Here is a 57,671-nt window from a genome sequence, read left to right as displayed (position 1 = left end):
TTCTTGCGGGGGATGACGGCAGAGGAAACAGCCGCTTTGACCGAGGCCATGGTCACCTCGGGCGAGACGGTGGATCTGTCGCCCATCCCCGGCATCAAGGTGGACAAGCACAGCACCGGCGGCGTAGGCGATACGACGACCCTGATCCTGGCGCCGCTGGTGGCGGCCATGGGCATCCCGGTGGCCAAGATGTCAGGGCGCGGTTTGGGGCATACGGGGGGGACACTGGACAAGCTCGAAAGCATCCCGGGCCTTTCCATCGACCTGAGCCGGGAGAAGTTTCTGGCCCAGGTCAAGGAGCTTCATGTGGCTGTGGCCGGCCAGACAGCCAACCTGGTGCCCGCCGATCAGAAGCTCTACGCACTCCGGGACGTGACGGCCACCGTCGAATCGATCCCCCTGATCGCCTCCAGCGTGATGAGCAAAAAGCTGGCTGCCGGCGCCGATGCGATCCTGCTTGATGTGAAGGTCGGCCAGGGGGCCTTCATGAAAAACTTGGATGATGCGAAGGAATTGGCCAGGGCGATGGTCGCCATCGGCAACCGGCTCGGGCGGCGTACAGCGGCATTGCTTACGGCGATGGAACAGCCCCTCGGCAACGCTGTCGGCAACGCCCTCGAGGTGGCAGAAGCAATCGCAATCCTGGCCAACCGCGACGAATGCGGCTTCGGCCCCATATCGGCGGACCTGCGCACTGTAACATTGGAACTGGCGGCCCGGCTGGCTTGGATGGCCGGCAAGGCCGATTCTGTCGACGCCGGGTTGCACCTGGCTGAAACAACCCTCACATCGGGCGCTGCCCTGGAACGTTTTCGCCGCTTCGTTGCGGCGCAAGGCGGCGACAGCCGCGTGGCCGACGCGCCGGAGACCCTCCTGCCGCAGGCATCGATCCGGCAACCGGTCCGGGCCGGACGCGAGGGCCTCGTCACCGCCCTCGACGCGATGGCCATCGGTCGCGCAGCCGCATTGCTCGGCGCAGGGCGGCAACAGAAAGGGGATCCCATCGATCCGGCGGTGGGGGTTGTCATCCACAAACGCATCGGCGACACTGTCAAAGCCGGCGACGTGCTGGCGGAGGTTTTCGCCAACGACAGTCGCTGGCAGGCGGCGGCGCAGGCGGTGAGCGACGCCTACGCCATCGGTCCCGGCGGGGAAGAGGAGAGCGGAGCTTTGGCGCCGTTGCCGCTGATCTTGGGAGAGGTGCATTGACATGAAAGCGAGCGCCCGATGAAACGGCAGGAACCCTCCCCGCCGGAACTGCGCCGGCTGGCCGAAGCCATCGCGGCCGAACATAGCGCCATGGCGCTGGCCGTCTCGGAAGGGGAACGGGCCAACAGCCCCTGGCTGGCGCCGGTCTACTACGTCTGCCGGGACTTTCAGTTCTACTTTTTTTCCAACCCCATGTCACGCCATGGAGCTGTCGCCGGCGAGACGCCTGTGGAAGCGGCGGCGGCCGTCTTCAATGAACCGGACGATTACGGCGACATCCGGGGCCTCCAGATGGCGGGCACGCTGGCGATGGTTTCCGACTGGAAAGAGCGTTCCTGGGCGACAGCCGCCTTCGGGGCGCGCTTTTCCTTCTTCAGCCGTTTCCTCCGCGAACCCCGGTTGATGCTGGAACTGCGAAAAAACGAGTTGTACCGGTTTGCGGCCCGGGAGGTCTGGATCACCGACAACCGCGCCGGTTTTGGCCGGCGCTACCTGTATCGCCCCGGCGGAACAGAATGACCCGTTTCCCCCCTGGAGATAATGAGGTCTAAAGAACAGACGGACTTTCAGAGGGGGAAGGATATTTGAAGCGTTCGACGTTCCGCCTTTCGCTGGCCATGGTTTTCTTTTTCCTGGCATCCCTGATACCGGTGCAGGCTTGGGCGGCGCCGCCTTTGGAGACGCAGGCCGACTCGGCTGTGCTCATGGATCCCACGACCGGCACCATCCTTTTTGAAAAGAACTCCCACAAGCGGGTGGCGCCCGCCAGTGTGACCAAACTGATGACCCTGCTCGTCGCCTTCGAAGCGATCGAACAGGGCAAGGCCAGCCTAGATGACAAGGTGGTCACCAGCCAGCGGGCTTTCGAGATGGGCGGTTCCCAGATTTATCTGGAACCGGGGGAAGAGATGGTCATGCGCGATCTCTTGATCTCTATCGCCGTCCATTCCGCCAATGACGCCTGTGTGGCGGTGGCCGAGCACATCAGCGGCTCCTATGAGGCATATGTGGACGACATGAACAAAAAGGCGCAGTCGCTGGGCCTGAAGGACACCCATTTCATGAACCCCCACGGACTGCCGGTGGACAACCATTACACCTCCGCCCATGACATGGCCGTCATCGCTCGTGAGGCCTTGAAACATCCCACACTGATGCAGTTTGTCGCTATCAAGCACTACAAGATCCGAGAGAGCAGTTCCAAGCCGATGCAGTTGGACAACCACAACCGCCTGCTCTGGTGGTATCCGGGAACGGACGGTTTCAAGACAGGCTGGACAAGCGAGGCCAAGTACTGTCTCGTCTCGACGGTGGAAAGAGACAACCTGCGGCTGATCGCCTCCGTCTTCGGCGTTCCCGAAATCCGGGGCCACTTCAAGGAGTCGATGAAGCTCTACAACTACGGCTTTTCCCGCTATACCTTCAAGTCGGTGGCCAAACCGGGAGAGCCCTTGGGCGAGGTGGCCGTCGGCAAAGGGCGCAAGGAAAGGGTCCAGGTCGTGGCCCAGGGCAAACCGGGCCTGATCGTGGAGCGGGGAAAAGAGAAGGGCATCGAATCGCGCGTCGAGTTGGAGCCCTATGCCACGGCGCCGATCGCCCAAGGCCAGAAACTGGGTGACCTCGTCATTGTGCAGAACGGCCAGGAAGTGAGCCGCATCGACCTCGTCGCCAAAGAGGATGTGCCGAAGGGCACCCTGGCGATGGAACTGACGAAGATCTGGCAGGCGATGTACGGGATCCGGTAAGAGTTGGCAAAACGGCTCGCAAAAGACCATTCGAATCAAGATCATAATGAATGGCAGACGCATAGTAGCAAGCGGAGCGAAGGTGCAGACCTTCGCTTTTTCTATTTACAAAAAAAGGTTTTTCTATTAAACTGGAAAATAAAGGGCATTTTCATAAAGGCGGTGAACCATGGTGGATTTGGATATAGACCGCAATGGCAACGCGCTGGTGGTGCGCCTTCAAGGGGAGATCGACCTGTGCGCCGCCGAGGCGCTGCGGCCGCGACTCGACAAGGAGATCGAGCGCCAGAAGGCCAAACACCTCGTCTTTAACCTGCGCGGTGTCGACTTCATCGACAGTTCCGGCATCGGCTTCATCCTCGGCCGCTACAAACGGGTAAAAGCGCTGGGTGGCAAGGTGGCCCTGGCCGGCCCCAACCGGTCGGTCCATCGCATCATCGAGCTCTCCGGCATGTACAAGCTCATGGAGGGGTATGCCAACGAGGTCGAGGCGCTGCGGGCGCTGGAAGGAGGGAAGACGGGTTGAAGACGAAAAATCAGGTCAAGCTGGAGTTTCCGAGCATTCCCGAGAACGTCGCGTTGGCCCGGGTGATCGTGGCGACCATGCTCGCCGGAATGGATTTTACCTTAACCGATCTCGATGACGCCAAGGTGGCCGTGTCGGAAGCCGTTTCCAACGCCATCCTGCATGGCTACCAGAACCGTCCCAACGGCCTCGTATACCTGACGATCACCGCTGACCCGGAAGGGCTGGAGGTGATCGTGGAGGATTACGGCCGTGGCATCGTCGACGTAGCCAAGGCGATGGAACCGGCCTTTTCAACCCTTGGCGACCGGATGGGCATGGGCTTTGTTTTTATGCAATCCTTTATGGACAAAGTGGATGTGGACTCCCAGGTAGGCCGCGGGACGCGGGTGCGCATGTACAAGGCCTGTCGCCAGGCGATGCGGGCCGTGCAGTGAGGCGGGGGGCGCCATGAATCAACGACTTTCGGAGATGAACCTCCCCCGTTTTCCCCTTCTCGGCGAGGAAGAGACGACACGGCTGCTCCGCTTGGCCAAGGATGGCGATGGCGACGCGAGGGAACGGCTGATCCAGTGCAACCTGCGCCTCGTCTTCAACCTGGTCCAGCGCTTCCAGCACCGGGGCTATGAGTTGGAGGATCTCTTCCAAATCGGCGTGATTGGCCTGATCAAGGCTATCGATAAGTTCGATCTCTCCTATAATGTCCGCTTCAGCACCTACGCTGTCCCCATGATCGTCGGCGAGATCCGGCGTTTTCTCCGCGACGACAGCCCGGTGAAGGTCAGTCGATCCTACAAAGAGATCGCTCAGCGCATCCACCGGGTCCGGCAGGAACTGAACGGTTCCTTGGGACGGGAGCCGACGGTGCAGGAGATCGCCGGCGCCATGAACATGCCTGTGGAGGATGTGGTCGAAGCGCTGGAGGCGGTCCAACTCCCCACCTCGATCCATGAGACCCTCTACCAGGATGACGGCGATCCCATCTTTCTCCTGGACCAACTGGCCTCCGTGGGAACCGAGGAAAGCGCATGGTTTGATCACCTGGCTTTGAAGGATGTCCTGTCCCGGCTGGCGGCGCGGGAGCGGGAGATTTTAGAGATGCGCTTTTTCCAGGACAAAACGCAGACAGAGGTGGCCACGCTGGTCGGTCTCTCACAGGTGCAGATCTCTCGCATCGAGCGCGCGGCGCTGAAAAAGATCCGCGACATGTTAAGCCAAACGCCGCCCCATGAGGACGGGGCGTGAGCAGACGACGACGCGGACAGGGCATAAGCAGACAGGACATAATCGGCTGGGGCATTAAGCGGGCTTTAAGCGGCTGAGGCATAAGCGGCGAGGAAAGGGACAGGCTAAAAAAGGAAGACAGCGATCACATCAAACCCATCGGCAAGCCGTAGCGACCGGCTATACGATAGGAGGGCGGTCCAAAGGAAAAGGCGTCAGCGCCTACATACACGACATATAATCATGACGCAGCCGAATCGACGGGGAAGTTGTAGCGACGGCGCGCGTCTGACGAGGTGGTGAGGCTTGTTGAACGCTCCAAAGAGACGCCGTTGGATCGTGGGCATCCTGGTGCTGGCGTTGCTTGGCGGCGTGGGCGCCTGGTGGACCTGGCGGGGGGAAAAGCCGCCGAAGGAAGCAATCCTTGTGTGGAAACAGGGACCTGACCGGGAAATCCCGGCAGGTCTTTTTTTGCGCATAAAAAGAGCCGATCACGATTCATACTAGTCGGGGAGGTGTGACGCATGACGGCGGAAACAGCGAAAAAACGACGAGTCATCGTCATCACCGACGGCGACAAGGTGGCCCGGAAGGCCGTCGAATCAGCGACGCGGCGTATCGGTGGGCGGTGCATTTCCCTATCGGCAGGCAACCCGACGCCGGTGACCGGCAAGAAGCTGGCCCAGATGATCCTGTCTACGCCCCACGATCCAGTCGTAGTCATGGTCGACGACCGGGGCGCCGTCGGGATGGGGAAAGGGGAACAGGCGCTTTGGGAAATCAGCCACGACGACCGGATCGAGTTGATCGGCGCTGTGGCGGTGGCTTCCAACACCCTGGGCGCGGAAGGGATCACCGTCGACCAGTCGGTTGACCGCTACGGTCGCCTTGTGGATGGTCCTGTAGACAAGAACGGCTACCCCGAACCGCCGGGCAACCGCTACCTGGAAGGGGATACGGTGGAGACACTGACCCAACTGCCCATCCCGGTGATTATCGGCACCGGTGATACGGGGAAGATGCAAGGGGCGGATCACGTCCGGCGCGGCGCGCCCATCACCACCCAGGCCTTGCTGGAGATCCTGCGGCGGGCCGGGAACAATGGAGTCGATTGAATGAGCGAAGCAAAGAAGCAGGAGCAAACAAAAAAAGAACTGCGGCAGACAGTGCTCTCCGAGGAAGAACTGGTCGCCGATTTAAAGACGAACATCCTCCAGATGAATTCGGAGTTGGGCGTCAACGTCGGCTTTGATATCGCCTGCCGGGAGATGGAGATCGCCGGCCGCAAAACCGCCATGTACTATGTCAACGGCTTTACAAAAGACCTGGACCTGCTCCAAATCATGAAGTCCCTCGACGCCTTTGAAAAAGAAGCGAAGGACAAGGGCGCCTTCGACATCGACCGGCTGATGGATCACCATCTCTTCTACCTGCAGGTCACGACGGAGGCCAAACTCCGGCAGGTCTACTACCATATCCTCTCCGGCCGGGTCGCTTTTCTCTTCGATGGCGAAAAAAAGGCCATCGTCGTCGAAGCCCGCCAGATGCCGGGACGGCAGCCGCAAGAACCGGACATCGAGCGGGTCGTCCGGGGCAGCCGCGACGGCTTCACCGAAACAATCGTCACGAACACCGCCCTGATCCGCCGGCGTGTGCGCGATCCGCGATTGCGCTTCAAGCTGTTGCAGGTGGGCCGGCGTTCACAGACAGACGTGGCCGTCGCCTACATTGAAGACATCGCTTCCCCCGAACTGGTGCAGGAGATCACCGACCGCATCAACGCTGTCGACATCGACGGTCTACCCATGGCCGAAAAAACGCTGGAGGAGTTCCTCACCCAGGGCGATTGGAACCCCTACCCCCGGGTGCGTTACACGGAACGGCCCGATGTGGCGGCCATGCATCTCTTTGAAGGCCATGTGCTGGTGCTGGTAGACACATCGCCGTCGGTGATGATCGCGCCGGTGACTGTCTTTCATCACTTAGAACATGCCGAGGAATACCGGCAGAATGCGCCGGTGGGCGTCTTTTTGCGGATGGTCCGCTATGCAGCCATTTTCGCTTCCCTCTTTATTCTGCCTCTCTGGTTGATGTACGCCATCAACCCGGCGTTGCTGCCGCCCTGGCTGGCTTTCATCGGGCCGAAGGAGATGGGGAGCGTCCCGATAGTAGGCCAGGTGCTGATCGCCGAGGTGGGGTTGGACATGCTGCGCATGGCCGCAGTCCATACGCCGTCACCGTTGGCGACCGCTCTCGGATTGATCGCCGCCTTCATGATTGGCGAAGTCGCCATCGAGGTTGGTCTCTTCAACCCCGAAATCATCCTGTACCTGGCCGTGGCGGCGGTGGGCACCTTTGCCACCCCCTCCTATGAACTGGGACAGGCAAACCGGTTAATACGCCTGTTTCTCATCGTGATGGTGGCCATTTTCGGCCTGCCTGGATTACTGGTTGGCATCGCCGCCTTCCTGGCCCTCGTCATGCGGACGAAATCCTTTGGCCGACCCTACTTCTGGCCGATTGCGCCGACCAATGCCAAGATGATCCCCGTGGCCCTTCTGCGGGCGCCTGTGCCGGCCAAGCGGTTGCGGCCGCAGTTGCTCGATCCGATTGACCCCGACCGGCTCCCCGATCCCTATGCCGGTTCAGCCGGCGGCGCCACCTCCGGCAAGGCGGTGTCCGGCAAAGCGGAATACGGGAATGTGGGTGAAACAGGTCCTGAACAGGGCGGAGCTGGGGCGGAGAATGCCGGCAGCGGTCATGGCATAGGCGGCGCGAGCCAGAGCCGTTACGACATGAGTCCCGGCGGTCACCATGGCGGGCTTCACGGGCATGACAGACGCCAAGTTGGGGAACTGTTTGAAGAAACGGATGTTGCAGGAGAACCTGACCACCCCGGTCTCCGTGAACCTTTGCGTTGGCGCAAGCACCGGCGCGGGTTGTGGAGTTGGTTTAAGTCGAAAGTGGGAGGATCCAGACGGTGAAAATCACGTCGGTATTGACGATGCGCCCGCCCAAAGCGGAGGTGGAACGACCGCCGGTCATCGGCATCCCCCGGGCACTCGGCTATTACGAGTACCTTCCGCTGTGGCGGGCCTTCTTTGAGGCCTTGGGTTGCGCCGTCGCCCTGTCGCCGCGGACCAACAAGGCGCTTCTCGATCAGGGCGTCCGCGCGGCCGTCGATGAGGCATGCCTTCCCGTCAAGATGTACTACGGCCATGTGAAAGCCCTTTCGGGGAAAGCGGACCATGTCTTCACGCCCCGGATCATCAGCGTCCAGCCGAAGACCTACCTCTGCCCGAAGTTCTTGGGGCTTCCCGATATGATCCGGGGAGCAGCCGCCTTTGACGGCGGTTACCCGCCGCTGCTTGTCGTCGATGTCAACACCCGTCTCCCCGGCGGGGGTTGGGAAAAAGCCTTGACCGAAGCAGCCAGAAAACTGAACTTCTCGCGCAACCGCGCACGAGAGGCCTTCAAGGTGGCCCGGAAGGCCCAAGACGAGTTTGAAGGACGGCTGTTGCAGGGAGAATATCCGCCCATCGCCCTGGCGCGCTGGGAAAAAAGCGGCCGCGTCCTCGAACCGGGCGGTCTGCTGCCACGGCTGCCATCGCGCCACCGGGAACCGATGACCGGAGAAGAACCGCGCATCGCCGTCGCCGGCCATCCTTACCAGTTGTTCGATCCCTTCACCAGCATGAACCTGCTGGACAAACTGAAGTCCCGCGGCATCCGGGTGGTGACGCCGATGGCCGTGACAGAAGAAAAGACGCGTGTAGCCACGAGCCACTTGCCGAAGCGGTTGTTCTGGTCCTTTGGGCAGCAGATGCTGGGCGGTTCCCTGCACCTGTTGAAGGGGCCCATCGACGGCCTGATCTATGTGGCTGCCTTCGGTTGCGGACCCGACAGCCTCGTCGGCGAGATGGTGGAACGCCACGCCCGCCGGCTTGGCAACGTGCCCTATCTGCTGCTGACCGTGGACGAGCATACCGGGGAAGCCGGCGTGGTCACGCGGTTGGAGGCTTTTGTCGACCTAGTGGCCCGGCGGCGGGAGACGGCGGAGGCGGCTACGGCGGCGGAGGGGTAATCGGGCGAAGAATTTGTGATTTGGACGGTTCCTTTCCGTATCCACGTAGTTGGATGCTTTTGCAAACAAAAAGCCCCGACCATGAGATACAGGTCGGGGCTAACGTATTTATTCAAAAAATCAAGCTGTTGCTTATTCATCGCCTTTCGGGTCGACAGTATTTTTCTCCACCATCAGGATCACCGTGCGTTCCGGGGCGCGCGTCCGGTGCAGCACCCCGAGGGGCACCGTGAATCCCTGCTGGGGCAACAGTTCCACAGTTCGGTCTTCCAGGTCGATGAACAATTTTCCCGAGACGACGAGGAAAAACTCATCCTCCCGGTTATGCTTGTGCCAGTGAAACTCGCCTTCAATGACGCCGAGACGAATCACAGCGTCGTTGACCTGACTGAGGGACAGATTCATCCATTTTTCTGTGCAGGCAGAGACGAGAGCTGGGATGTCGATCAACTGGAGTTGTCCACTCTTGTTTTTCATCATCGCCATCCTTTCCATCATCGATTCAAAGAACGCCGCTGCTTTTTACCGACTGCGAAACTGTTCCACACCGGAATTAAAAACGATTCACGTAAAAAAGCCCCGTGACTCTTATGCAGAGCGGGGCTTTTTTCTAATAATGTGATGTCTGTTGGTTAGCTACCAAATATGCTAGATTAATTGGTGGAAGAGGAAGTGACATTTCTAAAGGACGAATAGGTTTTGAACCAGTAAGTTGTCCTCTTTGGCACTGCGTTTTCCCATTTTTCTCCTTTAGATATTCTTCTGCTATTTTTTGCACCTGAAGAAGAACTTTAGCTTCGAATTTTTTCTCCCCGCAGTCAGTGCATACCCATACAGGTGTATCCCTAACTACTACCTTATTGTTGTTTATCACGATGGCTTTATCTATTGTTGAACGTACCATTTCATGATCGCAAATATAGCATTTCATTTTCATGACTCCTTTCATCGCCGTTTCCTTCTGGCAAGGTAGCCAATATCGGCCCATGTATCTTTTCGGAACCTGCAAACCGTAACTACGGTTGGTTGAGGGAACGATAAAGCTACAACTGCGTAAAACGGGATTCCGTTTCTGTCTCTTGACTCTAGCACGACTTTAACGTCGGCACCGAACCGTTGTTCGTCTATTACTTGGCCGGTAGCACAACAGTTCTGTAGATCTGTAGGCAAAACATTTCTCTCAAGCATTCTATTAGCCGCGTGCTCAGAAATTTCATAAGAAACGTCTTCGGCAGCTTTTCTCAGCAAGACGATCCAGGGGTTCATTAAATAGTTTCTCCCCCGATACCACTAATATGCAGATTAAAGCTTATTATCCGAAAAAATTACAAAGCTTTGGCTTTATCCTAAACATTCAGAAGAAAAAAATCAATTACCCCTTATACGAATAATATATACAACCTCTCTTAAGAGAGGTTGTATATATTATTCGTAAACGTTTAGTTAGTACGAAACTTTTCGGTTATTGCTGGAAAAATTTTTTCGCTCCCTTATACTAAAGCATATAAGGGAGGAAAAACCGATGAAGCGTCCTATGTCCAACCAAGAGAAAGCAAACCGTTTATGCGAAGAATACAAAAAATGGAAAACCTCTTCGCTTGAACTTTTTGGTTTCTTCCCAATCTTTGTGACATTTAAAGAAACTTTTCTTTTAAGGAACCTTTCAGGAAATGCGTTAAAGCTCTATGTGTATCTGGGACTGATGTCGAAAAACCTTACCGGTGAAGCGTGGGTAAGTGTCGAAACGATTGCCAGATATTTCGAAAGGTCAACTCGGACTATAGATAACTGGGTAAAAGAATTAGAGGAGATTGGCCTGATTGAAAGAATGCAAATGAAACCCAACGATGTGGCTCATACTTATTTGCGCCCGTACGGTCTTGAATATATAGAAAAACCTGGTAATTTACAGAAGAAAAAACGCAAAAGGGTTAACGTTAGTTCGGATATAAGTGACGACGATATTCCGTATTAATCGTAAGAATTGAAGATAACCCGCCCTCATTCCGAGGCGCGGGGTCTTTTCGTTTTCCCGGATTAACTTGCCTTTGTTGGAGTCCGTTTTATCAATCCCAACCGTATCATCAGTACTGGTCGCCAATCGGAGAAGTGATTATCAAAATAAAAAAAACCAAATCCCAACCGTACCCAGATCTGGACGTCAGTACGATCCGGCGAATAGGGTTCAAATCGAAGGATATATTATACCAAGTATTGGAATGATTGGTTTTCAAATCAGCCGTTCTAACCACCCTATCAGCGTCGCTGGTCAAAGAGTAGAAGCCTCTCATAAGTCGAGGGAGTTCTCCACAACGATGGGGAAAAGAATACCATGAAGCTCCAGCAAGTGCTGGCCTAGGCCATCAAGTGGGGAATGGTGGCCTGCTACTCAGCGAAAGAGGTGACAATGCCTAAACCTCAAAGGAAGAAAATTAGGATATTATCCGACAAGAAAATGGACAATTTGCTGGGATATCTTCGAAAGCGTGATCACTATCTGGTGATTCCGTAATTCGAGATGAAATACAGAGTATGCCATCGATACTTTCCCGGGCTTTTGGTTATGCTGTAAGAAGGCTTGAATTACACAGCACCGACTTCCACGTCCTCTGACACACTCATGTGTTAAGGCAGATTAGGCGGTGTGTCAGTGAAGGTACTTAACGAGTGGGTGGATCATAAAAACACGTCGAACACCCTGAACGTATACAGCCACCTTCCGAGGTATTTAGAAGCAAGCGACCGTCCAATTGGGATCCTCAAAAAAAGTCTGTAAAAATAGGAATGGTTCGGATAACTAGGAATCAAGAAGACCCTACAAAACCAAGGCATAGAGGGATCACCGCATGAAAGTCACCTTCCCCCACATGGGCAACATGGACATCGTCGTCAAGGCGCTGCTGGAGGAACTCGACCTCGAAGTCATTCCCCCGCCGCCGATCACCAAGCGCACCCTCTCACTGGGGGTCCGCTATGCGCCGGAATCGGCCTGTCTTCCTCTGAAGATCAATATCGGCAACTTCATCGAAGCGGCGGAGCGGGGCGCCGATACAGTCGTCATGGCCGGCGGGATCGGCCCCTGCCGCTTCGGTTACTACAACCAGGTCCAGCGGGAGATCCTGGTTGACATGGGGATCGACCTGCGCATGGTCGTCCTGGAACCGCCGGACAACCATATCGGAGAACTGCTCAACCGGATCAAAGTCCTCACCGGCGCCCACTCCTGGTGGCGCGTCATCAAGGCGATCCGCATCGCCTACGTCAAGTGTCAGGCCCTTGATGACCTGGAGCGGCAGGCCTCTCGCCTGCGTTGCCGCGAGTTGAACCGGGGCGATGTGGATCGCCTCTATCAGTCGGGGCGCGACGCCATCGACGCGGCAAGCTCTGTGAAGGAGATCCGGCAATGCCGCGACGATGCGTTGACCCGCATGGCCGCCCTTCCGCTTGATCATGCCTTGCGGCCCGTGCGGATCGGCATCGTCGGCGAGATCTTCACCGTCCTGGAGCCCTATTCCAATGGCTTTATGGAAAAAAGCCTGGGACGCCTCGGCGTCGAGGTCAGCCGTTCCCTCTACCTGAGCGAATGGGTGAACGAACACCTATTTAAAGGGATACTTCCCGTAAAAGGCCATCACCGGACACGCAAGCTGGCGGCGCCCTATCTGAGTTGCGCCGTCGGCGGCCACGGTCAGGAGTCGGTCGGCGGCGCCATCGAGTATGCCCAGGAAGGATTTGACGGCGTGATCCAGGTGGGGCCGCTCACCTGCATGCCCGAGATCGTGGCCCAGTCCATCCTTCCCCAGGTGGAAAAGGACTACGACATCCCGATCCTGACCATCTATGTGGACGAGCAGACGGGCGACGCCGGGCTAATGACCCGGCTGGAGGCCTTCGTGGACATGCTGGAGCGGCGCAAGCAGAGGAAGGAGCAGGCGGCAAGATGACCCGTAAGCAAAAAAATCAGCAGCAACATACCCAAAGGCAAAACGACCAACCGCAAAACACGCATCCGATAAACAACCAAGGATTAAACACCCAGCGGCCAAGCGCCGGTGAGCGATACTACCTTGGCGTCGATGTCGGTTCCGTATCGACGAATCTCGTCCTCCTGAGCGAAAATGGCGAGGTGCGGGAGGCCCACTACCTGCGTACCCAGGGCCGTCCCCTTGAAATGATTCAAAAAGGCCTGGCCGATCTAGCCCGGCGTTACGCTGATGAGCAGATCGGCGGGGTGGGGACGACCGGTTCGGCCCGCAGCCTCGCCTCGGTGGTCCTCGGCGCTGATGTGGTGAAAAACGAGATCACCGCCCACGCTGTGGCAGCCGGTCAACTCGTGCCCGGCGTCCGCACGATTCTGGAGATCGGCGGGCAGGACTCCAAATTGATCCTTCTCCGTGACGGCGTCGTCTCCGATTTCGCCATGAACACGGTCTGCGCCGCCGGAACCGGCTCTTTCCTCGACCAGCAGGCGTCGCGGCTGCAACTGCCCATCGAAGAGTTCGGAGGGCTGGCTGAGCAGGCCGATCACCCGGTGCGCATCGCCGGTCGCTGCTCCGTCTTCGCCGAGTCAGACATGATCCACAAGCAGCAGATGGGCCATGCCCTGCCGGACATCATCGCCGGCCTTTGTGAAGCCCTGGTGCGCAACTTCCTCAACAACCTGGGCAAAGGCAAGACCCTCGAAGCGCCCATCGTGTTCCAAGGCGGCGTGGCGGCGAACGCAGGCATGAAGCGGGCCTTTGAAAAAGCCCTCGACCACCCTGTGGTCGTGCCGGAACACCATAAGGTCATGGGCGCTGTCGGCGCGGCGCTGCTCGCCCGTGAGGCGGTCCAGCGCGCCAGCGGACTCACGCGGTTTAAAGGTTTCGCCATGGCTAGCGAGGATGTACGGGCCGGTTCCTGGGAATGCGGCGACTGCCCGAACCTCTGCGAGGTCATCGAGATCGTCGAGTCCGAGCGGCCTATCGCCCGCTGGGGTGATCGCTGCGGCAAGTGGGAGAACTCCCTGTCTGTCATTCAGACAGAACGCGCCGCTGAGGCAGCAGCAGAACTACAGCAAGGATGACCTCCGGTGCCGCAATCAAAAAGAGGAAGACAGGCCCCTCGATCTTCGCGCATAAACATCCCCAAGTTCTCTGCATAGAGCTTGGGGATTTCCTTTTCCCCGGCGCTTGTATTTTGCGTTGTCACCGTTAAAGGGTCTCCCGCATACTATGGCATCAATCCTGGCTCCGGCACTCCGGAAAGGGGAGATGACCATGCGAGACGGGCAGGAAAGCCCGAAACTGTCCAAATGGGACATGGACGCGTTGCAGGAGTATCCCTATACAGTGACAGCGGCTGATCGACAGGGGAATTTTTGGCGTCTAGAAACGAACCGGGGCATCAAAGCCTTCTACCGGCATGAGGAAAAAGCCGATCGGGTCGCCGAGACGCATGCCATGCTGGAACACTTGGCCGAGCGCGGCTTCCGGCGGGCCAGCCGGTTCATCCGCACCCGCGATGGGCGCCCCTTTGCCCAGCGGGGCCCCTATACCTATGTCCTCACCGACTGGCTGCCTGGCCGAAGCACAGACTTTCAGCGCGACGACGACCTGCGGCAGGCGGCTCGGACACTGGCAGCCATCCACTGGAGCGGCGCCGGATTCCACGGTGGACGGGAAAAAGATGCGCAGAAGGTCAGCCGGTTGCTGAAAACCCTGGCAGACCGCCGCGAGGCGCTGCAATGGTACCGGCAACTGGCGCAGATGAAGCGCCAAACGAGTGAAGTCGACAGGTTGCTCAAAGAGTGGGGACCCGAATTTGAACAAAAAGCTACCCGGGCCTTGCGTCGCGTCGCCGACACCATGGTAAAGCCGTCGGGCGAGGCCGGCTGGACGATCTGCCACCGTGACTGGCGAGAGGGCAATCTTCACCTCGATGGCGCCCGGCTGGCGGTCACCGGTTGGGACAGTTGCGGACCCGATCTGCCGGCGGCGGAACTGGCCCAATTTTTGCGCAGAGTGGCCGATGCTCGCGGCCGATGGGATGTGGAGTCGGGGATGCAAATCATCGACGCCTACCGAGAAACAGGAAACCTGGGAACGGGAGACCGGGAATTGCTTGCGGGGTTGCTAGAATTCCCACAGCGCTTTTGGTCGCTCGTGGCCGGTCATTACCGGGGCGCCGGAGAACCGTCGACGCCAGAACTGCTGCGCAGGGAGATCGCCGAGGAAGCAGGAAGGCAGGACTTTGTGGCCTCTCTGGAAAGACACTTGGGAACTGGCAATTAACCGGTGGAGGTGACAGAATTTGCTGGTCGTCGATCGTTATGTCGGGGTGGATCCCCGATTTCAAAGCAACGCCCGAAAGGCCAGGACGCGCCGGTCGGAACGGCGTTCGCCGGAACGGGCCGGGACGCTGGCGGACCAGCGTGATGATATCCCGGATCTCGAGAATCCTTTGTTCGATGATTCCCAGCCCATTGAGGGAACTGTGTTGACCGCAAACCCCGTCGGATATGGCAACCCCCTTCCTCCCTTGGACTTGGAGCCATTGGAAGAGATCTTCCCGGACACACCGTTGCCGCCCTTTGTGTGGGAACAGGGTCTCGCGGAAGCGGAACCGAGTACCGTCAGGATAGGCGGTGAAAAAGAGGCGGCCACAGCGCTTGCCGGAGACGCGGCGCTCACTGAAGACGTGTTCGAAAACGAAGTGATCACCGGTGACGAAGCGGTCGCCGGCAAGAGCATGCCGGCTGAAGGCGAAGCAAGTTTGGGGAATGCCATGACGGTCGGAAACGATGCGTTTTCCCGCAACGAACCTGCGCTTTCGGGCAACGCCTCCCTAGCGCCGGATCTCCGCGCCGAAAGGGAAACGCTGGTCGACTTGCTGGCTGAGTATGACCTGACCTTGCGCTCGCTGCACCGGCAGGGCGGAAGGCTCTTGGCGGAAACGGACAGAGGCCCCCTGCGCGTCGAGTTCCTGGAAGGGGAAAAGGCGTTGCAACGGGGGCGGAACATTACAGCGGCGCTCAAGCACCTGAGAGAAAAGGGCTTCACCCAATGCCCTGAACCGCGTGTGTCCAAGTACGGCGAGAGGGTCATCCCCTGGGGCGACCGCGCCTACTACCTATACAACAAGCTCCCCGGACGTTCTGCAAAGCTGGATGCCAGCCGGGATCTGCAGGAGGCCGGACGATCCCTTGCCTTGCTGCACCGCGGCGGACGGGGGTTTCAGCCTGTCGAGCCATCGGTCGCTGCGCCGCTCGACATCCCCGGGCAGTTTGCCTGGGGACGCCAGGTCGCCGCCGACTGGCTGGCCATGGTGGGGCGGCAGCGCTTTTTCTCTGACAGTGATCACCTGTTGCGGGAAAACCTGCCCAAGTTGACGGAACGGGGCGAAAAGGGATTTGCCTGGATGGAGGCCGCCTACCAGGAGAAGCGGAAGCAAACGGAGCAGGAAGGCGCCCTCTGCCATGGCGACTATGGAGCGGCGTCGCTCTTGAAGACGCAACGGACCTTTTGGGTTGACCGGTTCAATCACTGCCGCTGCGACATTGCCGTCACCGAATTGGCCCAGTTCATCAGCAATATCGTCCGCAGTTCCCGAGACGGTTGGAAAGAGGCGATCTACGTCGTCGAAGGGTATGAGTCCGTGGAAAAACTGACCGAAGCGGACTGGCGTATCCTTCTGGGCTGTCTGATCATCCCCTTTGACCTTTTTGAACACCTGGAAGGCAAAATCCGGACAGAGCCGGCCAACACGATCGAGCTCATCCCGGATCGCAAGCTCCAGGACCAGGGGTTCCGGCGGACGCGCCGCACGATCGAAACGTGCAACCGCGCCTATGCGGCCGCATACCGGCTGGCTGCCCAGGCGGAACTGGCGCTGCCCATCTGATACTTTCCGGCAGGAAATAGGCGCTTCCGGACAGAATAGTGGACACAGGAATCCCAGTCGACGGGGGTTCTGATGGGAGTCGACGCCATGGAAGCGAAGGATGTTATGACTGCGCCGGAACAACTTGAGACGAAAGTGAACTGCAAGATCTGGGTCGAAGTCCGGGGAGAGGTGGTCTTCAGCCAGGGGCGCATGCGCCTGTTGGAGGCTATCGAAGAAACAGGGTCGATCAGCCAGGCGGCGGCCCGGATGGGCATGTCCTACCGCGCCGCCTGGGGCAAGGTGACGACGACGGAAGGGCGGCTCGGGCTAAAACTGGTTGAACGCTTTCCCGGCCACCGGGAGCATGGCGCGGCCCTCACCGAAACAGGAAGGGCGCTGCTGCGGCAGTTCCAGGAGTTCAACCGGGCATCCCAGGCGTCCGTCGAGGACCTCTTTCACAAACACCTGCGCGGGTTAATCGAGTCGCTCCCCCCAAAAGCTCCCTCGCCTGTCCCGCTTCATCCCAAAACAGACGATATTCAGCATGCAATCCCATCTGATTAAGACCGCTGTCAAGCATAAGCCCCGCCGAATCAGTCGACGGGGCTTGCTTTTTATCTAGCCTGTCTGGTCTAGACATTTTCTCTCTCTGTGATCACAATAGAAACGTCATGGGAGGATTTTCTCAACGTGCGGAGAATGAATAATATATGCTTCGCAAAGCAGAGGTGGGCCTGTGGATCTGATCATCGAGGGCGTTGGACAAGCGATCCGGCTTCTGATTCAGGGCGATCCCGAGGTCTGGGCGGTCACCTTGTTGACATTGCGTGTTTCCGGGTTGGCCACGCTGATCAGCGTGCTCATCGGTGTACCCCTCGGCGTTTTGCTGGCCCAATCCCGCTTTCCGGGCAAGGCGGTCGTCGTCAGCCTTGTCAACACCGGCATGGGGCTGCCTCCCGTCGTGGTGGGCCTTTTCGTGACGATCATGCTCTGGCGCAGCGGCCCCTTGGGGTTGCTGGGCCTGCTCTACACGCCGGCGGCCATGATCATCGCCCAGGCGGTGATCGCCTCGCCTATCGTCATGGGCCTCACCTTTGCTGCCATCGAACAGTTGGATCCGAACCTGCGCCTGCAGATCCTTTCCCTCGGCGCGACGCGGTGGCAGGTTTACTGGCGTTTGATCCAGGAGGCGCGGCTGTCGATCCTAGCGGCAGTCATCGCCGGCTTCGGCGGCGTCGTCTCCGAAGTGGGCGCCTCTATGATGGTAGGCGGCAATGTGAAAGGGTTGACTCGGGTCTTGACGACGGCGACGGTGATGGAGGTCTCGAAGGGCAACCTCGATGTGGCCATCGCGCTCAGTCTGATTTTGCTCGCTCTTGCCTATGGTGTAACCTTGGTGCTGACGGTCATTCAACAGGGGAGGCGAATGGGATGAACCCGGAGATCTGCGCCGCCTTGGAAAAGGTCGAGGTGGTCAAAAGCCGCCGCAGCCTGCTGCAAATCGATAAACTGCATTTTCGCGACGGCGAGATCACGGCCATTATCGGTCCCAACGGCGCCGGCAAGAGCACCTTGCTGAAAGTCCTGCACGGGCTGGAAAAGCCGACAGCCGGCACGGTCTGCTTCCGTGGGCAATCGCTCGGCGGGCGCGATCTGCTGGCGCTCCGGCGGCAGATGGCCATGGTCTTTCAAAGCCCCTGCCTTTTTCAGACAACGGTCTACGAAAACATCGCTGCAGGGTTGCGCATCCGCAAGTTCCGGCGGTCGGAGATCGACCCGATTGTTCGCCGCTGGGCCGCACGTTTCGGCGTAGAACCACTCCTGGAGCGGCAGGCGCGCCATCTCTCCGGCGGCGAGGCCCAGCGGGTGGCCTTGGCCAGAGCGTTAGCCTGCGGTCCGGAACTGTTTTTGTTGGACGAACCCTTCGCCTCCCTCGACCCGCCGACGCGGGAAGCCCTCTGCCGGGAACTGCGCGCCGTGATCAAGGAAGAGGGGATCACCGCTGTCGTCGTCACCCATGTGATGGAAGAGGTCTTCCTGCTGGCTGACCGGGCGGTGATGCTGTCTGCCGGGCGGGTCGTCCAGGACGGGACGCCGGAGGAACTGCTGGCGCGGCCCGCCAACAGCGAGGTGGCTGACTTTGTCGGCAAGCGGCGCATCCTGCTGGGCCGGGTGGTGGCTCGCACCGGCGAGATGGTGGAGGTGGCCACACCGGAAGGAAGATTCCGTCTGCCTGCGGCAGCCGGCGGAGAGGGGACCTTTCTCCTCTGTCTGCGCGAAGGGGAGTAAAAGGCCGTTGCGCATAACTTGCCGGCACAAAGGGTTGCACACCCTTGTGCCCAAGACATGCTTTTTTTTACATAGATAAAAACGATGGATCGATGGGCCGATCCTGCCAGTTGGCTGTATCTGTAGGATGCGTTCCTGGCGTTAAGCCGGTCGTATTAAAATCAAACATATATAAGGAGGTCATCGGATTGCTTCGTAAGACTGCCTCAAAGACAATGGCCCTCGTCCTGTTCCTCGTCTTTTCACTGATCCTCACCGCCTGTGGGACTGCGCCCAAACCGGGTGGACAGTCGGCGCAGCCCGGTCAGTCGCAGAACACGCCGGCGCCTGCTCAGCCCGATCTGATCCTGGCTACGACGACGAGCACCATGGACAGCGGACTTCTCGATGTGATTATTCCGGCCTTTGAGAAAAAGACGGGATACAAGGTGAAGCCCCTCTCCGTCGGGACCGGACAGGCTCTCGCCTACGGCGAAAAAGGGGAGGCCGATGTGCTCCTCGTCCACGCCCCTGACGCCGAGAAGAAGGTCGTCGAGAAGGGCGCCGCCGTCAACCGCAAACTGGTCATGCACAATGACTTCATCCTTGTCGGTCCGTCTGACGATCCTGCCGGTGTCAAAGGGCTCGGTTCGACGGTGGAAGCGCTGAAGAAGATCGCCGGCGCCGGGAAACTCTTTGTCTCTCGCGGCGACGACTCGGGAACTCATAAGATGGAGAAATCCTTCTGGCAGAAAGCGGCTCTCACCCCGGCAGGCAACGCCTGGTACCAGGAGACCGGCGCAGGGATGGGACAGACGCTGAACGTGGCTTCGGAGAAACAAGGATACACCCTGACGGACCGGGCCACTTACCTGGCGCAGAAGAAGAACCTGAAACTGGCCATCGTCCTGGAGAAGGAGCCGGCGCTCCTCAATATCTACCATGTCATGGAAGTTAATGCCGAGAAATTTCCCAAGGTGAATAAGGACGGCGCCAAAGCCTTCAGCGATTTCCTGCTTTCTGCCGAAAGCCAGGAGATGATCAAAAACTTCGGCGTCGATAAATACGGCGAGCCGCTCTTCGTGCCGGACGCCGGAAAAAATGTGGAGAGCCTCGGGAAGTAAGGCTTCGGAATGCACTTCTTGGGAAGTTAGGGGTTCACAAAGGAAAAAAGATGATGGAGAAGCGGAGGCGCCGAGCCTTCGCTTTTTCTTGTCCGGTTTTTTTGCCTAGATGCGGCCTTGTTGAAGGGTTGAGTCATAGGGGAAAGGCGCCGGGCGTATGTATCAGAAAGGCAGTGTGGCCTTTTTTACCCCCGTCACTGTGTAAAGAGAGGCGACACTGCCGGAGAAGACGCCTCTGCCGGGGGGACATCTCTGCCGGAGGGGACATCTCTCCCGGAAGGCACGTTATGCCGGAGGGACGGCGCTGCGGGAGGAGGGGTGTAATGGCGAAGATGACCCTCTTGCTCCTGTTTCCCCTGGACGGTAGCGCAGGGGCCGGGAAAGCTTTTTTTCGCGAGACAGGTCCGGGGGAGGTTCAGATCACACTGCTTCCGGGTGAAGGATGGCCGAAAGGCCGGCTTCGCCTCCTCCTGTCTCCCTGCTCGGAAGCGCTCCGGGAAAAATTGGTCCACCTAGGGCGGATCGTCGACGGGCACTTGCTGGCGGCCTGGGAACCTGAACTAGGACCACCCTTCCGGACACGCCGCCTGAAGAGTTTTCCCATGCAGCAACCCTTTTCATTGATTGCCGTACTCGATGAAAACGACGGGCCGGCCCGCCTCTTTCATGGACGCAGGTCGACGGCGGCCGAGAACCCCCGTTCCGCCCTTCCGGTGGAACGGGGGTAGCGGGGAAGTGAAGACCGTCTATGGAATCATGGGAATCGACCCGCGGGTGCTGCTGGCCTACCGGATGCGCCCCCGGCGCATCGAACCGGTGCGTGGCGCCTATCGGATCGAGGACACCGGAGGCGTGTGGGTCTTAAAGAGATTCCCCCATGCTGTGGAGGACCTGCAGTTCATCTTTCGGGCGCAGCATCATCTGGCCGCGCGGGGGTTCCGGCGCTTTTCCCCTATCCGGCTGACACCGCAGGGCGCCCTCTGCTTGAGCGTGGGAAGCGAGCATTGGCTCTGTTCGGCCTGGGTCGAAGGGCGCGAGTGCGATTTTGACCGCTGGCGCGATCTGGCGGCGACGGCGGCGGCAGTAGCGGAGTTTCACTACGCCGGACGAGGATTTATCGCCTCCGAGTTCGCCGGTCGCTGTCTCTGGCAGCGGTGGCCTCAGATTATCGCGACAAAGACGGCCCAGTTGGAGGCCTGCCGGCGGGTTGCTGTGGAAAGGATGGAACAGCGGGTGCACGCAGGGGGCGAGGAGCCAAATGATTCGACTGAGTTTGACCGGCTCTTTCTCACCCATGCGGACACCCTGTTGGCGGAGGCCCGCGAGGCTTGCGCCCTGCTCGACCATTCCGCCTACAGCATGCTGATGGAAAGGGAGGCAGCGGGAGGCGGGCTTTGTCACCATGACCTGGCTCACCATAACGTGATCATCGACGACGAGGGACAGATCTTTTTTCTCGACTTCGATCACGCCGTGATGGATACGCGGCTCCACGACGTCGGCAGCTTGTTGATCCGGGCCTTGAAACGGGATCGCTGGTCTGTCGAGAAGGGGGTCAATCTCCTCTCCGCCTATCATGACGCTTATCCCCTTTCCCAGGCTGAGCGGGAGGTGTTGGTGGCCTTTTTATCCTTTCCAAACGATTTCTGGCAGTACGTCTACGCCTACTACTTTGAGTCTCTCGCTCAGCCGCCGGAATACCATATCAAGCGGCTGAAGCGCTTCCTGAACCACCAAAAGCAAAGACGTCGCTTTTTAAATGACTTTCCCGGGCGTCTTTGAGGCGAAAGGAAACAAGCGCTTTTGGGCAGGGCGAGATGGGAGCCGACCATGAACAGGGGATGCCCTTTGCTGACAGGGAGCCGTGGCCGAAGCGCAGGCGGGGAGGTGGAGCGTGAGAATCGGAATCGACGCCCGTGCCGCCGTCTGGTACCGGGGAACGGGAATCGGAACATACACCTACCAGTTGTGCCGGCATCTTTACGACTTGTATGACGCCGCTGCGCCGGAGCGGCTGCGGCTATTTTGGCCCGGTGAAGAGTATCGACAACTTCACATCACCCAGGAGGAGGTTTTTCGCCTCGTCGAGCAAAACCGGGAGCGTTTTTGGGAGGAGGTGCACATTCCCCAGGCCATCCAGCGAGAAAAAATCGATCTCTATCATGTGCCGCAAAACGGCATCGGCTTACCGGCAAGCAAGGTCTGCAAGCTGGTCGTCACCATTCACGATCTGATTCCTTACATCTGCCCTGAGACGGTCGGCAGGGGGTATTTGAAGATTTTTCTCGAAGAAATGCCGCGCATCTTGGAAAGGGTCGACCACATCATCGCCCCCTCTCGCTGCACCGCCTGCGACCTGATGCAGATCGCCGGGGTGCCTGAAGAAAAGATCACCGTCATCTATGAGGCGGCCGAACCCATCTACCGACCTCTTGATAAAGCGCGTGCGCGGGCGTTTATGCAGGAAAAATACGGCGTCTCTCGCCCTTATGTCCTCTATGTGGGCGGTTTTTCACCCCGCAAAAACCTGCGGCTCCTGATCCACGCTTTTCATCAGGTCCGTCGCCAACTGCCGGAGGATTACTGTCTTGTCCTGCCTGGGAAACAGTCGAAGGAGTTCAACGATATCGAGATCATGGTCACAAGCCGGGGGTTGCAGGAGCACGTTCATTTTATCGGTTTTGTAGGGGTGGACGATCTGCCCTGGATTTACAACGGGGCAAGCGTATTCGTCTACCCTTCCCTATATGAGGGGTTCGGGCTTCCGCCGGTGGAGGCCATGGCCTGTGGAACACCGACGCTGGTGGCCAACGTGGCATCGCTGCCAGAGGTCGCCGGTGACGGCGCTTTGCTGTTTTCACCGGTTCGGGCCGGTCAATTGGAGGAACTCCTGTTTGCGCTGTTGACTGACCCGGCGTTGGCGGCAGAACTGGGGGAGCGGGGTTTGCGCCGGGCGGCCTGTTTCAGTTGGCGCCAGGCCGCGTTGTCCACCGGGGAGGTGTTCGCGCGCCTGGTCTAAGTGATTGTCGCCGGAAGACGAAGGTTGGGAGGGAACAACATTGACCCTGGAGAGGATCAACGGTTCCGGAAATGGGGAATGGGGACAATCGGGCGTTGAGCTATATCTTATCTCCCTCGATCTCGGATGCCCGGACCGGGACCGGGAGCAGGTTGGAAGCGTCGACGCGGAAATGGAACTCCTTCATGTGACGCGAATGGACGATGAGGTGCGGGCCAACATCCGCCTCCAGGTGCGCGCCATCATGGAGCCTGCCGAGGAGGGTGCCGGCCGCGGAAGCGACGCAGGCGCAGGCTGCCGAAGCGCCTGCAATGGCAAGGGAGAAAGGTCAGGCGACTGCCCGGAGAGCTTGTCCCTGATCGAGCAGGAAATTCCGCCGGGGCCGAAAATGTTTCGTCAGGAGCAGATACTGGTGGTCCAGATGCCGGGTCCGGAGGACGAGCACAAGGGTGATGATGGAGACACCTACCGGTTGCAGGAGGCTTCCGCCCTGTCTATTCTCTACATCCATCCTTATTGGAGCGAGGAGCGGCTCAAGGTTGACCTGCTCCTTTCGGTGGGTCTGGTGACCGAAGAGGTTCCCAGCAGCCGCAACATCCGCTGGATGGAACAGACGGTCCGGATCGAAGGGGAAGGGCTTCCTGAAGAGGCAAGGGTTGTCGCCATCGCTTGGCGAGCCGACCACGGCGATAGGGAGGCGACCACAGAGCTTCGCACCCAACTGGCCTATCTTTCTGATGAAGGGGATCCGATGGGGATTTTGGAAAAAGTGACGACCTTCAGCGACGGGATCCTCTGGCTTGGGGAGCCCCGTCTGACCCTCAACGGATCGAGCTGGGCCATCTACGGGCCGGCTTGGCTGCCTCTGTCGCAGTCGCCGGGAGCAGAGGCCGAACTTGCTTTCGGAGAAGTGCCGGCGGAAGAGGAGGGTCTTCAGAGCGGATTCGGGGCGATTGAGCCGATCCCCTTGGGACGAAGCGCTGATCTGGAACCGGATGCTCAGGCGAAAGAAGAGATCGCTGCGACGAGCGACACGGAGTCAGCCATCCATGGGGTTGCAAGGGAGGGCGGCGTCGCTGTTGGCAATATGGCTATTGGCTACGGGGCCGTTGCCAATGGGACTGTTAACGACGGAACTGTACACGATGACGTTGTGGGCGAGGGAGACACAGACGATGTGTTTGCAGCCGGCGTAGTGTCAGATGGCATGAGTTTGGCTCACGATGAGGTGGACTCCGCATTGCAGGAAGCGACAGTTACGTTGGATCAATCAGAACCTTTCGGGCCTCTATCAGGCACCCAAGCGCTCTGGCCCCATCATATGGAGGAGATGTTGGGAGGCGCGCCCATTCCTGAGTTAAGCCCTATCCCGTTGCAGAGCTTTGGGGATATCGGCTATGATCCGGCGGAACATGAACGGGAGTTCCAGGCAGACCCCGGTCACAGGGAATGGACCGAATACCCGGCGCCGCCCGGTTTTGACGGTGTGTCCGAATATCCCTTGCCGGAGGCTGACTCACCTCAGGATTTTCATGATCAAACGGCCGCTGCCCAGGACGAAGGGTTAGCCATCACGATGGAAAGGGAAACAGAGGGTTCCGATCAGGGCGACTCGACTGAACTGATCGGAGGATTTGCCGACTACCTTGACAGCACCCTTTATACGGCCCAATACGGGGAAGGGTTTCTATACCCCGATCCCTCGCTGGCAACCGCGATGAGCGAGGGTACGAAAGAGGAAAGCGAACCGGCTTCATTGTGGGAAGAGACGCCGGCGAGGTCCTTTGATGAGGTCGAAGCAGCGCGAGACATCGTGGCAGAGGCTCAGACAGCGTCTATCGCGGTGGAAGCGGATCTGACGCCTGTCGAGGCAGAAGCGGAAATGCTGTCCATCACTGAGGAGGCCGGGACGGCTGTTACGGAGGAAATGGAAGCAACGGACTCCACGGCGGAGGCTGAGGCGCTGCTCGTCTCAGCAGGACCGGTGACTCCGGTCCTCGTAGAGAAGGTAGACCCACTGTTCGAAGTCGAGGAAGTCGAGACCGAGTTCATCAAATCAGAAGTGGATACGTCGACCTCTTCCGCTCCTCTCGCTGGGGACTTGATGGATATCCTCCCTGAACTCGCTCAGGATACGCCAGCAGAACCGCCGATAACACAACCTCTTTCCATAAAGACATCCCTGCCGGGAACACCGCGCATCACCTCACGCTTCCGAGACCGGCTGGGGGCGGGCGATGGGGCGCCGGGGAAAAAGATCGGTCCCAAGGAAGAGCCCCAGCCGATTCCTGCGGTGCGCCGCCTGGCCCGCCCGCTTCCCAACATCCCCGCTGCTGTCAATCCCGCGCCGGAGATGTCGTTACGTGAGTCAAAGCCTCGTGACATTCGCCGGATCCAGCGTCCCGGCGATGATCTGCACAAGACGGCAGCGGCGGCAAAAAACCCAATGACCGAAAAGTCCGATGCAAAAGGGAATCGTAAGGACGGCGGTTGGCGATTCGTTGTCGTCGGCGCCGGCGACACCGTCAGCAGCATCGCTCGCCGCAACCGTATCCCGGAAGAGGTGGTGCGCAGCGTCAACAAGCTCTCCACCGATGACACCCTGCGGGCAGGCCAGACGCTGATGCTCCCCCGGCACTGGATGTAACGGCTGTGACCGGCGATGGACGACGAGAACCAAAAAGGTGAATGGAAGACGCTTGCCGACGTATCGGATCATTTGAAGGTTCCCCGCGAGCGGGTGATGGCCTGGGTCCTGGCAGGCGATCTGGCGGCGGTCGACCTTGATGGATCGGGCGACTACCGGATCCGCCAGGAGGAGTTGACCGACTTTCTCCGACGGCAGCAGGAACGGACCAACCTCGCTGTCGAAAAGACCCGCCGCAAGATCGAGGAAGAGGCCATCGTCCTGTCCGGTCTCTACGACTGGCTGCAACAGGATAACGCCTCCCTGGCTGCGCTGTATAAGACCATGGACGATTGCCTGCTGCAGGTGATCGACCAGTTCAAGAGCCAATACGACAACGCCCGGTCCACCGGGGAGATATCGCGGGCGCGGGCTTTTCAGGACGGACTGCTGGAGGTGTATGCCCGCTGGGAAAAACCGAAGCAGGCTTACCAGCAATGGCTGCTGTCCCAGGAGCGTCGCTGGCAGGTCTTCATCGCCCAGTTGGGCCCCATGATGGAGTCTGACGGGGTGTTGCTGACGCCCTCGGATCCCTTCCTGGCTATCAACATGTCTGACAGCAACGATGACAGCCAAGGGACGATCCTCGAAAACCGTCGCCGCCACAGGGATTTTTACCAGGCCCTCTACCTCTGGACGAAGCGGGAGAACAACACCCTGCGAGAACACTATGAGCGTATGGAACGCTGCATCAGCAAGATGGTCGACGCCATGCAGGATATGGCCAAAAAGGCAAGCAAGAACATGGAGTTCGAACGGGGTCAGGCCTTTCAGGAGGCGTCGACGATCATCTATCAGCAATGGGAACACAGCCGCTCCCAGTACAACCAGTGGCTGCTCGGTTTTCACGAACGCTGGCTCACCTGCCAAGCCACGGTCAAGTTGGAATTGGCAAAGTACAGGCAGCAACAGGATGAATAGGATTCAGTCGGACAGTTATGAAAAAAATCGTTTGAAAAATGCCAAGGGCTAAAAACCGCCGGGCGGTTTGCGCACTTGGCATTTCTTTGTCCGGGAGGGTACAATAAAACCTGGAGGGAGAAGATGGAACGTCATGATGTGCTCCGCCTGGCCATGGATGCTGGGGAAATCATGCTTGTCAACGGTGGGGAGACCTATCGTGTCGAGGACACGATCCGGCGGATCTGCCAGGCCGGGGGATTGTCCGGCGCTGAAGCCTTTGTCACCCCGACGGGTATTTTTCTGTCTGTCGATGGCGCAGGCGGTGATCAGCCCCTGTCGCTGGTACGGCGAATTCCCCAAAGGACGATCGACCTCAACAAGATCGCCGGGGTCAACGACTTCTCCCGCCGTTTCGCCGCCGGGCGGATGGCGGTGGACGAAGGGATGCAGGAACTGGCGGCCATCCGTCGCGAGGTAACCCACAACCATGGGCGCACCTTGTTGGCGTCGGGCGTCGGCGCCGCTGCGGCGACGTTGCTGCTCGGGGGAGCTCTCGCCGACCTCTTTCCGGCTGCCCTCGTCGGCGCCGTCACCATGCGTCTGTTGGACCGGTTGACGGTCTTGCAGACGACCCACTTTATCAAGGAATTTGCCGGCGGCGCCATTGCCGCCGTGATCGCCTTGCTGCTCTCAGAGGCGGTCCGCCTGGCTGGCGGACAAGCCGGGCTGTTGCATCCCGACAAAGTCATCCTGGGCACCCTCTACCTGCTGGTGCCGGGTGTGACCTTCACCAATGCCGTCCGCGACCTGATCGCCGGTGACCTGGTCTCCGGGGCGGTGCGGGGGCTCGACGCGCTACTCGTGGCTGGGGCGCTGGCCGGCGGCAGCGGCTTCGTGCTGGCCTTCTGGGGAGGCGGTTTCTGATGGCCCTCTTGATCGATCTCATCCTGTCCTTTATCGTGACGGCCGCCTTCGGGGTGCTCCAGCAGCTGCCGGCCCGCACGTTGCTCCCCGCCGGGATCCTCGGCGTTGTCGGCCGGTTGATCTACCTCGGCGTCAACGCCCAGGGCCAGTCTCCCGTCATGGGGTCCTTTCTTGGCGCTGTCGCCATCGCAGTGCTGGCCGAGGCGCTGGCGCGGTGGCAGAAGATGCCCGTCATCGTCTACGTGGTCGCCAGTTTTATCCCCCTCGTTCCCGGCCTGACCATATATGAATCGATGCGCGTCCTATTACAGGGAGAATACACCCGGGGGATCGCGCTGGCCACTCAGGCGGGCCTGATCGCCGTCGCTATCGCCGCCGGGTTGGCTATCGTCTCTTCTGTAGCCCGCTTTTACAAATCCCGGGCGGCCCGGGGACGCCGCTGAAAGGAGTTGCCGCCATGCTGCTGCACCAGATGAAGGTCTTTTGGGACCGTTACGCCCGCAAGGGTCCCGTGACAGAGGGGAACATCGCCCTCGTCATCGATCATGCCTCTGAACAATACGGCATGCCGGTGCGGGTGCTCGCCATCCAGGACGGCTTGGCAACGGTCCTGCCGCTTCGATGGGTGGAACCGACGCAGGTATGGTCGGGCGTGGAAGGCGCTTTTGCCGAAACGCCGGAAGAGATGGAACTTCGTAGCCTGATCGGGCTTGCTGAAGTGACGCCGGAGGCCATGTGGGAACGTGTCGCCGCTGCCATCGCCGCCGTGGAGGGAGAAGCGGGGCTAGCCTACTGGCAGGAGAAGTTTCTCAAAACGCTCCGCTCCTTCCGGTTCGTGCCGGGCGGGCGCATCCTGGCGGCAGCCGGCACGGAACAGAAGGTGACCTTTTTTAACTGCTATGTGCTGCCCCATCCGAAGGACAGCCGATCCGGCATCATGCAGCGCGTCACGGAGATGGTGGAGATCATGAGCCGCGGCGGCGGCGTCGGCATCAATCTGTCGTCCTTGCGGCCGAGCGGCGCCATGGTCAAAGGGGTGATGGGGACTTCTTCGGGCCCCCTCTCCTGGGCTTGCGTCTTTTCGACGGCCACCGCCTCTGTCGAACAGGGGGGCAGCCGCCAGGGCGCCCTGATGCTGATGCTCGACGACTGGCACCCCGATATCGTCGATTTTATCACCTACAAGAGCCGGCGCCCCGGGGAACTGACCAAGGCCAACCTGTCGGTGGCCCTTTCCGATGCCTTCATGGAGGCCGTGCAGGAGGATCGGCTGTGGGAGCTTGTTTTTCCCGATACGGACGATCGGGACTACAACCAGCTCTGGGACGGCAACCTGGCTGCCTGGAAAGAGCAGGGAAAGGGTGTCATCGTCTACCGCCGCATCCCGGCCAGGGAAATCTGGCAGGCGATCATCTCCGGCGCCCACGCTTCTGGCGAACCGGGCGTCGTCTTCTTGGAACGGTACAACCGCCTATCCAACACGGCCTACTGCGAGCGGATCGTCGCCGTCAACCCCTGCGGCGAGGAGGGCCTGCCACCCTGGGGGGTCTGCAACCTAGGTTCGATCAACCTGGCCGCCTTTGTTACCGGCGAAGGGGAGTCGCGCCGCTTCGACTTTGATGCCCTTGAAGCGACCGCTCGGATCGCCGTGCGCTTTCTCGATAACGTCATCGACTGCGGCTATTACTTTTTCTCGGAAAATGAGCAGCAGCAGAAAGGGACGCGGCGCATCGGTCTGGGCACGATGGGACTGGCCGACACCTTGATCCTGCTGCGCCTGCGCTACGGCAGCCCGGAGAGCTTGGCCTTCATCGATGACTTGTGCAGGCGGATCAAGTTGGCCGCCTATGCCGCTTCTGTCGAGATCGCCCGCGAGCGGGGCGCTTTTCCGCTGTTTGAACGGGAGGGGTTTCTCCGCTCCCTCTTCGTTCAGGATTTTCCCGAGGAACTGCGGGACGCCATCAGCCGGTGGGGCATCCGCAACGCTACGCTGCTCACCCAGGCGCCGACAGGGACGACCTCCCTCATGGCGCGGGCCAGTTCGGGGATCGAACCGGTCTTCGCCTTCCGCTACCGCCGGCGGGACCGGCTGGGCGAACACCACCTCTGGCATCCCTTGGCGGAAGCGTGGATGAAAGAACATCCCGGTAGGGAACTGCCGCCCTGGTTCGTCACCGCCGGCGAACTGACGCCGGAAGAACATATCCGCGTCCAGGCAGCGATCCAGGTCCATGTGGACGCCTCCATCTCCAAGACGGTCAACGCCCCCCACCACCACAGCGTCGAAGACACGGAACAGGTCTTCCTGCTCGCCTACCGGGAGGGCTGCAAGGGTGTGACCTACTTCCGCGACGGCAGCCGCGAGGGTGTTCTGGCCAAGGTGGAGGCCGGCGCCTGGCGGGAAGCCGGGGAGCCGGGGCGGGGGACGGTCGGCCCGGAAGATACGGAAGGGAGATGGGTCTATAGCGGCCCGGTCGTCGAAGACGTGCCCGAGCGGGTGACGGGGAAGACTTACCGGATCAAAAGCCACCTAGGGACGACGCGGGTCACCGTTAACGAGGTGGACGGGGAGCCCCATGAGGTGCTCGTCATCCAGGGTAAGGGCGGCACCGATCTGAACGCCATGGCGGAAGCCCTTGGCCGCACCTTGTCGCTCTATCTGCGGACACGCTGCGACGTGCCTAAACTGGACCGGCTCTCGCTGGCGCTGGAACAGTTGCAGGGGATCACCGGCCGCACCTCAACCGGCTTCGGGCCGGACCGGGTGTCCTCCTTACCAGATGCAGTCGCCCTGGCCTTGCGGCGTTACCTAGCTGAGACGAGCCGCCCCGACGCCTCTCGCATCCCCTTTCAAGCCGATGTCTGCCCCCACTGCGGCGCCGTGGCGCTGGTGCGCGAAGAGGGGTGTGCCAAGTGTCATGTTTGCGGGTATAGTGAGTGCTAGGTTAACTGAAGATGGTTTATTTTTAAAATTTCATTTTCAGGCTTGGAATTTACACTCCTATTACCTAATAACAGCATGTAGGGGGTAACCCAAAGGCGTTTAGATACATTCTAATGACTTATAGTTGTAATAAATTTATGTTAGCCTTCAAGTTCATGAAGTACTTGTTTCAAAGCAGAAACGATTGCTGTTGAAAAAGCGGGAAGTTGAGCAGACGATGGTTTTTCAAAACTATGTAAGAGTTGTTCTACTTCATCAGCACTAAGGTCACATAGGCCCAACCCGATTCCTTGCATAGCTCTTCTTCTGAGACCCCTTAGTCGATCACAATCTAGATTTAACATTTCAATCGTAATCCTCGCGCTGTCGGGGTTGTGGTTGGGATTAGGCTTGACCTCTCCTTCTGGTGTATATAAGAAATGTAAGCTGCATAATGGATCTAAAGGAGAAATTAATTGTGAATCATACGAACTGTCCTTCTTTTTTCCACAGCTATTCATACTATTGCACGAAGCCAACATATTATTGTAATCAAGGCTTAAATTAGGAAAATGATGACGGGGTTTAAAATGTTCGAGGTGGCTATAGTCATTAGATTCGTTTATGTGGTTTCCACAATAACAACAACTATATAACTGTTCCTGAACCAAACAACTGCGAATGTTGATTCTCAACATGTCAGGCAGATGTTCATAGGTCGCCCTTCGGTTGGCACGCCTGAACCTGTGTAACTCCGGAGGTTCAGGGTTCTTATTTATATGCCTCATCGCTTTATTACCCTCTTCCGTTGTTCTAAAGCTTCTGCATAAACCAGATCAGGATCGCCAGGCCCGAGTATGTTTTTAAGCTCGGTTTTTAAACGGGTAACTTCTTCCCATACTCCTTCTGATATTAGGGTATATAAACGCTCAATTTTGCTTTTTACCTCAATATTTCTTTCTGAGGAATTCATGAAATCTGCAAGAATCTTGTTACTGTCTTTTCCGAACAGTGGAGGTAGAATTGAAGCTTCGATATGGGAGTCGGTATTACTTAATAAAAAGATAAGAGAATCAGTCGTCTCGCTTAAAACTTGGGGTGAATGCGTAGTTAAGATAAATAGTATATTTGGAAAAGCTTTTTTCAGTGAAGGAAGTACCCTTCTTTGCCAGTTAGGATGTAAATGTAAATCTATTTCATCTATCAAAACTATTCCTGTTCTCTTTAGAGGATCTATTGAAATCGGATTTGCCATAGCAAGTCTTCTCGCTAAGTCACCAATCATCGCGATTAAACACTTTTCTCCATCTGACAGCTGAGATATTTCCAATTCACTATCATCTTTTTTTATTACCATACGCATTTGGGGGCGACGTCTAATCCTTAAATCTGTGTAACCCGGAAGAAAGGCATAAATTGCTGTTCTTACAGCTTTTAATTGGTGATCTTGATAATGTGGGAGATCGTAGGATTCTATAAGTTCAGGCTGATGTAAAATAGAATTTATGTTATCACTGTTTATTGATTTAAGAAATGAAATTAGATTTTCGTATTTTTCTTCATTCTCAATATCCTCACGATTTCTAAACCATTCAAAAAATAACCGAAACTCGGATTGTTCTTCATCAAAAATATCGAGTTGATCAAAAGAATGCTTTTGTCTAATTCGTAAAGGTGGGTCAAAAACCGCACGATGTACACCGTAATGACAAATAACGGGTATTGACTCTTCATCATTGGAGTTCATTGATTCTTGAATTGCTTGTGCTATCGTGCGAATCCCCGTTAAATTCGATGAAAATTCTTTCTTTTGGCCAAATCTAGTCCTGGCTAAACTCCATGTAGCTTCTAATTCCTTATATGTTATGGTAATCTGTATAAGTGTACTATTCTCCCCTACGGTAATATCGGATTGAGATAAACTGTGTCCATTTCCATTTGGAGACTTAATCCGTGCAGTTAACCAGGATAGGAGAATGTTAACCCCATCCAAAATCGTAGATTTGCCAGCACCGTTTTCACCAACAAATAAAATGTTTTTTCTTTCCTCAAAGTCAAGATTAAGATATCTAATGCCGCGAAAGTTCCTGAAAGATAGATTTTTAATATGCACCCCTACCACTCCTCAAATTTCAATGTCAATAAACACTAGTTTCTTAAAAGTCGACGTTTTCTTTGGACTGGGTTTAATATATGCTATAGCAGGTTAAGATGAACTGTTAATAAACAAAAACTACTTTACTCGTTTCAACACAAATCGGTAAAAATCCTTTCGATTCAAGACGTACCCTTTACAGCGGAGAATCCAATATCGTTATAGTGTCTTACAAGGAAGAGGGATATACAAAAAACAGACCGCCTCAGAAAGTTGAGACGGTCTTTGCGGGTCTTACTAATATTTTACTTCCGACAACCTCCGCACCCGCTCCGGAATCGGCGGGTGGGTGCTGAAGAGGCTGGCCAGGGAAGACCCGGACAAGGGATTGGCGATGTACATGTGGGAGGCGGCGGGGTTCACCGCCATGGGTATCATTCGCATGGAGAGACCTTCGATCCGGAGCAGCGCGTTTGCCAGGCCCTGCGGGTTCCCGGTGATGCGCGCGCCCGTCTCGTCAGCCAGGTACTCCCGCTGCCGCGAGATGGCCATCTGGATGATCATCGCCGCGATGGGGGCCAGGAAGGCCATGACGAGGGCGCCGATGCCGCCGCCGTCTTCTTCGTCATCACTGGAACCGAAGATGGCGCCGAAGGTCAGCATATCGGCGATCATGGTGATCGCGCCCGCCATGGATGCGGCAATCGTGCCGACCAGCACATCCCGGTTTTTGATATGGGCCAGTTCGTGGGCGATGACGCCCTCCAACTCGTCCCGACTGAGCGCCCGGAGCAAGCCTTCCGTCACAGCGACGGCGGCGTGTTTCGGGCTGCGCCCGGTGGCGAAGGCGTTCGGCTGTTCTGTCGGTTGGATGTACAGTTTGGGCAGCGGCATATCGGCCTTGCGGCAGAGGCGCTCCACCATTTCGTAGAGTTCAGGCGCCTCATGGCGCCCGACTGGGTAGGAACCGGTCATCTTGATGGCGATCTTGTCGCTGTAGAAGAAGCTGAAGAAGTTAATCGCCAGGGAGATGAGAAAGAAGAGCAGGGCGCCCGATCTTCCGCCGATGAAAGAACCCATGAGGACGAACAAACCGGAGATGAGCCCCATCAACACCCAGGCCTTGAAGTTATTCACGGTAACCTCATTTCCTCCTTAATACACTTTCTTTTCATAAGATTACAATTGGCTGAAGCAGGACGCAAAGGCCGCTAATGGGCAAATTCGCTGGTTTTCCGGCCTCAAAAGCGATTGGCTCGGCTTTTCAAACCGTACAGTTACACTGTATGGTTATTATAGCCTTTTTGCGGTCAACCTAAACGTAGCGCGAGATGGGGTGATTCTCTTGGGGAGGGCCCGTTGCTGAAGATCGGCGAATTGGCCGAACGGTGCAATGTGAACAAGCGGACCATCGATTACTACACCGCCATGGGGCTGCTGGCGCCGGCCCAGCGGTCTGAAGGGAAGTACCGCCTTTACGATGAAAGCGCCGTCGAGCGGATCCATTTCATCCGTACCATGCAGGAGCAACGGTTTAGCCTCGATGAGATCCGGCAAATGCTGTTGGGCGATCCGCTGGTGCAGAAGTTGAAGCTGTTGCAATCCCAGGTGGAAACGGCGAAGGCGGAACTCAGTTCTCTCTTTCCCGCCTTGCACCAGGGTGTCGACAAAAGCGACGAGGTGAATAAACTGCTGGTGGAGTTGTTGATCAAGGAACAGGAATTGACCCAGTTGATCATCAAGCTGCTGGGAAACGGTCTCTAGGCTTTTTCTAGAGCCGTTTTTTTCTTTTGGCGCTCATTGAGATGCCATCCAAGGCCCAGGACCAACGCCGTGATAACGGCGGCGATCAGTTTTTCCTCCAGCAGAAAGGGCGACAGACCGGCATTTTTCAGGAAAGCAAAGACCATGGGGTCGTGGATCAGCATTTTACCGGCCGACCAGGCCAGGATGCCGGAGCCGCCGTAGAGGATCAGCGGGAAGCGGTCGATCAGGGTGAGGAAGAGGCGGCTGCCGTAGACGACGAGGGGGATGCTGACGAGCAGGCCAAACCAGAGCAGGCCCGGTTTTCCGTGAGAGACGCCGGCGACAGCGAGAACGTTGTCGAGGGACATGACGGCGTCGGCGATGATGATCGTCTTGACGGCCTGCCAGAGGCGATCCGGACCGGCCACATCGCCGTGGTCGTTCTCCTGGATCAACAATTTGACGGCGATCCAGATGAGCAGGAGCGCGCCGGCCGCTTGCAGGAAGGGTACCTTCAAGAGGTAGATGATCAGGGCGCCGAGGATCATCCGCAGGCCGATGGCGCCGGCGGTCCCCCAGACGATGCCTTTCGTTCGCAGTTCCGGCGGAAGGTTGCGGCAGGCCATGGCGATCAGGATGGCGTTGTCGCCGCTGAGGATCAGGTCGATGAGGATGATGCTGCCGACGGCCATCCAGAAGGCGGGGTCGGAAAAGTCGCTGAGCGTGATGCCGCTGAGTTGACTAAGTAGTTCCAAGCGGGGCACTCCTTTCCAAGAAGGTTTTTGTTTATTAGGGGTATTGCCGGGTATATAAAAAGACCTTTGACTCAAAGCGTTTGCGCTTTGAATCAAAGGTCTTGCTAGCGAAATTACGCCCTGGCGGCCAGGTTTTACAACCGGTTGTTGACCGACCAGCAGGAAGCTACTCCCCTTTGAACAAACCATTCAGTTTTTCTGGACGGTTATAGTATATCCTATAATTTTTCCCTGATCAAGTGCCGGCGGCATAGGGGAATCAAGAAATATTTGTTACAAGGCGGGCTAACTTACCAAGTCAAGGACTTTTTGCATGCCCATCGTCCCCATGATCCCGATCAGGGAGATATAGACGGTCGCCACAGCGGTCATGACGTAGCCCGAGATGACGAGGTAACCGTCTTTCTCCAACAAACCCATCGAAAGCAGCAGGATGCCGTAGGCCGGCAGGGCGTTGGAAAAGGGAAGCGGGAGCGGGATCATCAGCAGCAGCGCGCAGAGGAACAACAAAAACCCGTTCAGGCGCAGAATCAGGCGCCCATGGGTGACAGCGGCGCAGCGGGGTCGGACGATCCGTTCCATCCGTTCAAAGAGACTGACGCCGCGGTGCAACGCCGCCCCCAACTTTTTGGAGCAGATGGGACGGTCCACAATCTTGTCGGGGAAAGCGGGGGTCTTCTGGGTCATGAGGCCGAGTCCAACCAGCGCGATGACGAGTCCGAAGGGCGTGCTGGTTCCGGGAATGGAAACTGGGAACAAAAAGGGAATCGTCAGGATAGCGCTCAGAAGCAAGAGACCTTGTTCACCGAAACGGTCGAGGATTTGCCGGAGGGTGATGCCCTGTTCCGGCAGCGAGCTTTGGAACAACGCCAATTCCTTGGAAAAGTGGTTACCCTCTCGCAATGCGTCGCACCCTTTCCCAATGAAAAATCTACGCCTCGCCGAAGGGGAACGAGTTCCCTCGGGGGCATCGCTATTATTGTACTCAAATTCTCGTGGCGACGCAAAAAAATAATGCGAAGGACTTGCTGCTTTCTTTTCTAAATGTGCTTGAACTTGCCAGGTTGTCCGGCTAAAATGGCAAAGGGATTTTACACTTTTTTCGTTTCTTTTCGCATTTATTCGACAATTTTCAAGAAGAGGAATAAGTGTTGAAATTCACAAACTCCTATGCTACAGTTAAGGTGTCCTAGTGGTCTGATCATTGTACCATACTACGATTTTTTGTGGGGGGTTCGGAGTAATGCTCTCGGAACGCTTGCGAAACGAGTCATTCAAAGAACGGATTGTGTCTGCAGAACAAGCGGCCATGCTGATCGAGGATGGCATGACACTCGGTTTCAGCGGTTTTACGCCGGCCGGCGACGCCAAGGCGGTTCCTGTCGCCCTGGTTGAGCGCGTAAAAAAGGAAGGCAACCCTTTCAAAATCAATCTCTTCACCGGCGCGTCCATCAGCTCGAAAGTGGACACCCTGCTGTCTGACGCCGGCATCGTCAATATGCGCCTGCCCTATCAGTCTGACAAAGGGATGCGCAAGAACCTCAACGCCGGCAAGGTCCAGTACATGGACCAGCATCTCTCCCATACGGCTGAATTCCTGCGCTCCGGCGCGCTGCCGCCCGTTGACGTAGCGATTATCGAAGCAGTCGCCATCACGGAAGAAGGCCACCTGGTCCTCAGCACCGCCGTCGGCAACACCCCCATTTTCGCCCACATGGCCCACACCATCATCGTGGAACTGAACCTGGCCCAGCCGCTGGCCCTGGAAGGCCTCCACGACCTCTATATGCCGGCGCCCCATGGCGATCGCGAGCCCATTCCCTTGAAACACCCCGGCGATCGCATCGGCGCGACCACCCTCGCCGTCGATCCCGACAAGATCAAGGCCATCGTCGTCACCAACCAGGCTGACGTGAACGCCGCCATGGCGCCGGCCGATGAAGAGACGGCCACCATGGCCAACCACCTAATCAATTTCCTGCGCCAAGAAGTGGAAGCCGGCCGCCTGGGCCCCAACCTGGCGCCCCTCCAGTCCGGCGTCGGCTCTGTCGCCAACGCCGTCTTCTACGGCTTCCTCGACACCGATTTCACCGACCTGGAAGTCTACTCGGAAGTGCTCCAGGACGCTGTCTTTGAACTGATGGACGCCGGCAAGATCAAGATGGCTTCCGGCTGCTCCCTCACCATCTCGCCGGCCAAGCATGAAGAGGTGCTGGAAAACCTGGACAAGTACCGTGACCGCTTGGTCCTGCGGCCCCAGGAACTGTCCAACAACCCCGAGATCGCCCGCCGCCTCGGCCTGATCGCCATCAACACGGCCATCGAGGTCGACATCTACGGCAACGTCAACTCGACCCACATCATGGGCACCCAGATGATGAACGGCATCGGCGGTTCCGGCGACTTCGCCCGCAACGCCCGCCTGACCTTCTTCTGCACCAAGTCCACCGCCAAAGATGACAAGATCTCCAGCATCGTGCCCATGGTCTCCCACTGCGACCACACGGAGCATGACGTTGATGTCATCGTCACCGAGCAGGGTCTGGCCGACCTGCGCGGCCTCAGCCCCCGCGAGCGCGCGCTGAAGATTATCGAAAACTGCGCCCACCCCGTGTACAAGCCCCAACTGCTGGCCTACTACGAAGAGGCGCTCCAGCGTGGCGGCCACACGCCCCATGTCATTGAGAAAGCCCTTTCCTGGCACGCCAAGTTCGTCAAAGAAGGCACCATGAAGGCCTAATTCAATAGGCGTTGTTACCGCGATACAATCAGCGACACCGGGGAGCCGATCCGATTAAAATGGATCGGCTCCTTTTTTTCTATGCAGTTGCAGTTCGAATTCTCTAGCGTTAAAAATGGGGTCCCGTTTTTTTGATGAGCCTCTCACGATGGAACCCTCTTGTTGAAAAAAAAGGCCGGTGCTAGACTAATCGTATTGGGCATTTTTCGACAGATACTAGGAGAAATCGAAAATCTCCTTTCTGTCCATAAGAGGTTTTACATATGATGAAAAAAAGCGCAATTGAGGAAATTCAGGCTTTGCGGGGAGTGGCCTTCCTCGGCGTGGCGCTGCAGCATGTGCTCGGCGTATTTATTCACCGGCCCGATCTGGCCAAGGGCGATGCCGTGGCTTACGCCGCGCTCTTTATCCTGGCAAAACTCGCTGTTCCGGCCTTTGTCTTTATCACTGGCATGGTCGTCTTTTACAATTACTACGATCAACTGGACTACCCCCGGTTTCTCCGCCGCCGGATCGGGGAGATCCTGCTTCCCTACCTTGCCTGGACTGTCTTTTACAGTTTTTATGCTGGGCCTCCCCCGGAATCTGCAGTTGCTTGGGCGCGAGATTTGGCGAGAAATTTGCTCACCGGTGAAGGCAGTTATCACTTATGGTTTGTCGTCATGATTTTTCAGTTCTATCTGTTCTACCCCCTCTTCCGATGGGGATTCCGCTCCATTGGAGAAGGGGCCGCCCGTTCCGGCTTTGGATTCTTCGCCCTGATGGGACTGCTGGGGATGGGCTATCTTGCGCTGACCTGGCTGTCCTACTCGGTGATCCCGAATGTAGGGGAACCGCTGGCGCTCTCGAAAGCCTGGCAATTCTTCAGTGATTATCGCGACCGGACATTCCTTTTTTGGTTCTTCTACTTCATCCTCGGCGGCGCGGCCGGATTGGCGGTGAGCCGGTGGCGTCAGTGGACGACCAAGGTGTTATGGTGGAATGGCGCACTTTTTGCGGTTCTCTTTATCTGGGTCACCCGGCAACTGGTGGCGGGCATTACAGCCGGTCCCGCCGGCGTTGTTGTGGATGTCAACATCGCCACATCGCTGCGCCCGTCTGTGTTCCTCTATTCGGTCAGTGTGATTGTGTTGGCCTACGGTTTGGCCGTGCGGCTGCGCCTCTCCGAAAATCCGTTGAATCGGTTTTTGCACCTGCTGGGGCGCCACTCCTACGGTCTTTACCTGGCCCATGCCCTCACCCTCGATTTGAGCGCCAGGGTGATCCGGCCCTATCTGCACAACATGACGCCGACCCTCGCGATGACCCTCACGTTTATCGGCTGTGTAGCTGGCGCGCTTGCATTGACGGTTCTGATTGGGAGGATGCCGAAAGGGGAGTGGCTGGTTGGCGCCAGCCCGCGCCGAAAGGTTTCTGCAGACCCTGTGCGGACAGCGGGAACGTCGACCTCGGCATAAAAAGTGCCGTCATGGTATAATGGTGGGTAAAAGGGCATATAAATTCCAAAAAAAGTAAAATCATAGCGTCTTTCGTCATGCTATCTCTCGGTTATCTGCCAACCGCCAGATTATTTGGAAAAAACTGTTGATAAATCTGTGGATAATGTGAATAGTTGGGAGGAAGCCACTTGAAAGTCGGACTTTTACAGTTCAACGTACGCAGCGGCGATCGAAAGGCGAATGTAGAGACGGTAACGCGGTATATGGCAGAGGCCCGAGAACAGTGTCCAGATGTGCTGGTACTTCCGGAGATGTGGACGACAGGTTATGATTTGGTCAACCTGGCCGCATTGGCTGATGACGGCGAACCATTCGGCGCCCTGCTCGCCGGTTGGGCCAAGGAGACGGGAGCGACGATCGTCGGCGGTTCCTCCCCCGTCGGTGTAGATGGACGTTACGCCAACACCCTCTATGCCTATACCCCGGAAGGGGAGCGGATCCTTTCCTATGAAAAAGCGCACCTCTTCGGCCTGATGGGGGAGGACCGCTACCTGTCCGCCGGTTCCGCCGCCGGCAACTTTGGCATCGGGGAGGTTCCCTGCGGCGCTGTGATCTGCTATGATCTGCGGTTTCCGGAATGGATCCGCAAGACCGTGCTGGCGGGATGCGAGATCCTTTTCATTCCTGCCCAGTGGCCCCTATCCCGCCTTGACCACTGGCGCATTCTCTTGCAGGCGCGGGCGATCGAAAACCAGTGCTATGTCATCGCCTGTAACCGCACCGGCAGGGATGAACAAGGCGTGGCTTTTGCCGGCCATTCCATGGTCATCGACCCCTGGGGAGTCCTCGCCGTCGAGGCCGGCGAGGAGGAAGGCTGGATCTGGGCGGAGATCGACAGGGACAAGGTCGAGCGGGTTCGCCGGAAGATGACCGTCTTTGCCGATCGGCGGGTGGATCTGTACTAATTTTGCCATTGCCCGTCCCAGCGGCGAAACGTATAATCTAGATGTGGAAAAGCCTGTGTGATTTGCGGGGGGGACCTGGTTGAAATCAATTTTCAAAAATACTGCCCTCTTCATCGTCATCAATCTCATGGTGGGCGTGATCATGGGACCGTTGCTCGTGTTCTACGGTCCCGTTCCATCGTTGCGGCAGATGGTGGTCGGTTCCATCATGACGTCGCGCCACGGTTTTGTGGCCGAGTGGTTTTTATCGAACGAACGCATCAGGGAGATCCTGGGCCGGTCGGAGGCAGAGGACATCCGCACGACCCTGCTAAGCGGATTCACGGTGGCCAACACCAACAACAAGGGCTCTGACCGCATTGAGGTGGAGGATATCCAGGGATATCGCTTCACCGGCAAGGTGATGATCGTCCACGACCCGCTGCGGATCAAAGTGGCTGTCTCGTCGAAGCTGGGGGAAGCCGGGGAGACCGTTCCCGAGATGGCCCAGCGCGAAGGGGCGGTGGCGGCTGTCAACGGCGGCGGCTTCATCGACCCGAACGGCCAGGGAAACGGCGCCTATCCTGACGGGGTCACCGTCAGCCGGGGCCAGTTCATCTCTGTCATCGATGAGGATCAGAAAGAAAACATCATCGGCATCACCAAGAAGGGCCAGATGATCGTGGGCCGCTATTCGGCGCGGGAACTGCGCAGCATGGATATCGGCGAGGTGGTCACTTTCGGTCCGCCCCTCGTCGTCAACGGCAAGCCGACGATCACCTCCGGCGACGGCGGCTGGGGCGTGGCGCCCCGGACCGGCATCGGCCAGCGGGCCGACGGCGCCATCATCATGGTCGTCATCGACGGCCGCCAGATCGGTTCCATCGGCGCTACGTTGCGGGAACTGCAGGACCTGTTGATCAAATACGGCGCCGTGACGGCCGGCAACCTTGACGGCGGCGCCTCGACGACGATGGTCTACAACGGCAAGGTGATCAACCAGCCGTCGAGCGTATTCGGTATCCGCTACATCCCCACAAGCTTCGTCGTCTTGCCTGCGAAGCAGTCCAAGGGAGGAATATGAGGAATGCGTAAAACCATCAAAGCCATCGGCGCGATGGTCCTCGTGGCTGTCCTCCTGCAAGGCGGCGTCTTTTGGTTGCTGGAACACTGGGCGGCTCAGGCCGTCAACCCCGATGATCACCATGTGCCGGCCGCAAAAAGCCAGTGGCGGCAGGTCAAGGTGAACGCGCCGCTGGAGCGGGCGCGGCAGTTCTCCCTGTCCCATAAGGGGGAGTACCTGGTCTGGAACGACGGCGACGGTTTCACCGTCTGGGATATTGATGAGGAGCGGCCCTTTTACAGTGAAAAGATGCCTCCCGGCCAGCGGGTGGCCCTGGTGCAGTGGCTGAACGACCGCAACCGCCTCCTGCTGATCACGGAGCAGTCAGCGGCGCCGGTGACCCTGCCCGCACCTTCCTCAAAAGGAAAAACGGCCAACCAGGTGTTGGCCGATTCGATGAACCGTGTGGACAAGCGTCCCCTGCCCAGCAATCCTTCCTCCAAGCAACTGGAGTTTTCCTTCTTGAACGCCGACGGGGGGCAACGGATCTTCTCCACCCGCATTCGCGGGTTGACGGCCGCCGATGAGGTCAAGGAGGCCGTCGTGTCGACCCAGTCGAACCTGCTCTACCTGACCCTGGGCGACTCCCGCCAGACGACGGGACTCTACCGGGTGGACATCCAGCATGACGCCGCGAGGATTGCCCTTCGCGCCGGAACGAATGTCGAGCGGCTCAGCGTGAACCCCGCGCAGGGGCAGGTCTATGCCGAGTTCTGGAGCGGAGACAGCGCCAGCAAGCCTTTGGTGCAGGGGATAAAGGGAACCCAGTTGACCACCCCGGCGGCGGGACAGGCGCTCAACTACCTGCTCGTCGGCACGGACGCCAAAAACAACCTCTACCTGGGGCAGGGAACGGGCCACCAGGTACAGGAACTGTGGGTTTGGAACGGCAAGAAATTGGAGAAGAGCATCCGCCTGCCCGAGACGGCGCACCGCGACCGGATGGCCGTCGGACCAGAGGGACAGTTGGTCGTCATGGATGAACCGAAGTCGATGTTGAAGGTGTACCCGAAGGGCAGCGAGAGCCCGTCCGTCTTTTCCTTTGCTGCGGGCGCTCGCTTGATCAACAGTGACAACCATTTTGTCGGCTTGATTCGCCCCGGATCCGCAGGCGGCGATCTATGGCTGCTAACGTTTTAACGGATCGGGATCAGGGCACAGGCGAAGGGTGACTCGGAGGTTTACCGTGGCGTATTGGCGCGCCGCGATAAAGCCGCCGGCCGGTTCCGTTCATAGAGTAACCGCAGGCCCTCCAATGTCAATGAGGGATGAATATGGTCCACGGTGGCGCAGCCTCGGCCGATCAGTTCACCGAAGCCGCCAGTAGCGACGACCTTGACGGGGGAATCGGAAGATTCCCCCATTTCGTTTTTAAACCGGCGGACCAGCCCGTCCACCATTCCCACGTAGCCGTAGTAGATCCCGGACTGCATGCCGGCGACGGTGTTTTTGCCGATGGCCTGCTCCGGTTCGTTAATCTCCACGCGGGGCAGTTTGGCCGCATGCGCCACCAGCGCTTCCACCGATATGCCGATGCCTGGGCAGATTACCCCGCCGAGGAAGTCCCCCTTTTCGTTGACGGCGCAGACGGTCGTCGCCGTTCCCAAATCGACGATGATCACTGGACCGCCGTAGATGTGGTAGGCGGCGACGGCATTGACGATCCGATCCGGACCGAGCGCGCGGGGATCATCGATTTTGATGTTCAGCCCTGTTTTGATGCCCGGTTGGACGAGCAAGGGTTGAAGGCCCCAGTAGTCGCGGAACATCTTGACCAGGATCGGGTTGACAGGGGGGACGACAGAGGAGATGGCAACCCGGTCAATGTCCCCCGTCGCGATCTGCTTGGCCTCCATGGCCTCCAGCATGAGGATGCGGTATTCGTCCACCGTTTTGCGGCGGTCTGTCGCCAGGCGCCAGAAGGCTCTTTGTTCATCATCGTCAAAGACAGCGCAGACGATATTCGTATTGCCGATATCCAGAACGAGCAGCAAGCTGATTCCTCCCGTTGTCGCCGGTTGCGTTCATTTCCTTCGTTGTCCGGTGGCGTTCGATGTTTCTTTGCTAGGCTATGGTCATAGTCTAGCGGGAACTTGTCCCCAAGGCAATCTCTCTTCCGTTTCAGCGCGCTTTCTCTTCTTTTCAAGAGCAGGAGACGACACTAGTTTTCACGAAAATGGAAAGACTACCAATGCCCGAAAAGCCCGAATGCCTGAAATGTCCGCGATGTCGTAATCCTCGATGCCGTAAAGCCCAAATGCGTAAATGCATAATGCCAACGACGAAGCCGCCTGAAAGGAGTCTGCTATGTTTCGCATCACCTTTTTTGGAACGGGGAACGGGTTGAGTTACCCCAACCGGGAGAACACCTTTTTCCTGGCGCAGTATCTTCCTGCGGGGGACGCCTATCTGGTCGACTGCGGCGGCGCGCCCTGGCCCAAATTGGTCAAGGCGGGCGTTCGACCGGAGGACTTGGGCGCCATTCTGATCACCCACGGCCACCCCGATCACACCTATGGGCTACCGGCCCTGATTCAGAGTCTCTGGTTGGCCGGGCGAAAAAAATTGCTGCCTATCTATTGTCCGGCGGGGGCGAGAAATATCGTCCAGGGACTGCTCGATCTGTTTGAATTGACGACGAAACCGAACATGTTCCCCATCGAATTCCGGGAGCAGCCGTTGGACGAAAAAGAGACGGAAGCTCTGCGGGAGGGTTCGCTGACGGTTTCCACCTTCCCGGCTATCCACGGCATCCCGACGATGGGTGTCTCCTTCCTTGATGAATCGAAAGAGGGGCCCGAAAAGAGCCCCATCAAGGTGGTCTACTCGGCCGATACTGTCTACAACCCTCTCCTGGAAACAGTGGGCTTGGGGGCCAACTGCCTCATCCATGAGTGCAACGGCGCCGACGAGGCCGCCGGCAAGCACTCCTCCCTCCATGATGTGGTGCGTCTGATGGAGAAGACGGATCCGAAGCAGGTGGTGATCGTCCACCTCACCGAGGGAGAGGGCTATGAGCGGTTGATGGCCCAGTACGGGTTGACGCAACCGCGCTTCATTATCGCTGAGGATGGGATGAGTATCCGTGTGACGCAGTGAGCGATAACGGTGTATTGCCTCGAAATGAAATAAAGATAACTCCTTGTTTACAGTGAAATCTTCATTGAATGCGTACCTGCCGGCTTGCTGAGGCCGGCGTTTTTTCGTTTTCTGCAGTCACAACGACGATGAAATTGGTTTTTCATAAAAAAACAGGTAAATGGAATAATATACCAGGTGACGGCGTATAATACACTGAGCTTGTCTGTTATCTAATTGAGCCGGTGGGGGAAATACATTTGAGACTGATCGGCAGAAAAATGTTTTTCTTGGCTGTGATCCTTTCACTGATGCTTCTGGTTTCCTCCGAGTGGAGCGAGGCCCAATTGACTGCGCCTCCCGGACGATCGAGCACAGAAAGGCGGCCTGTCATCGTGCTGAACGGGTTGCCGATGGAATTCGCCCCCCAGCCCCGCATTGAGCGCGGCTATATCCTGGCGCCAGTTCGCCCGCTGGCGGAGGCGCTGGGGGCTGATGTCACCTATGACAATAAAACCCGAAAAGCCGTCATCCGGCGCGACAACCTTCTCCTGGAGGTGCAGGCGGCGCCGCTGAATCAAAAATGGTGGCCCTGGGAACGAGGCACCCGTGCTTCCGGCAAAATCGAGGATAACCGCATGCTGGTGTCCGTCTACTGGCTTGCGCGCCACCTGGGCGACGGATGGGTTTGGGACCGGGAAACGGCAACTGGCTTTTTACGGGGCGGCGCGCCCTGGCGCGATGAGGATTATGTGGCTTTTACCCGGTGGGCGGAGATCCTCTGGATGCGGGCGGCGGCGAAGGAAAACACGAAACTGCTCAAGGAACGGGGCCTGCAACCGCCCCCGTCCATGCGCCGCGAGGAGGATCTGCAGCGATTCCTCGGCGCCTACTGGTCACACGACAACGTTCATAGCTTATGGGAGAGCCGGTATGCCGGCAAAGAGTCGGCGGTTGCGAGCAGACCGGGAGATGGTGTGGTCATCGACGCGACGACGGTCCATAGTTGGCGCATCGCTAGCCGGATGCCCGAGGAGGTTCTTGTGGAGGGGTATCTGCCGGGACCGGGGAAGTTCGGCTTTTTGGGCCAGAAGGTGACCTATGTCCTCCGGCCTGACGGAAAGGGGGCCTTCAAGATTCAGGAACGGCGTGTGGGCGCGTTGAGTTGAAACGTTCTACATCAGCGGATCGTGACGACAACTGATTGCCGGCGAGTCATGGGGATAGCCACTACGGTCAATGTGCCGTTGTGGCTTTTTTGTTCGATTTTACGATGGGTTCACGGACAAAATAAATGGAGCGAGAAAACGGAAAGCGAAGTAGGCAGAAAAACCGGACTAAACGGTAAAACCAGAGTAAGCGGAAACAATCGAGGAATCGGAGGAAGCAGGAGGCGGCGAAAAAAATGGGAGGCAGGTTAAAAAATCGGAAGGGTGTAGAGAGTGCGGGCGAAAAAAGCGATCATTTCCTTGGCATTGACGTCTCTTCTGGGCGCCGCAGCCTTTCTGCCTGACTTGCCTGAACAGCGCTTGTCTTGGCTGAGCCGCATCGATCCGTCTCCAATCCGTTACTCCGGTTTTGTAGAGGCCTATGCGTTTACCGTGGCAGCGGAAGTGGCCGGGCGGATGCAAAGTCTTTCTGTGCGAGAAGGCGACACGCTGTCGGGAGGGGATGTGGTCGCTCAGATGGATGAGACCTATGCCGAACTGCGCGTCCGGCAAGCCGAGGCCGCCCTGGCATTGGCGCGGGCTTCTGGCGGGAATGGCGATGCTGGCGACGCTGCGCTTGGACGCGCTGCCTCACCGGCGCTTTTCGCGGCCCAGGTCGCTCAAGCGGAACATTTCCTGGATTTGGCCCGCTTAGAACGGGATCGCCATACTGTTCGCGCCGGACGGGGAGGAACGGTGCAGCGCATCCACGTCCATCCGGGGCAGGCGCTAGGGCCTGGCGCGCCGATAGCCACCCTCATCGACCGGCAGGATCTGAAGGTGCGCATCTACGTCCCGGCAGAGGCGTTGCCCCAGTTTACTCCGGGAGGGAAGGTCCGCCTGAACGAGGGGAAGGAGACTTTTTCTGGAACGGTCGAACAGGTTAGTGATCAGGAGGAGTTTTCCCCTTTCATCGGTGGCGGCTCAGGCAACCACAGTGATCGCGTCTTCGCTGTAAAGATCGCGATCCGAGAAGGTTGGGAGCGGCTGCGGCCGGGAATGTCTGTCCAGGTGGAGCTAGGCGACGGGGAAAATTGAAGCGAAGACCACACTTAGCGGGTCACACCCCCGAGAAAGGAGTTGCCCGTCACACGTTGAGAGGTATACGCTGGGCGCCCTTTTGGTCTGTCCTTCGCAAGGAGTTCCTCCATCTCTGGCGGGATCGGCCCAGTCTTGCTATGGCGGCCGGCATCCCCGTGATGATGCTCTTCATCTTCGGCTACGGCGTCAATCCCGATGTGCGGTGCTTGCCGACAGTCGTCTGGGATCAGTGCCGCAGCGCAGAAAGCAGGGAACTGTTGCAAGCCTTTGTCAACACCACCTATTTCCAATTGAAAGAGATCGCTGGAGGTTACGGTGATGTAGGCCAGTCGCTGGCCACCGGACGGAGCCGTGTGGCCTTGATCATCCCGCCTGATTTTGCCGCCAATTTGCAAGCCGGACGGCTGGCGACAATTCAAGTGCTGCTCGATGGGACGGAGCCCCAGTCGACTCGCCAGGCCATGCAGGTGGCGCAATCACTCGTGCAGGCTCGCGGCGCGCAGATGTTGCGCCAGAAAGAACTAGCTCCTTCGCCGTCTTTTCCCTTGGAAGCACGGATTGGAATCTGGTATAATCAGGAGTTGAAAACTCACTTTTTCACGATTCCTGCTCTGATCGGTCTAATCATGCAGAACGTGACGATGACGTTGACCGCCTTCGCCCTCGTTCGGGAAAAGGAACGGGGCACGATGGAACAGTTGATCGTCACGCCGGTCCGTCCTGCCGAACTGATCCTGGGCAAACTCTGCCCTTACGTCATCGTTGGCATGATCTCTTTTACACTCGTCCTGATCGCTGGGAGCGCATGGTTCTCTGTTCCGGTCCGGGGGAGCCTTCCCTTGCTGTTTGGACTGGCTTTTTTATTTATCCTGACGTCCCTCAGTATCGGCATGCTCATGTCGACCTTCAGCGACAACCAGTTGCAGGCGATGCAGATGGCCTTTGCCTTCATCCTGCCGAGCATCCTCCTCTCCGGCTTTGTCTTCCCTCGCGAAACGATGCCTGCTCCGATCCGCATCCTGGGCAACTTCATTCCCTTGACGGACTTTTTGGTGATCCTGCGCGGCATCTTCCTGAAGGAGATAGGGATGGGGGAGTTGTACCGGGAGGTCCTTTCCCTGGCGGCTTTTACAGTGTTCTTGTTTGTCGTGTCTTTGAGGCGGTTTCGGAAACGGCTCGATTAGGGGGACGGACGTAGCGGATCGCTCGCTAAGAGCTCCGCGGCGGCTCCTTTGCCTGTTCCGCTCGGGCGCCAAACCTCTGGGCTTTTCTGCATGTGAACCGTGGCGCCCTTACCGCTCCACAGGCTGCAGTCGCTTTTCGCCGCTTCGCTCAAATCGCTCGCGATCCGCTACGTCCGTCCTGGGGTAGGAACGGTTGGGGCTACAGTCACTCTTCGTTCGCCGGAACGGAGAGAAAGATCTTTTAATCACAAAATATTCGAAACCTTTCGAATGCAAATACAAAAAATTACTAACCGGGGAGGTGTTGTCGTTGCCGAAAGTCATATTCCGGGAAGAACGCTGCAAGGGGTGCCGCCTCTGTACGGCCGCCTGTCCGGTGGGGATCGTCATCATGGATGAAAGCCGCCTGAATGCCAAAGGGTTTCAGCCGGCGGTGGTGACCGATATGGAGAAATGCAGGGGATGCGCCCTTTGTGCGCGCGTCTGCCCTGATCTGGTCATCGAAGTGGAGAAATAGGAAGAAAGGTGAACAACATGGCCGAAAAGGTGCTGATGAAAGGGAACGAGGCCTTGGCCGAGGCGGCCATCCGGGCCGGTTGCCGTTTTTTCTTCGGCTATCCCATCACACCCCAGAATGAACTCCTCGAATACATGGCCCGTCACCTGCCTGAGGTGGGCGGGACGTTTCTTCAGTCGGAGAGCGAGATCGGCGCCATTAACATGGTCTTCGGCGCCGCCTGCGCCGGTGTCCGCGTCATGACCTCCTCATCCGGCCCCGGTATCAGCCTCAAGCAAGAGGGTGTCTCCTATATCGCCGGTTCGGAACTGCCGGCGGTCATCGTCAACATCATGCGCACCGGTCCGGGCCTGGGCGGGATCGCCCCCACCCAGAGCGATTACTTCCAGGCCACCAAAGGCGGCGGACATGGCGACTACCGGTTGATGGTGCTGGCGCCAGCCTCTGTCCAGGAGATGGTCGACTTGACGGCGCTCGCTTTTGAAAAAGCCGACGAGTACCGCAACCCTGTCCTGATCCTGGGCGACGGCGTCCTCGGCCAGATGATGGAGCCTGTCGTCCTGCCCGAACCGTCTCCCGAAAAGACCGTCGAGAAGCCCTGGGCGACCACGGGGAAGGGGGACAATGAGAAAGCGAAACTAATCACTTCCTTATATATAAAGCCGGAGGAAGCCGAGTGTTTTTGCGACCACCTGCGCGCCAAATACAGCGCCATGGAGGAGCGGGAGACCCGCTTTGAATGCTACCGGACCGATGACGCCGAGATCATCGCCGTCGCCTACGGCACGGCGGCGCGGCTGTGCATGGCCGCTGTCGATATGGTCCGTGAAAAGGGCATCCGCGTCGGCCTGATCCGGCCGATCACCCTGTTTCCCTTCCCTTCGGCGCCGCTTCGCGAAGCCGCCGAAGGTGGGGCCTGGTTCCTCACGGTGGAACTGAGCACCGGTCAGATGGTGGAAGACGTTCGCCTGGCCGTCGGCGGCCGGCAGCCTGTCGATTTTTACGGGCGTTCCGGCGGCATGGTCCCTGACCCACGGGTGATCGCTGCCCGCCTAGAGGAACTGGCCGAGAAAAAGGCGAACGCCGAGACGGCGCAACCAAACGAGGGAGGAGCGGCCTAAGCGATGGGAACAAAAGTATTCAGCCGGCCCGACTGCCTGCGCGATGTGGCCACCCATTACTGCCCGGGATGCCACCACGGCATCATTCACCGGCTCGTGGCGGAAGCCATCGATGAACTGGAACTGGCCCCCCGCACGATCGGGGTCGCCCCTGTCGGTTGCTCGGTTTTCATCTATGATTACATCGATACAGACTTCATCCAGGCCTCTCACGGCCGCGCGCCGGCCGTCGCCACCGGTGTCAAACGAGCGCTGCCGGACCGGATCGTTTTCACCTACCAGGGTGACGGCGACCTGGCCGCCATCGGCACGTCGGAGATCATCCACACGGCTGCCCGTGGCGAGAATGTGACGGTCATCTTCGTCAACAACGCCATCTACGGCATGACCGGCGGCCAGTCGGCCCCGACGACCCTCCTCGGCCAGTCGACGACGACGGCTCCAAAAGGCCGTGATGCCGGCGCTGACGGCGCGCCCATCCAGGTCTGCGAGATGCTGAACACGTTGCAGCGCCCCGCCTTCATCAGCCGCGTCTCCGTACATACGCCGGCTCAGGTCGTTCGGGCGAAAAAAGCGATCCGCCGCGCCTTCCAGTGCCAGCAGGAGGGGAAAGGGTTCTCCTTCGTTGAGGTCCTGTCCGCTTGCCCCACCAACTGGGGGATGACGCCGCTGGACGCCAACAAGTGGCTGGAACAGCAGATGCTGCCCTACTACCCGATCAAGGATTTCCGGATCCCCGAGGGGGTGCAGTAAGATGGAACATCGTCTGATCTTCGCCGGTTTCGGCGGCCAGGGCGTCATGCTGATGGGCCAACTGGTGGCCTACGCCGGGATGCTCGAAGGGAAACACGTGGCCTGGATCCCCTCCTACGGTCCCGAGATGCGCGGCGGCACGGCCAACTGCGCCGTCACCGTCTCCGACAGGCCCGTCGCCTCGCCCATCGTCTATGAACCGACCGGCGCTATCGTCCTCAACCAGCCCTCGCTGGAAAAATTCGGCCCTTTGCTGGTTCCGGGCGGCTTATTGCTGATCAACTCGTCCTTGATCGGCGAGTCCAGCCCCCGCGCCGACATCACTCAGCTGCGTCTGGCCGCCAACGACCTAGCCAACCAGTTGGGCAACCTGAAGGTGGCCAACATGTTCCTTCTGGGAGCGCTCCTCGGGTTGACGAATGTGGTCGAAAAGGAGTCGATCATGACGGCCCTGCAAAAAATGCTGCCGCCCCGCCGGCACAACCTGTTGCCCGTTAACCGGGTGGCGCTGGAGACGGGGATGGAGCAGGTGGCGTCGTCGGTTCGGCTCAGTCGAGTGTAGCGCCATCGAATCATCGATAGTTCTATAGTCAAAGCAAAAACCGGGAGTCTCCCGGTTTTTGTCTTTTGAAGGGTCTTTTATCGTGGCAAATCCTTGACGGGCGAGTCTTCCGGCACGGTCACCTTCGCGTTAGGCGTCAACTGCACCGTTTTCATGTTCTCCTTGGGTTTCACGTCGCTGTGCTGCTCCACCTGTTCTGTTTTCGTCGCATGGGGATCGCCCAGTATCCCTTTTTCCATTTCGCCTTCCTCCTGTCGTCTCAAAAATGCGCATATTTCGGGCATAGCTTTTGCCAACCCCGGTGGCTTCATTCCTTTTCTTCATTAGGGCGGTAAGCGGGTGTAGGCAAGCGCTTGCCTAAGGGCGCTCCATCCTCATGAACAGACCGATCCGCTCCCACCTTACCGACCTGGCCAACCGCGTCAAGAGTCCCTACTTCCCCGATTTCCCGCGGCTCTGGCAGCCGATAGGCCAGCAGCAGCGCCACCACCTCAATTGCTGCCACGACCCAGAAGATCCACTGCATCGGCACAAGGCGGAGGAAGGCGCCGGCGGTGATGGGGAGGAGGGCGACAGGGGCAGAGAAGAGGTTGGAGAGGCTCACATAGACAGGGCGTTTTTCCACCGGCGTCGTTTCCATCAGGTAGTTGACAAAGCCCAGCCACCCGCCGAAACAGGCGCCGAGGAACATGAAGCCGAGGCCTGTGCCGGCGAAGGCGGCCATGCCTGCCAACTGCTGAGAAAAGACGATGAGCAGGGGAACGGCGATGTTGATCGCCGTTACGGTCATGATCGTCCGGCGGTTGCCGACGCGATCGCTCAAGTAGCCCAATAACAGTCCGCCGCCCACTTGGCCGAGCACCTGAAGCGACAATAAGACGCCCGGCGCCCAGGCCGGCAGTACGCCCGTTTGCCGAATGAAGAGAATATAAAAGGGAAAGCCCAGCACGTTGAAGCTGGTCAGCACCTGGACGAGCAGCATCCGCGAGAAGAGGCGGTGCTCGGCCAGGTACTGGGGGATCCGGCTGACCACATGGGTGACCGATAACTCGCGCGCCTTCTCTTTCGTTTTTGGCGGATCCACTGCCAGGCGGATCATCGTCGTCGATATGAACATAAAAGCAGCGCCGATGGCGATAAGGAGGGCGAAGTTATCGGGGAAGGTCAAGCGGGGAGATGCAAAGACGCGCTGCACGACAAGGGTGCCGGCCAGGGCGCCCAGGCCGCCGAGGGCTTGCATCGTTCCGAAGAGCTTTCCCCGGTGGGAATCGTCGATGGTCCGGCCGAAGACATCCATCCAGGGCACCTGGGCGATGCCCTCGCCGAAGGCGAACAGGGTGTAGGCGCTCAGGAACAGCAATGCCACAAGCGCCGGCGGCGCGTCGAACCCGATCGCCAGCGCCGGCAGAAGCAACGGCAGGCGTGTCGTCAGGTGCAGGCGGAAGATGAAGCGGTTCAGACGGGTGGCGCCGGTCACCCAGCCGGCCATCAAAATCTGCGGCAGAAAAAAACCGACCGTGCGCACGGTTGAGGCCAAACCTACCAGGACCGGCGACTGGGTGAGTTGGTTGAGAAAGAGGGGCACAACGATGGTGCCGTCGATAAAGGCGAGCGCCGTGAAGTAGAGGGCGCCGTTAGCTGTCATAAAATAGAAGTTTCGCTTGTCAACCTGATCGCGCCATTGCACTCGGTCACCGCCTCCTGCCTTTCAATCGTCGCCTTGCCTTTTCCCCTACAGGAGTGGAAAAAATGGCAGCGACATTTTATAATTCCCGGAATGCAGAAGGAGGATTCCGGGATCAAACGTCGAATAGGTTTTCAGATTGGTGGTCAGACCATCTGAACATCTGTTTGTACTTTTTTTAACATGGCAATCATCCCAGTCCGGTCTGACCTCCAATCGATATGAATAAAAGGAGTTGGAAGAAACGTGTCCTCGGAAAAACTTTTTTCCGTTTTTAAGGAAAAGGCGGGGGTCATGTCCGCTCAGGTTCACCGGGTGGGCACATGGGCCCAAGCCGGCGAACTGATCGCCGAACAGGTCAAAGAGCTGAAGGCGCAACGGGTTCACCTCTTTCCCACGCCCCAACTGGAGAAGACCAACTGCCGGGCCACGCTGGCCAAGACCGGGGTCACCATTTCCGAAAAACTCGATCGCCATGAACTCGACGTCACCGATGTGGGCATTACTTTCGTTCCGTATGCGGTTGCGGAGACAGGATCAATCTTTCATCCCGAGACAGATCCCCTGGGGCGCGTTGTGACCATGTTGCCCCCGACCCATATCGCTGTCGTCCCTTTTAATAAGATTCTCCCGACCGTCGCCGACGCGCTGGAAACGGTCGTTAAAGACTTTGGCGCCGTTCCCGGCTACATGTCCTTCATCTCCGGCCCGAGCCGGACCGCCGATATCGAGCGGGTGCTCACCATCGGCGTCCACGGCCCCAGCAAACTGATCGTAATTCTCGTCGACGAAGGGGTGTAAGAGGAATGTCCAACGAGCAGCACAATCAAGACTTCAAAGCGTCGATTCAAAAGGCCCTGAACGACCAGGTCATGCGGGGCGCCCTCAGCCGCTTCGCTGACGCCTACCCGACAGCCCGGAAAAACGCCTACCAGGGTGTGGACATTGAGGCGCTGCGCGGCGAGATCGCCTGCGCGAAAGCCAAAAACGGCGAAAACCTGGATCAACTGATCAAGCTTTTCACTGAGAACGCCACCAAGCGGGGCGCCAAGGTCTACTATGCCAAGACGGCCGAAGACGCCAACCGCTACATCGCCAACCTGGCCATTGAGAAAAAAGTCAAAAAGATTGTCAAGTCCAAATCGATGGCTTCCGAAGAGATTCACCTGAACGATCACCTGAAAAAGGCCGGTCTGATCGTCAACGAGACGGACCTGGGCGAATGGATCATCCAGTTGGCCGGCCAGAAGCCGAGCCACATGGTCATGCCTGCCATCCACCTCTCCAAGGAGCAGGTGGCCGGTTACTTCAGCAAGGAACTGAAATCGGACATCCCGCCCGATATCCCCCTCATGGTGCAAAAGGCCCGCGTCGAACTGCGGACCAAGTTCATTGAAGCCGACATGGGCATCTCCGGCGCCAACTTCGCCGTCGCTGAGACGGGCACCATCGCCACCGTCACCAACGAGGGCAACGCCCGCCTGACGACGACCCTCCCCCGCGTCCACGTCGCCCTCGTCGGCATCGAAAAGGTGATCAAGGACTTCAAGGAAGCGGCCAACATCATCAAGGCCCTGCCGAAGAGCGCCACCGGCCAGCTCATCACCAGCTATGTCACCATGGTCACCGGCGTCACCCCCACCGAGGTGGACGGCCAGGTCCAGGACAAGGAACTGCACATCGTCCTCATGGACAACGGCCGCAGCGACATGCTGAAGGATCCCAAGTTCAAGCAGGCCTGGCAGTGCATCCGCTGCGCCTCCTGCCTGAACGTCTGCCCGGCCTACCAGATGGTCGGCGGCCACGTCTACGGCCACATCTACGCCGGCGGCATCGGCGCCATCCTGACCTTCTTCTTCAACGATCCCACCGACGCGGAGAAGCCGCAAAACCTCTGCCTCGGCTGCGGCCGCTGCACCGAAGTCTGCCCCGGCAAGATCCCCATTCCTGACCTGATCCTGGAGATGCGCCGCCGCATGGCCGATAAAAAAGGCATCGGTCTGATCCCCAAGGCCATCTTCAACGTCGTCGCCAACCGCAAGTTGATGCACAGCCTGTTGCGCGTCGCCTCTGTCGGCCAGTTCCCCCTGACCGGCGGTAAGCCCTTCATCCGCCACCTGCCTTTCTTCTTCTCCGAACTGACGAAGGAGCGGAGTCTGCCGGCCGTGGCGCCGAAGCCCTTCCGCGACATCGCCAAGGAGCGCGAGAAGAAGAACACGGGCAAGAAAAAGCGGGTCAACTTCTATGCCGGCTGCCTCATCGACTTCTGCTACCCCCACATCGGCACGGCCGTCTACGACGTCCTCGAACACGCCGGCTGTGAAGTCTACTTCCCTTGGGATCAGGCCTGCTGCGGCGCCCCGTCCAAGTATATGGGCGACACGGAGTCCCAGATCCGGCTGGTCAAGCAGAACGTTGCCGCCATGGAAGAAGGCAACCCCGACTATATCGTCTCTGCCTGCCCGACCTGCACCGTCGCCATGATGGAAGATATCATCGAGGTGCTCAAAGACGACCCCGCCTGGTGTGAACGCGCCAAGAAGGTGGCCGCCAAGGTTCGCGACTTCTCCGCACTGGCCGAGGAACTGGGCGTCAAGGCCCCCGGCAAGAAGAAGAGCCTCAAGGGCAAGTTCACCTACCACGATTCCTGTCACTACCGCCGCCACCTGCACCTCTCCGACGTGCCCCGCAAGCTGCTCTCCGAAGTGGCCGGCATGGAACTTGTCGAGATGAAAGATTCCGATCAGTGCTGCGGCATGGCCGGTTCCTATCTGGTCAAGTTCCCCGAAATCTCCGCTCCGATCCTGCAGAAGAAGCTCGACAACATCGCCGCCACCGGCAGCGAACTTGTCTGTGTGGACTGCCCCGGCTGCGTCATGCAGATCTCCGGTGGTTTAGATAAACGCCGCAGTTCCGTGAAGATCCGGCACACCGCTGAGGTCCTGGCGGAAGCGCTGCGCAAAGGTTAAGAAAGAGGAGGATTCATTCATGTCCGTACAACAAGCCATCCGGGAAGTGGAAGCGCTGCTCGGCAAAGAGCGTGTTTTGACCACCGTGGAAGATCTGGCCTGCTACTCCTTTGACGGCACGGCTGACGCGCCGTCCAAACGTCCCGACGCCGTCATCATGCCCAAGACGACGGAAGAGGTGCAGGCGATCATGCGTATCGCCAGCAAGTACAAGACCCCCGTCTATCCCCGCGGCGCCGGCACCAACCTCTCTGGCGGCACCATCCCCATCAAGGGCGGCCTCGTAGTGACCTTTCAAATGATGAACAAGATCCTGGAGGTCGACGCTGAAAACCTGACCGCCACCGTCCAGCCGGGGGTCATCATCGCCTCGCTGAACACGGCTGTCGCCCCCTACGGTCTGATCTACCCGCCCGATCCCGGAACCGTCTCCACCGCCACTATGGCTGGTTCCACGGCTGAGTGCTCCGGCGGCCTGCGCGGCCTGAAGTATGGCGTCACCAAGCACTACATTATGGGCTTGGAAGTCGTCCTGGCCAATGGCGAGAAGTTCCGCGCCGGCGGCAAGACCGTCAAAAACGTGACCGCTTATGATCTCGTGAAGCTTTTCACCGGATCAGAAGGCACCCTGGGCATCATCACCGAACTGATCGTCAAATTGATCCCGGCGCCGGAAGCGAAAAAGTCCATGCTGGCCATCTTCAGCGATCTCGATGACGCCGGTAAGACCATCGCCGGCATCATCGCCGCCAAGGTCATCCCGGCTACCCTGGAGATCATGGACAAGACCACCATTGAAACAGTCGAAGCCTTTGCCAAGGCCGGTCTGCCCACCGACGCCGAAGCCGTTCTGCTCATCGAAGTCGACGGCATACCCGAAGTCGTTGAAAAAGAAGCCCAGGCTGTCGTTGAGGTCTGCAAGCGCTTCAACGGCAAGGTCCAAGTGGCTCGCGACGACGCCGAACGGGAGAAGCTCTGGGCCGCCCGCCGCGCCGCCCTGCCCGCCCTGGCCCGCAAATCGCCCACGACCGTTCTGGAAGACGCCACCGTGCCCCGTTCCCGCATCCCCGAAATGCTGCGGGCGATCCGCGCCATCGCCAAGAAATACGACCTGCTCATCGGCACCTTCGGTCACGCTGGTGACGGCAACCTGCACCCGACCATCCTCTGCGACGAGCGCAATGCCGAGCAGATGAAGCGGGTCCATAAGGCTGTCGACGAGATCTTCCGCGTCGCCGTCGACATGGGCGGCACCCTGTCGGGCGAGCACGGCATCGGCATGGCCAAGATGAAATACCTCGAGTGGGAACTGGGCGCCACCGGTGTGGACGTGCTGCGCCGCATCAAAGAAGCCCTTGACCCTGATTACCTGTTGAACCCCGGAAAAATGGTTGCGGGGAGGTCCTAAGGAATGGCCGATCTGAAAACACTGGAAAAAGCGCAGGAACTGATCAACCAGTGCATGAAGTGCGGCAACTGCCAGGCCGTCTGCCCCCTCTATGCCGAGACGATGCATGAGGGTGCTGTCGCCCGCGGCAAGATTAAGTTGGCTGTCGACGTGCTGGAAGGCAAGCTGCAGCCCAGCCACGCCGTCCTGGACAAGTTTGCCCTCTGCCTGACCTGCAAAGCCTGTGAAGCCAACTGCCCCTGTGGCGTTCACTGTGTCGACATCATCCTGGCCGCCCGTGCCCAACTGGCCGAGAAGGTCGGCCTGCCCTTCATCAAGCAGTCCATCTTCCGCGGCCTCAAGCTGCGCCGCCTCTTCAACTTCGGTCTGAAGGTGGGCGCCAACTTCCAGGGCGTAGCCTTAAAAAAGCGCGGAGAAGGCCTCAAAGGACGCACCATGCGCCTGCCTATCATGGGCATGGACATCCGCCGCGTCATTCCTGACCTGGCGACGACCCATTCCCGGGACATGTATGACGAGTTCAACCCGGCTCACAGCGGCAAAGGGAAGGTGCGCGCCGCCTTCTTCACCGGCTGTGTCAACAACCTGATCTACAACGACACCTGCAAGGCCATTGTGGAGGTCCTCCGCGCCAACGACGTGGACGTGATCATCCCGAAAGCCCAGCACTGCTGCGGCGCCCCTGTCTTTATCAATGGCGACCGCAACATCGGCCGTGAAATGGCCCGCCACAACCTGGAGGTCTTCAGCGCTGCCGACGAGAAGTACAACCTCGATTATGTTTTCATGGCTTGCGGCACCTGTGT

General features: G+C 58.4%; 56 protein-coding genes and 1 pseudogene (2 of these 57 only partly in view). 45 read left to right on the top strand and 12 right to left on the bottom strand.

From position 1 onward, the window contains the following. The 10 genes from GTO91_RS01630 to GTO91_RS01585 form a co-directional block, all read left to right on the top strand. A protein-coding gene (locus GTO91_RS01630) for a thymidine phosphorylase (RefSeq protein ID WP_161253816.1) crosses the window boundary here: on the top strand, window positions 1–1,209 show its 3' portion. 210 nt of this gene lie to the left of the window's left edge; the window shows 1,209 of its 1,419 coding nt (coding positions 211–1,419); its start codon lies off the left edge, out of view; its stop codon occupies window positions 1,207–1,209. Between the two features lie 18 nt (window positions 1,210–1,227). Beyond that, the gene (locus GTO91_RS01625) at window positions 1,228–1,728 is read left to right on the top strand and encodes a PNPOx family protein (RefSeq protein WP_161253812.1); all 501 of its coding nucleotides are present in this window, start codon (window positions 1,228–1,230) and stop codon (window positions 1,726–1,728) included. Between the two features lie 65 nt (window positions 1,729–1,793). After that, window positions 1,794–2,954 carry a D-alanyl-D-alanine carboxypeptidase family protein gene (locus GTO91_RS01620; protein WP_235918865.1) on the top strand — a complete coding sequence of 387 codons (1,161 nt, stop codon included), beginning with the start codon at window positions 1,794–1,796 and terminating at the stop codon, window positions 2,952–2,954. 172 nt (window positions 2,955–3,126) lie between these two features. Next, a complete protein-coding gene (gene spoIIAA, locus GTO91_RS01615) occupies window positions 3,127–3,480 on the top strand; it encodes an anti-sigma F factor antagonist (RefSeq protein WP_161253809.1) in 354 nt (117 codons plus the stop codon). Then, window positions 3,477–3,917 carry an anti-sigma F factor gene (spoIIAB, locus tag GTO91_RS01610; RefSeq protein ID WP_012281613.1) on the top strand — a complete coding sequence of 147 codons (441 nt, stop codon included), beginning with the start codon at window positions 3,477–3,479 and terminating at the stop codon, window positions 3,915–3,917. The genes spoIIAA and spoIIAB overlap by 4 nt, the downstream gene beginning before the upstream one ends. Before the next feature lie 13 nt (window positions 3,918–3,930). Then, entirely contained in the window at window positions 3,931–4,725 is a 795-nt protein-coding gene (gene sigF / locus GTO91_RS01605; RefSeq protein WP_012281612.1) for an RNA polymerase sporulation sigma factor SigF, read from the top strand. Between the two features lie 288 nt (window positions 4,726–5,013). Next, window positions 5,014–5,211, top strand: coding sequence for a hypothetical protein (locus GTO91_RS01600; protein ID WP_161253805.1), 198 nt, complete (start codon window positions 5,014–5,016; stop codon window positions 5,209–5,211). A 17-nt stretch (window positions 5,212–5,228) separates the two neighbouring features. Further along, on the top strand, window positions 5,229–5,819 hold the full coding sequence (locus tag GTO91_RS01595) for a stage V sporulation protein AE (RefSeq protein ID WP_161253804.1): 591 nt from the start codon (window positions 5,229–5,231) through the stop codon (window positions 5,817–5,819). Beyond that, window positions 5,820–7,688: a spore germination protein gene (locus GTO91_RS01590; protein WP_161253800.1), complete on the top strand. Its 1,869-nt coding sequence runs from the start codon at window positions 5,820–5,822 to the stop codon at window positions 7,686–7,688. Continuing rightward, window positions 7,685–8,788 carry an acyl-CoA dehydratase activase-related protein gene (locus GTO91_RS01585; protein ID WP_328793706.1) on the top strand — a complete coding sequence of 368 codons (1,104 nt, stop codon included), beginning with the start codon at window positions 7,685–7,687 and terminating at the stop codon, window positions 8,786–8,788. The genes GTO91_RS01590 and GTO91_RS01585 overlap by 4 nt, the downstream gene beginning before the upstream one ends. 132 nt (window positions 8,789–8,920) lie before the next feature. Here the strand turns inward: GTO91_RS01585 and GTO91_RS01580 are convergent, their stop codons facing one another. From GTO91_RS01580 to GTO91_RS18750, 3 genes are all read right to left on the bottom strand, one after another. After that, the gene (locus tag GTO91_RS01580) at window positions 8,921–9,265 is read right to left on the bottom strand and encodes a cupin domain-containing protein (RefSeq protein ID WP_235918864.1); all 345 of its coding nucleotides are present in this window, start codon (window positions 9,263–9,265) and stop codon (window positions 8,921–8,923) included. 133 nt (window positions 9,266–9,398) lie between these two features. Then, window positions 9,399–9,737 carry a YgiT-type zinc finger protein gene (locus GTO91_RS01575; RefSeq protein WP_161253797.1) on the bottom strand — a complete coding sequence of 113 codons (339 nt, stop codon included), beginning with the start codon at window positions 9,735–9,737 and terminating at the stop codon, window positions 9,399–9,401. Next, window positions 9,734–10,054: a DUF4258 domain-containing protein gene (locus GTO91_RS18750; RefSeq protein ID WP_161253794.1), complete on the bottom strand. Its 321-nt coding sequence runs from the start codon at window positions 10,052–10,054 to the stop codon at window positions 9,734–9,736. The genes GTO91_RS01575 and GTO91_RS18750 overlap by 4 nt, the downstream gene beginning before the upstream one ends. Before the next feature lie 256 nt (window positions 10,055–10,310). On the opposite strand from GTO91_RS18750, the gene GTO91_RS01565 reads away from it, so the two are divergent. The 17 genes from GTO91_RS01565 (at window position 10,311) to GTO91_RS01485 (ending at window position 30,519) form a co-directional block, all read left to right on the top strand. Then, window positions 10,311–10,763 carry a helix-turn-helix domain-containing protein gene (locus GTO91_RS01565; RefSeq protein ID WP_161253791.1) on the top strand — a complete coding sequence of 151 codons (453 nt, stop codon included), beginning with the start codon at window positions 10,311–10,313 and terminating at the stop codon, window positions 10,761–10,763. Between the two features lie 871 nt (window positions 10,764–11,634). Further along, complete coding sequence (locus tag GTO91_RS01560; protein WP_161253788.1) at window positions 11,635–12,732, top strand: CoA protein activase; 1,098 nt, start codon at window positions 11,635–11,637, stop codon at window positions 12,730–12,732. Continuing rightward, window positions 12,729–13,853 (top strand): acyl-CoA dehydratase activase, encoded by a 1,125-nt coding sequence (locus GTO91_RS01555; protein ID WP_170294036.1) that lies wholly within the window; start codon window positions 12,729–12,731, stop codon window positions 13,851–13,853. Before GTO91_RS01560 ends, GTO91_RS01555 begins: the two co-directional genes overlap by 4 nt. Window positions 13,854–14,046: 193 nt before the next feature. After that, complete coding sequence (locus GTO91_RS01550) at window positions 14,047–15,060, top strand: phosphotransferase (RefSeq protein WP_161253785.1); 1,014 nt, start codon at window positions 14,047–14,049, stop codon at window positions 15,058–15,060. A 19-nt stretch (window positions 15,061–15,079) separates the two neighbouring features. Beyond that, complete coding sequence (locus GTO91_RS01545) at window positions 15,080–16,669, top strand: phosphotransferase (protein WP_161253782.1); 1,590 nt, start codon at window positions 15,080–15,082, stop codon at window positions 16,667–16,669. An 87-nt stretch (window positions 16,670–16,756) separates the two neighbouring features. After that, complete coding sequence (locus GTO91_RS01540) at window positions 16,757–17,215, top strand: winged helix-turn-helix domain-containing protein (protein WP_161253778.1); 459 nt, start codon at window positions 16,757–16,759, stop codon at window positions 17,213–17,215. Window positions 17,216–17,387: 172 nt separating this feature from the next. Beyond that, on the top strand, window positions 17,388–18,086 hold the full coding sequence (locus GTO91_RS01535; RefSeq protein WP_161253774.1) for an ABC transporter permease: 699 nt from the start codon (window positions 17,388–17,390) through the stop codon (window positions 18,084–18,086). Next, entirely contained in the window at window positions 18,083–18,940 is an 858-nt protein-coding gene (locus GTO91_RS01530) for an ABC transporter ATP-binding protein (protein WP_161253771.1), read from the top strand. The genes GTO91_RS01535 and GTO91_RS01530 overlap by 4 nt, the downstream gene beginning before the upstream one ends. 215 nt (window positions 18,941–19,155) lie before the next feature. Next, window positions 19,156–20,043 (top strand): substrate-binding domain-containing protein, encoded by an 888-nt coding sequence (locus tag GTO91_RS01525; protein ID WP_170294058.1) that lies wholly within the window; start codon window positions 19,156–19,158, stop codon window positions 20,041–20,043. Window positions 20,044–20,366: 323 nt separating this feature from the next. Beyond that, window positions 20,367–20,771 (top strand): hypothetical protein, encoded by a 405-nt coding sequence (locus GTO91_RS01520; protein ID WP_161253765.1) that lies wholly within the window; start codon window positions 20,367–20,369, stop codon window positions 20,769–20,771. 7 nt (window positions 20,772–20,778) lie between these two features. Further along, window positions 20,779–21,825 (top strand): CotS family spore coat protein, encoded by a 1,047-nt coding sequence (locus GTO91_RS01515; RefSeq protein WP_161253762.1) that lies wholly within the window; start codon window positions 20,779–20,781, stop codon window positions 21,823–21,825. 112 nt (window positions 21,826–21,937) lie between these two features. Further along, a complete protein-coding gene (locus GTO91_RS18565; RefSeq protein WP_161253758.1) occupies window positions 21,938–23,062 on the top strand; it encodes a glycosyltransferase family 4 protein in 1,125 nt (374 codons plus the stop codon). A gap of 40 nt (window positions 23,063–23,102) precedes the next feature. Next, window positions 23,103–25,709, top strand: a complete 2,607-nt coding sequence (locus GTO91_RS01505) for a LysM peptidoglycan-binding domain-containing protein (RefSeq protein ID WP_161253755.1) — start codon at window positions 23,103–23,105, stop codon at window positions 25,707–25,709. A 15-nt stretch (window positions 25,710–25,724) separates the two neighbouring features. Beyond that, window positions 25,725–26,669 carry a helix-turn-helix domain-containing protein gene (locus GTO91_RS01500; protein WP_161253752.1) on the top strand — a complete coding sequence of 315 codons (945 nt, stop codon included), beginning with the start codon at window positions 25,725–25,727 and terminating at the stop codon, window positions 26,667–26,669. A 123-nt stretch (window positions 26,670–26,792) separates the two neighbouring features. Further along, a complete protein-coding gene (locus tag GTO91_RS01495; protein WP_161253749.1) occupies window positions 26,793–27,575 on the top strand; it encodes a threonine/serine exporter family protein in 783 nt (260 codons plus the stop codon). Then, a complete protein-coding gene (locus GTO91_RS01490) occupies window positions 27,575–28,018 on the top strand; it encodes a threonine/serine exporter family protein (RefSeq protein ID WP_161253746.1) in 444 nt (147 codons plus the stop codon). The genes GTO91_RS01495 and GTO91_RS01490 overlap by 1 nt, the downstream gene beginning before the upstream one ends. 14 nt (window positions 28,019–28,032) lie before the next feature. Then, window positions 28,033–30,519: an adenosylcobalamin-dependent ribonucleoside-diphosphate reductase gene (locus tag GTO91_RS01485; RefSeq protein ID WP_161253743.1), complete on the top strand. Its 2,487-nt coding sequence runs from the start codon at window positions 28,033–28,035 to the stop codon at window positions 30,517–30,519. A 140-nt stretch (window positions 30,520–30,659) separates the two neighbouring features. On the opposite strand, the gene GTO91_RS17915 is transcribed toward GTO91_RS01485, so the two are convergent. The 4 genes and pseudogenes from GTO91_RS17915 to GTO91_RS01470 all read right to left on the bottom strand — a co-directional run bounded on the left by GTO91_RS17915 (window position 30,660) and on the right by GTO91_RS01470 (window position 33,730). Beyond that, the gene (locus tag GTO91_RS17915) at window positions 30,660–30,815 is read right to left on the bottom strand and encodes a hypothetical protein (protein ID WP_235918863.1); all 156 of its coding nucleotides are present in this window, start codon (window positions 30,813–30,815) and stop codon (window positions 30,660–30,662) included. Between the two features lie 21 nt (window positions 30,816–30,836). Next, window positions 30,837–31,286 (bottom strand): annotated as a pseudogene (locus GTO91_RS18745) (retron system putative HNH endonuclease); the annotation flags it as partial. Then, complete coding sequence (locus GTO91_RS01475) at window positions 31,283–32,611, bottom strand: AAA family ATPase (RefSeq protein ID WP_161253737.1); 1,329 nt, start codon at window positions 32,609–32,611, stop codon at window positions 31,283–31,285. The gene GTO91_RS01475 and the pseudogene GTO91_RS18745, both read right to left, overlap by 4 nt. 279 nt (window positions 32,612–32,890) lie before the next feature. Next, a complete protein-coding gene (locus tag GTO91_RS01470; RefSeq protein WP_161253733.1) occupies window positions 32,891–33,730 on the bottom strand; it encodes a zinc metalloprotease HtpX in 840 nt (279 codons plus the stop codon). Between the two features lie 222 nt (window positions 33,731–33,952). Here GTO91_RS01470 and GTO91_RS01465 point away from each other — a divergent pair, with 222 nt between their 5' ends. Continuing rightward, entirely contained in the window at window positions 33,953–34,357 is a 405-nt protein-coding gene (locus tag GTO91_RS01465) for a MerR family transcriptional regulator (RefSeq protein ID WP_161253730.1), read from the top strand. On the opposite strand, the gene GTO91_RS01460 is transcribed toward GTO91_RS01465, so the two are convergent. After that, a complete protein-coding gene (locus tag GTO91_RS01460) occupies window positions 34,354–35,094 on the bottom strand; it encodes a TerC family protein (protein ID WP_235918862.1) in 741 nt (246 codons plus the stop codon). The two genes, GTO91_RS01465 and GTO91_RS01460, sit on opposite strands and share 4 nt — an antisense overlap. A 285-nt stretch (window positions 35,095–35,379) precedes the next feature. After that, a complete protein-coding gene (locus GTO91_RS01455; RefSeq protein WP_161253726.1) occupies window positions 35,380–35,997 on the bottom strand; it encodes an exopolysaccharide biosynthesis protein in 618 nt (205 codons plus the stop codon). 340 nt (window positions 35,998–36,337) lie between these two features. On the opposite strand from GTO91_RS01455, the gene GTO91_RS01450 reads away from it, so the two are divergent. The 5 genes from GTO91_RS01450 to GTO91_RS01430 all read left to right on the top strand — a co-directional run bounded on the left by GTO91_RS01450 (window position 36,338) and on the right by GTO91_RS01430 (window position 42,480). Beyond that, a complete protein-coding gene (locus GTO91_RS01450) occupies window positions 36,338–37,834 on the top strand; it encodes an acetyl-CoA hydrolase/transferase family protein (protein ID WP_161253723.1) in 1,497 nt (498 codons plus the stop codon). 263 nt (window positions 37,835–38,097) lie between these two features. Next, a complete protein-coding gene (locus GTO91_RS01445) occupies window positions 38,098–39,291 on the top strand; it encodes an acyltransferase (RefSeq protein WP_161253719.1) in 1,194 nt (397 codons plus the stop codon). A 170-nt stretch (window positions 39,292–39,461) separates the two neighbouring features. After that, complete coding sequence (locus GTO91_RS01440; protein WP_161253716.1) at window positions 39,462–40,238, top strand: carbon-nitrogen family hydrolase; 777 nt, start codon at window positions 39,462–39,464, stop codon at window positions 40,236–40,238. Window positions 40,239–40,317: 79 nt separating this feature from the next. After that, on the top strand, window positions 40,318–41,301 hold the full coding sequence (locus GTO91_RS01435) for a phosphodiester glycosidase family protein (protein WP_235918861.1): 984 nt from the start codon (window positions 40,318–40,320) through the stop codon (window positions 41,299–41,301). Between the two features lie 3 nt (window positions 41,302–41,304). After that, on the top strand, window positions 41,305–42,480 hold the full coding sequence (locus GTO91_RS01430; RefSeq protein ID WP_161253713.1) for a hypothetical protein: 1,176 nt from the start codon (window positions 41,305–41,307) through the stop codon (window positions 42,478–42,480). Between the two features lie 41 nt (window positions 42,481–42,521). Here the strand turns inward: GTO91_RS01430 and GTO91_RS01425 are convergent, their stop codons facing one another. Beyond that, window positions 42,522–43,334, bottom strand: coding sequence for a type III pantothenate kinase (locus tag GTO91_RS01425; protein WP_161253710.1), 813 nt, complete (start codon window positions 43,332–43,334; stop codon window positions 42,522–42,524). 313 nt (window positions 43,335–43,647) lie between these two features. Between GTO91_RS01425 and GTO91_RS01420 the strand changes: the two genes are divergently transcribed. The 8 genes from GTO91_RS01420 to GTO91_RS01385 all read left to right on the top strand — a co-directional run bounded on the left by GTO91_RS01420 (window position 43,648) and on the right by GTO91_RS01385 (window position 50,804). Continuing rightward, complete coding sequence (locus GTO91_RS01420) at window positions 43,648–44,439, top strand: MBL fold metallo-hydrolase (RefSeq protein ID WP_161253707.1); 792 nt, start codon at window positions 43,648–43,650, stop codon at window positions 44,437–44,439. A gap of 239 nt (window positions 44,440–44,678) precedes the next feature. Next, entirely contained in the window at window positions 44,679–45,587 is a 909-nt protein-coding gene (locus GTO91_RS01415; protein ID WP_161253704.1) for a copper amine oxidase N-terminal domain-containing protein, read from the top strand. Window positions 45,588–45,860: 273 nt separating this feature from the next. After that, a complete protein-coding gene (locus GTO91_RS01410; RefSeq protein ID WP_161253701.1) occupies window positions 45,861–46,664 on the top strand; it encodes an HlyD family secretion protein in 804 nt (267 codons plus the stop codon). Between the two features lie 56 nt (window positions 46,665–46,720). After that, window positions 46,721–47,851: an ABC transporter permease gene (locus GTO91_RS01405; RefSeq protein ID WP_161253698.1), complete on the top strand. Its 1,131-nt coding sequence runs from the start codon at window positions 46,721–46,723 to the stop codon at window positions 47,849–47,851. A 310-nt stretch (window positions 47,852–48,161) separates the two neighbouring features. Beyond that, entirely contained in the window at window positions 48,162–48,368 is a 207-nt protein-coding gene (locus tag GTO91_RS01400; protein WP_161253695.1) for a 4Fe-4S binding protein, read from the top strand. Between the two features lie 17 nt (window positions 48,369–48,385). Then, window positions 48,386–49,489: a 3-methyl-2-oxobutanoate dehydrogenase subunit VorB gene (locus GTO91_RS01395; protein ID WP_170294035.1), complete on the top strand. Its 1,104-nt coding sequence runs from the start codon at window positions 48,386–48,388 to the stop codon at window positions 49,487–49,489. A 3-nt stretch (window positions 49,490–49,492) separates the two neighbouring features. After that, window positions 49,493–50,242, top strand: coding sequence for a thiamine pyrophosphate-dependent enzyme (locus GTO91_RS01390; RefSeq protein WP_161253688.1), 750 nt, complete (start codon window positions 49,493–49,495; stop codon window positions 50,240–50,242). A gap of 1 nt (window position 50,243) precedes the next feature. Beyond that, window positions 50,244–50,804, top strand: coding sequence for a 2-oxoacid:acceptor oxidoreductase family protein (locus GTO91_RS01385; protein ID WP_161253686.1), 561 nt, complete (start codon window positions 50,244–50,246; stop codon window positions 50,802–50,804). A gap of 77 nt (window positions 50,805–50,881) precedes the next feature. On the opposite strand, the gene GTO91_RS01380 is transcribed toward GTO91_RS01385, so the two are convergent. Then, the gene (locus GTO91_RS01380) at window positions 50,882–51,043 is read right to left on the bottom strand and encodes a hypothetical protein (RefSeq protein ID WP_161253683.1); all 162 of its coding nucleotides are present in this window, start codon (window positions 51,041–51,043) and stop codon (window positions 50,882–50,884) included. A gap of 68 nt (window positions 51,044–51,111) precedes the next feature. Beyond that, the gene (locus GTO91_RS18560; RefSeq protein WP_161253682.1) at window positions 51,112–52,491 is read right to left on the bottom strand and encodes an MFS transporter; all 1,380 of its coding nucleotides are present in this window, start codon (window positions 52,489–52,491) and stop codon (window positions 51,112–51,114) included. A gap of 243 nt (window positions 52,492–52,734) precedes the next feature. Here GTO91_RS18560 and GTO91_RS01370 point away from each other — a divergent pair, with 243 nt between their 5' ends. The 4 genes in view from GTO91_RS01370 to GTO91_RS01355 are tightly spaced (at most 19 nt apart) and all read left to right on the top strand, a layout consistent with a single transcriptional unit that may run on beyond the window. Next, window positions 52,735–53,289 (top strand): LutC/YkgG family protein, encoded by a 555-nt coding sequence (locus tag GTO91_RS01370; RefSeq protein WP_161253680.1) that lies wholly within the window; start codon window positions 52,735–52,737, stop codon window positions 53,287–53,289. 5 nt (window positions 53,290–53,294) lie between these two features. Next, on the top strand, window positions 53,295–55,457 hold the full coding sequence (gene ldhH / locus GTO91_RS01365; protein WP_161253678.1) for an L-lactate dehydrogenase (quinone) large subunit LdhH: 2,163 nt from the start codon (window positions 53,295–53,297) through the stop codon (window positions 55,455–55,457). A gap of 19 nt (window positions 55,458–55,476) precedes the next feature. After that, complete coding sequence (locus GTO91_RS01360) at window positions 55,477–56,865, top strand: FAD-binding oxidoreductase (protein WP_161253676.1); 1,389 nt, start codon at window positions 55,477–55,479, stop codon at window positions 56,863–56,865. A 3-nt stretch (window positions 56,866–56,868) separates the two neighbouring features. Further along, window positions 56,869–57,671: the 5' portion of a (Fe-S)-binding protein gene (locus GTO91_RS01355; RefSeq protein ID WP_161253674.1), read on the top strand. 508 nt of this gene lie beyond the right edge of the window; 803 of the gene's 1,311 nt are visible here — the first part of the coding sequence; it begins with the start codon at window positions 56,869–56,871; its stop codon lies off the right edge, out of view.

The organism is Heliomicrobium undosum (assembly GCF_009877425.1).
Lineage (GTDB): Bacteria > Bacillota > Desulfitobacteriia > Heliobacteriales > Heliobacteriaceae > Heliomicrobium > Heliomicrobium undosum.
The sequence above is the reverse complement of the archived record's forward strand: the minus strand, read 5'-3'. Positions and strand labels throughout refer to the sequence as shown.

Coding starts and splice junctions, on each gene's coding strand:
- GTO91_RS01420 (WP_161253707.1), top strand. CDS start 43,648: ATGTTTCGCATCACCTTTTTTGGAACGGGGAACGGGTTGAGTTACCCC.
- GTO91_RS01390 (WP_161253688.1), top strand. CDS start 49,493: ATGGGAACAAAAGTATTCAGCCGGCCCGACTGCCTGCGCGATGTGGCC.
- GTO91_RS01555 (WP_170294036.1), top strand. CDS start 12,729: ATGACCCGTAAGCAAAAAAATCAGCAGCAACATACCCAAAGGCAAAAC.
- GTO91_RS01495 (WP_161253749.1), top strand. CDS start 26,793: ATGGAACGTCATGATGTGCTCCGCCTGGCCATGGATGCTGGGGAAATC.
- GTO91_RS01485 (WP_161253743.1), top strand. CDS start 28,033: ATGCTGCTGCACCAGATGAAGGTCTTTTGGGACCGTTACGCCCGCAAG.
- GTO91_RS01580 (WP_235918864.1), bottom strand. CDS start 9,265: ATGAAAAACAAGAGTGGACAACTCCAGTTGATCGACATCCCAGCTCTC.
- GTO91_RS01380 (WP_161253683.1), bottom strand. CDS start 51,043: ATGGAAAAAGGGATACTGGGCGATCCCCATGCGACGAAAACAGAACAG.
- GTO91_RS01385 (WP_161253686.1), top strand. CDS start 50,244: ATGGAACATCGTCTGATCTTCGCCGGTTTCGGCGGCCAGGGCGTCATG.
- GTO91_RS01575 (WP_161253797.1), bottom strand. CDS start 9,737: ATGAAAGGAGTCATGAAAATGAAATGCTATATTTGCGATCATGAAATG.
- GTO91_RS01395 (WP_170294035.1), top strand. CDS start 48,386: ATGGCCGAAAAGGTGCTGATGAAAGGGAACGAGGCCTTGGCCGAGGCG.
- GTO91_RS01625 (WP_161253812.1), top strand. CDS start 1,228: ATGAAACGGCAGGAACCCTCCCCGCCGGAACTGCGCCGGCTGGCCGAA.
- GTO91_RS01520 (WP_161253765.1), top strand. CDS start 20,367: ATGGCGAAGATGACCCTCTTGCTCCTGTTTCCCCTGGACGGTAGCGCA.
- GTO91_RS01530 (WP_161253771.1), top strand. CDS start 18,083: ATGAACCCGGAGATCTGCGCCGCCTTGGAAAAGGTCGAGGTGGTCAAA.
- GTO91_RS01500 (WP_161253752.1), top strand. CDS start 25,725: ATGGACGACGAGAACCAAAAAGGTGAATGGAAGACGCTTGCCGACGTA.
- sigF (WP_012281612.1), top strand. CDS start 3,931: ATGAATCAACGACTTTCGGAGATGAACCTCCCCCGTTTTCCCCTTCTC.
- GTO91_RS01360 (WP_161253676.1), top strand. CDS start 55,477: ATGTCCGTACAACAAGCCATCCGGGAAGTGGAAGCGCTGCTCGGCAAA.
- GTO91_RS01430 (WP_161253713.1), top strand. CDS start 41,305: ATGCGTAAAACCATCAAAGCCATCGGCGCGATGGTCCTCGTGGCTGTC.
- GTO91_RS01550 (WP_161253785.1), top strand. CDS start 14,047: ATGCGAGACGGGCAGGAAAGCCCGAAACTGTCCAAATGGGACATGGAC.
- GTO91_RS01565 (WP_161253791.1), top strand. CDS start 10,311: ATGAAGCGTCCTATGTCCAACCAAGAGAAAGCAAACCGTTTATGCGAA.
- GTO91_RS01490 (WP_161253746.1), top strand. CDS start 27,575: ATGGCCCTCTTGATCGATCTCATCCTGTCCTTTATCGTGACGGCCGCC.
- GTO91_RS17915 (WP_235918863.1), bottom strand. CDS start 30,815: ATGCAAGGAATCGGGTTGGGCCTATGTGACCTTAGTGCTGATGAAGTA.
- GTO91_RS01540 (WP_161253778.1), top strand. CDS start 16,757: ATGGAAGCGAAGGATGTTATGACTGCGCCGGAACAACTTGAGACGAAA.
- GTO91_RS01560 (WP_161253788.1), top strand. CDS start 11,635: ATGAAAGTCACCTTCCCCCACATGGGCAACATGGACATCGTCGTCAAG.
- GTO91_RS01450 (WP_161253723.1), top strand. CDS start 36,338: ATGCTCTCGGAACGCTTGCGAAACGAGTCATTCAAAGAACGGATTGTG.
- GTO91_RS01525 (WP_170294058.1), top strand. CDS start 19,156: ATGGCCCTCGTCCTGTTCCTCGTCTTTTCACTGATCCTCACCGCCTGT.
- ldhH (WP_161253678.1), top strand. CDS start 53,295: ATGTCCAACGAGCAGCACAATCAAGACTTCAAAGCGTCGATTCAAAAG.
- GTO91_RS01595 (WP_161253804.1), top strand. CDS start 5,229: ATGACGGCGGAAACAGCGAAAAAACGACGAGTCATCGTCATCACCGAC.
- GTO91_RS01590 (WP_161253800.1), top strand. CDS start 5,820: ATGAGCGAAGCAAAGAAGCAGGAGCAAACAAAAAAAGAACTGCGGCAG.
- GTO91_RS01445 (WP_161253719.1), top strand. CDS start 38,098: ATGATGAAAAAAAGCGCAATTGAGGAAATTCAGGCTTTGCGGGGAGTG.
- GTO91_RS18750 (WP_161253794.1), bottom strand. CDS start 10,054: ATGAACCCCTGGATCGTCTTGCTGAGAAAAGCTGCCGAAGACGTTTCT.